Annotated in this window: 58 protein-coding genes and 3 pseudogenes (1 of these 61 running past the window's edge); 35 read left to right on the plus strand and 26 right to left on the minus strand. The window is 63.5% G+C overall.

The window, feature by feature from the left end:
* The first annotated feature begins 423 nt into the window (after positions 1-423).
* Both QSV46_RS35670 and QSV46_RS35675 read left to right on the plus strand, forming a co-directional pair.
* Positions 424-624: a hypothetical protein gene (locus QSV46_RS35670; protein WP_314962809.1), complete on the plus strand. Its 201-nt coding sequence runs from the start codon at positions 424-426 to the stop codon at positions 622-624.
* Complete coding sequence (locus tag QSV46_RS35675) at positions 621-815, plus strand: hypothetical protein (RefSeq protein ID WP_314962812.1); 195 nt, start codon at positions 621-623, stop codon at positions 813-815. Before QSV46_RS35670 ends, QSV46_RS35675 begins: the two co-directional genes overlap by 4 nt.
* A 27-nt stretch (positions 816-842) precedes the next feature.
* Here QSV46_RS35675 and QSV46_RS35680 read toward each other — a convergent pair whose 3' ends face one another.
* The 3 genes from QSV46_RS35680 to QSV46_RS35690 form a co-directional block, all read right to left on the minus strand.
* Complete coding sequence (locus tag QSV46_RS35680; RefSeq protein WP_314962815.1) at positions 843-1,100, minus strand: hypothetical protein; 258 nt, start codon at positions 1,098-1,100, stop codon at positions 843-845.
* Positions 1,101-1,223: 123 nt separating this feature from the next.
* Complete coding sequence (locus QSV46_RS35685; protein ID WP_314962818.1) at positions 1,224-1,472, minus strand: hypothetical protein; 249 nt, start codon at positions 1,470-1,472, stop codon at positions 1,224-1,226.
* Positions 1,473-1,518: 46 nt separating this feature from the next.
* Positions 1,519-1,782 (minus strand): hypothetical protein, encoded by a 264-nt coding sequence (locus QSV46_RS35690; RefSeq protein WP_314962821.1) that lies wholly within the window; start codon positions 1,780-1,782, stop codon positions 1,519-1,521.
* Between the two features lie 437 nt (positions 1,783-2,219).
* Between QSV46_RS35690 and QSV46_RS35695 the strand changes: the two genes are divergently transcribed.
* Positions 2,220-2,405 (plus strand): hypothetical protein, encoded by a 186-nt coding sequence (locus QSV46_RS35695; protein ID WP_314962824.1) that lies wholly within the window; start codon positions 2,220-2,222, stop codon positions 2,403-2,405.
* Here the strand turns inward: QSV46_RS35695 and QSV46_RS35700 are convergent.
* The gene (locus QSV46_RS35700; protein WP_314962826.1) at positions 2,398-2,631 is read right to left on the minus strand and encodes a DUF3606 domain-containing protein; all 234 of its coding nucleotides are present in this window, start codon (positions 2,629-2,631) and stop codon (positions 2,398-2,400) included. The genes QSV46_RS35695 and QSV46_RS35700 overlap by 8 nt on opposite strands.
* A gap of 534 nt (positions 2,632-3,165) precedes the next feature.
* On the opposite strand from QSV46_RS35700, the gene QSV46_RS35705 reads away from it, so the two are divergent.
* Positions 3,166-4,413 (plus strand): divalent metal cation transporter, encoded by a 1,248-nt coding sequence (locus QSV46_RS35705; protein ID WP_314962829.1) that lies wholly within the window; start codon positions 3,166-3,168, stop codon positions 4,411-4,413.
* Between the two features lie 34 nt (positions 4,414-4,447).
* On the opposite strand, the gene QSV46_RS35710 is transcribed toward QSV46_RS35705, so the two are convergent.
* From QSV46_RS35710 to rocF, 4 genes and pseudogenes are all read right to left on the minus strand, one after another.
* Positions 4,448-4,732: a hypothetical protein gene (locus QSV46_RS35710; RefSeq protein WP_314962832.1), complete on the minus strand. Its 285-nt coding sequence runs from the start codon at positions 4,730-4,732 to the stop codon at positions 4,448-4,450.
* Positions 4,733-4,846: 114 nt separating this feature from the next.
* Positions 4,847-5,221: pseudogene (locus QSV46_RS35715) on the minus strand (c-type cytochrome); the annotation flags it as partial.
* A 66-nt stretch (positions 5,222-5,287) separates the two neighbouring features.
* Positions 5,288-5,404 (minus strand): twin-arginine translocation signal domain-containing protein, encoded by a 117-nt coding sequence (locus tag QSV46_RS35720; RefSeq protein ID WP_314962834.1) that lies wholly within the window; start codon positions 5,402-5,404, stop codon positions 5,288-5,290.
* A gap of 160 nt (positions 5,405-5,564) precedes the next feature.
* Positions 5,565-6,542, minus strand: coding sequence for an arginase (gene rocF, locus QSV46_RS35725; protein WP_314962837.1), 978 nt, complete (start codon positions 6,540-6,542; stop codon positions 5,565-5,567).
* Positions 6,543-6,805: 263 nt separating this feature from the next.
* Here rocF and QSV46_RS35730 point away from each other — a divergent pair, with 263 nt between their 5' ends.
* On the plus strand, positions 6,806-7,066 hold the full coding sequence (locus QSV46_RS35730; protein WP_314962839.1) for a hypothetical protein: 261 nt from the start codon (positions 6,806-6,808) through the stop codon (positions 7,064-7,066).
* A 19-nt stretch (positions 7,067-7,085) separates the two neighbouring features.
* On the opposite strand, the gene QSV46_RS35735 is transcribed toward QSV46_RS35730, so the two are convergent.
* Positions 7,086-9,830 (minus strand): EAL domain-containing protein, encoded by a 2,745-nt coding sequence (locus QSV46_RS35735; RefSeq protein WP_314962841.1) that lies wholly within the window; start codon positions 9,828-9,830, stop codon positions 7,086-7,088.
* 62 nt (positions 9,831-9,892) lie between these two features.
* The gene (locus QSV46_RS35740) at positions 9,893-11,065 is read right to left on the minus strand and encodes a FecR family protein (RefSeq protein WP_314962843.1); all 1,173 of its coding nucleotides are present in this window, start codon (positions 11,063-11,065) and stop codon (positions 9,893-9,895) included.
* A gap of 130 nt (positions 11,066-11,195) precedes the next feature.
* On the opposite strand from QSV46_RS35740, the gene QSV46_RS35745 reads away from it, so the two are divergent.
* Together QSV46_RS35745 and QSV46_RS41510 are read left to right on the plus strand one after the other, a co-directional pair.
* Positions 11,196-12,992 (plus strand): ShlB/FhaC/HecB family hemolysin secretion/activation protein, encoded by a 1,797-nt coding sequence (locus tag QSV46_RS35745; protein WP_314962845.1) that lies wholly within the window; start codon positions 11,196-11,198, stop codon positions 12,990-12,992.
* 475 nt (positions 12,993-13,467) lie between these two features.
* Positions 13,468-13,710 (plus strand): annotated as a pseudogene (locus tag QSV46_RS41510) (alpha/beta fold hydrolase); the annotation flags it as partial.
* Between the two features lie 116 nt (positions 13,711-13,826).
* Here the strand turns inward: QSV46_RS41510 and QSV46_RS41515 are convergent.
* On the minus strand, positions 13,827-13,958 hold the full coding sequence (locus QSV46_RS41515) for a hypothetical protein (RefSeq protein ID WP_409997254.1): 132 nt from the start codon (positions 13,956-13,958) through the stop codon (positions 13,827-13,829).
* Positions 13,959-14,055: 97 nt separating this feature from the next.
* Here QSV46_RS41515 and QSV46_RS35755 point away from each other — a divergent pair, with 97 nt between their 5' ends.
* The gene (locus QSV46_RS35755; RefSeq protein ID WP_314962851.1) at positions 14,056-14,232 is read left to right on the plus strand and encodes a hypothetical protein; all 177 of its coding nucleotides are present in this window, start codon (positions 14,056-14,058) and stop codon (positions 14,230-14,232) included.
* 197 nt (positions 14,233-14,429) lie between these two features.
* On the opposite strand, the gene QSV46_RS35760 is transcribed toward QSV46_RS35755, so the two are convergent.
* Positions 14,430-14,771, minus strand: coding sequence for a phasin (locus tag QSV46_RS35760; protein ID WP_314962854.1), 342 nt, complete (start codon positions 14,769-14,771; stop codon positions 14,430-14,432).
* Between the two features lie 144 nt (positions 14,772-14,915).
* Positions 14,916-15,101, minus strand: a complete 186-nt coding sequence (locus tag QSV46_RS35765; RefSeq protein ID WP_314962857.1) for a hypothetical protein — start codon at positions 15,099-15,101, stop codon at positions 14,916-14,918.
* A 621-nt stretch (positions 15,102-15,722) separates the two neighbouring features.
* Here QSV46_RS35765 and QSV46_RS35770 point away from each other — a divergent pair.
* The gene (locus QSV46_RS35770; RefSeq protein WP_314962859.1) at positions 15,723-16,079 is read left to right on the plus strand and encodes a hypothetical protein; all 357 of its coding nucleotides are present in this window, start codon (positions 15,723-15,725) and stop codon (positions 16,077-16,079) included.
* Between the two features lie 46 nt (positions 16,080-16,125).
* Here the strand turns inward: QSV46_RS35770 and QSV46_RS35775 are convergent, their stop codons facing one another.
* Both QSV46_RS35775 and QSV46_RS35780 read right to left on the minus strand, forming a co-directional pair.
* Entirely contained in the window at positions 16,126-16,701 is a 576-nt protein-coding gene (locus tag QSV46_RS35775; protein ID WP_314962862.1) for a hypothetical protein, read from the minus strand.
* A gap of 45 nt (positions 16,702-16,746) precedes the next feature.
* Entirely contained in the window at positions 16,747-17,280 is a 534-nt protein-coding gene (locus QSV46_RS35780) for a GcrA family cell cycle regulator (RefSeq protein WP_314962865.1), read from the minus strand.
* 167 nt (positions 17,281-17,447) lie between these two features.
* On the opposite strand from QSV46_RS35780, the gene QSV46_RS35785 reads away from it, so the two are divergent.
* Both QSV46_RS35785 and QSV46_RS35790 read left to right on the plus strand, forming a co-directional pair.
* Positions 17,448-18,056 (plus strand): S24 family peptidase, encoded by a 609-nt coding sequence (locus QSV46_RS35785; RefSeq protein WP_314962867.1) that lies wholly within the window; start codon positions 17,448-17,450, stop codon positions 18,054-18,056.
* A 104-nt stretch (positions 18,057-18,160) separates the two neighbouring features.
* A complete protein-coding gene (locus QSV46_RS35790; RefSeq protein ID WP_314962869.1) occupies positions 18,161-18,436 on the plus strand; it encodes a hypothetical protein in 276 nt (91 codons plus the stop codon).
* Positions 18,437-18,475: 39 nt separating this feature from the next.
* On the opposite strand, the gene QSV46_RS35795 is transcribed toward QSV46_RS35790, so the two are convergent.
* Complete coding sequence (locus QSV46_RS35795; protein ID WP_314962871.1) at positions 18,476-19,450, minus strand: quinone oxidoreductase; 975 nt, start codon at positions 19,448-19,450, stop codon at positions 18,476-18,478.
* Positions 19,451-19,677: 227 nt separating this feature from the next.
* On the opposite strand from QSV46_RS35795, the gene QSV46_RS35800 reads away from it, so the two are divergent.
* The 3 genes from QSV46_RS35800 (at position 19,678) to QSV46_RS35810 (ending at position 22,358) form a co-directional block, all read left to right on the plus strand.
* Positions 19,678-19,878 carry a hypothetical protein gene (locus QSV46_RS35800; protein ID WP_314962873.1) on the plus strand — a complete coding sequence of 67 codons (201 nt, stop codon included), beginning with the start codon at positions 19,678-19,680 and terminating at the stop codon, positions 19,876-19,878.
* A 147-nt stretch (positions 19,879-20,025) separates the two neighbouring features.
* Positions 20,026-20,973: a MoxR family ATPase gene (locus tag QSV46_RS35805; protein WP_314962876.1), complete on the plus strand. Its 948-nt coding sequence runs from the start codon at positions 20,026-20,028 to the stop codon at positions 20,971-20,973.
* A 5-nt stretch (positions 20,974-20,978) separates the two neighbouring features.
* Positions 20,979-22,358 carry a vWA domain-containing protein gene (locus QSV46_RS35810; protein WP_314962879.1) on the plus strand — a complete coding sequence of 460 codons (1,380 nt, stop codon included), beginning with the start codon at positions 20,979-20,981 and terminating at the stop codon, positions 22,356-22,358.
* A 9-nt stretch (positions 22,359-22,367) separates the two neighbouring features.
* Here QSV46_RS35810 and QSV46_RS35815 read toward each other — a convergent pair whose 3' ends face one another.
* Positions 22,368-22,562, minus strand: coding sequence for a hypothetical protein (locus QSV46_RS35815; RefSeq protein ID WP_314962881.1), 195 nt, complete (start codon positions 22,560-22,562; stop codon positions 22,368-22,370).
* A 347-nt stretch (positions 22,563-22,909) separates the two neighbouring features.
* On the opposite strand from QSV46_RS35815, the gene QSV46_RS35820 reads away from it, so the two are divergent.
* From QSV46_RS35820 to QSV46_RS35830, 3 genes are all read left to right on the plus strand, one after another.
* Positions 22,910-23,131, plus strand: coding sequence for a hypothetical protein (locus tag QSV46_RS35820; protein WP_314962882.1), 222 nt, complete (start codon positions 22,910-22,912; stop codon positions 23,129-23,131).
* A gap of 129 nt (positions 23,132-23,260) precedes the next feature.
* On the plus strand, positions 23,261-24,274 hold the full coding sequence (locus QSV46_RS35825; protein ID WP_314962885.1) for a formamidase: 1,014 nt from the start codon (positions 23,261-23,263) through the stop codon (positions 24,272-24,274).
* Between the two features lie 85 nt (positions 24,275-24,359).
* On the plus strand, positions 24,360-25,679 hold the full coding sequence (locus QSV46_RS35830; protein ID WP_314962887.1) for a dicarboxylate/amino acid:cation symporter: 1,320 nt from the start codon (positions 24,360-24,362) through the stop codon (positions 25,677-25,679).
* Positions 25,680-25,689: 10 nt separating this feature from the next.
* Here the strand turns inward: QSV46_RS35830 and QSV46_RS35835 are convergent, their stop codons facing one another.
* Together QSV46_RS35835 and QSV46_RS35840 are read right to left on the minus strand one after the other, a co-directional pair.
* Positions 25,690-27,063: a hypothetical protein gene (locus QSV46_RS35835; protein ID WP_314962890.1), complete on the minus strand. Its 1,374-nt coding sequence runs from the start codon at positions 27,061-27,063 to the stop codon at positions 25,690-25,692.
* Positions 27,064-27,161: 98 nt separating this feature from the next.
* Positions 27,162-28,421 carry an allantoate amidohydrolase gene (locus QSV46_RS35840; protein ID WP_314962892.1) on the minus strand — a complete coding sequence of 420 codons (1,260 nt, stop codon included), beginning with the start codon at positions 28,419-28,421 and terminating at the stop codon, positions 27,162-27,164.
* Positions 28,422-28,825: 404 nt separating this feature from the next.
* On the opposite strand from QSV46_RS35840, the gene QSV46_RS35845 reads away from it, so the two are divergent.
* Genes QSV46_RS35845 through QSV46_RS35870 form a run of 6 tightly spaced genes read left to right on the plus strand, consistent with a single transcriptional unit; the run spans position 28,826 to position 34,707 of the window.
* On the plus strand, positions 28,826-29,938 hold the full coding sequence (locus QSV46_RS35845) for a BMP family ABC transporter substrate-binding protein (protein WP_314962894.1): 1,113 nt from the start codon (positions 28,826-28,828) through the stop codon (positions 29,936-29,938).
* On the plus strand, positions 29,935-31,047 hold the full coding sequence (locus tag QSV46_RS35850) for an ABC transporter permease (RefSeq protein ID WP_314962897.1): 1,113 nt from the start codon (positions 29,935-29,937) through the stop codon (positions 31,045-31,047). Before QSV46_RS35845 ends, QSV46_RS35850 begins: the two co-directional genes overlap by 4 nt.
* A 1-nt stretch (position 31,048) precedes the next feature.
* On the plus strand, positions 31,049-31,975 hold the full coding sequence (locus tag QSV46_RS35855; protein WP_314962899.1) for an ABC transporter permease: 927 nt from the start codon (positions 31,049-31,051) through the stop codon (positions 31,973-31,975).
* Positions 31,976-31,995: 20 nt separating this feature from the next.
* Entirely contained in the window at positions 31,996-32,679 is a 684-nt protein-coding gene (locus QSV46_RS35860) for an isochorismatase family cysteine hydrolase (protein WP_314962902.1), read from the plus strand.
* Positions 32,676-34,208 carry an ABC transporter ATP-binding protein gene (locus QSV46_RS35865; protein WP_314962905.1) on the plus strand — a complete coding sequence of 511 codons (1,533 nt, stop codon included), beginning with the start codon at positions 32,676-32,678 and terminating at the stop codon, positions 34,206-34,208. Before QSV46_RS35860 ends, QSV46_RS35865 begins: the two co-directional genes overlap by 4 nt.
* A 13-nt stretch (positions 34,209-34,221) precedes the next feature.
* A complete protein-coding gene (locus QSV46_RS35870) occupies positions 34,222-34,707 on the plus strand; it encodes a nucleoside deaminase (protein WP_314962908.1) in 486 nt (161 codons plus the stop codon).
* Positions 34,708-34,835: 128 nt separating this feature from the next.
* Here QSV46_RS35870 and QSV46_RS35875 read toward each other — a convergent pair whose 3' ends face one another.
* On the minus strand, positions 34,836-35,945 hold the full coding sequence (locus QSV46_RS35875) for a hypothetical protein (RefSeq protein ID WP_314962910.1): 1,110 nt from the start codon (positions 35,943-35,945) through the stop codon (positions 34,836-34,838).
* Positions 35,946-36,526: 581 nt separating this feature from the next.
* Between QSV46_RS35875 and QSV46_RS35880 the strand changes: the two genes are divergently transcribed.
* The 4 genes from QSV46_RS35880 (at position 36,527) to QSV46_RS35895 (ending at position 41,229) form a co-directional block, all read left to right on the plus strand.
* Positions 36,527-38,098: an ABC transporter ATP-binding protein gene (locus QSV46_RS35880; RefSeq protein WP_314962913.1), complete on the plus strand. Its 1,572-nt coding sequence runs from the start codon at positions 36,527-36,529 to the stop codon at positions 38,096-38,098.
* Positions 38,082-39,173 carry an ABC transporter permease gene (locus QSV46_RS35885; protein ID WP_314962916.1) on the plus strand — a complete coding sequence of 364 codons (1,092 nt, stop codon included), beginning with the start codon at positions 38,082-38,084 and terminating at the stop codon, positions 39,171-39,173. Before QSV46_RS35880 ends, QSV46_RS35885 begins: the two co-directional genes overlap by 17 nt.
* On the plus strand, positions 39,160-40,077 hold the full coding sequence (locus QSV46_RS35890; protein ID WP_314962919.1) for an ABC transporter permease: 918 nt from the start codon (positions 39,160-39,162) through the stop codon (positions 40,075-40,077). The genes QSV46_RS35885 and QSV46_RS35890 overlap by 14 nt, the downstream gene beginning before the upstream one ends.
* 75 nt (positions 40,078-40,152) lie before the next feature.
* Positions 40,153-41,229, plus strand: coding sequence for a BMP family ABC transporter substrate-binding protein (locus QSV46_RS35895; RefSeq protein ID WP_314962921.1), 1,077 nt, complete (start codon positions 40,153-40,155; stop codon positions 41,227-41,229).
* Between the two features lie 109 nt (positions 41,230-41,338).
* Here the strand turns inward: QSV46_RS35895 and QSV46_RS35900 are convergent, their stop codons facing one another.
* A complete protein-coding gene (locus QSV46_RS35900) occupies positions 41,339-42,688 on the minus strand; it encodes an 8-oxoguanine deaminase (RefSeq protein WP_314962922.1) in 1,350 nt (449 codons plus the stop codon).
* Between the two features lie 152 nt (positions 42,689-42,840).
* On the opposite strand from QSV46_RS35900, the gene QSV46_RS35905 reads away from it, so the two are divergent.
* Together QSV46_RS35905 and QSV46_RS35910 are read left to right on the plus strand one after the other, a co-directional pair.
* Positions 42,841-43,674 carry an FAD binding domain-containing protein gene (locus QSV46_RS35905; protein ID WP_314962924.1) on the plus strand — a complete coding sequence of 278 codons (834 nt, stop codon included), beginning with the start codon at positions 42,841-42,843 and terminating at the stop codon, positions 43,672-43,674.
* The gene (locus QSV46_RS35910; protein ID WP_314962926.1) at positions 43,664-46,390 is read left to right on the plus strand and encodes a molybdopterin-dependent oxidoreductase; all 2,727 of its coding nucleotides are present in this window, start codon (positions 43,664-43,666) and stop codon (positions 46,388-46,390) included. Before QSV46_RS35905 ends, QSV46_RS35910 begins: the two co-directional genes overlap by 11 nt.
* Here QSV46_RS35910 and uraD read toward each other — a convergent pair.
* The 4 genes from uraD to QSV46_RS35930 all read right to left on the minus strand — a co-directional run bounded on the left by uraD (position 46,387) and on the right by QSV46_RS35930 (position 48,998).
* A complete protein-coding gene (gene uraD / locus QSV46_RS35915) occupies positions 46,387-47,274 on the minus strand; it encodes a 2-oxo-4-hydroxy-4-carboxy-5-ureidoimidazoline decarboxylase (protein ID WP_314962929.1) in 888 nt (295 codons plus the stop codon). The two genes, QSV46_RS35910 and uraD, sit on opposite strands and share 4 nt — an antisense overlap.
* Before the next feature lie 5 nt (positions 47,275-47,279).
* Positions 47,280-48,215 (minus strand): allantoinase PuuE, encoded by a 936-nt coding sequence (gene puuE / locus QSV46_RS35920; protein WP_314962931.1) that lies wholly within the window; start codon positions 48,213-48,215, stop codon positions 47,280-47,282.
* Positions 48,216-48,629: a DUF3830 family protein gene (locus QSV46_RS35925; protein ID WP_314962934.1), complete on the minus strand. Its 414-nt coding sequence runs from the start codon at positions 48,627-48,629 to the stop codon at positions 48,216-48,218. It lies immediately after the preceding gene.
* Positions 48,630-48,719: 90 nt separating this feature from the next.
* Positions 48,720-48,998, minus strand: coding sequence for a hypothetical protein (locus QSV46_RS35930; RefSeq protein WP_314962936.1), 279 nt, complete (start codon positions 48,996-48,998; stop codon positions 48,720-48,722).
* 229 nt (positions 48,999-49,227) lie between these two features.
* Here QSV46_RS35930 and QSV46_RS35935 point away from each other — a divergent pair, with 229 nt between their 5' ends.
* The 3 genes and pseudogenes from QSV46_RS35935 (at position 49,228) to QSV46_RS35945 (ending at position 53,047) form a co-directional block, all read left to right on the plus strand.
* Positions 49,228-49,593, plus strand: a complete 366-nt coding sequence (locus tag QSV46_RS35935) for a hypothetical protein (RefSeq protein ID WP_314962937.1) — start codon at positions 49,228-49,230, stop codon at positions 49,591-49,593.
* Positions 49,593-50,749: pseudogene (locus QSV46_RS35940) on the plus strand (IS110 family transposase). The gene QSV46_RS35935 and the pseudogene QSV46_RS35940 overlap by 1 nt, the downstream one beginning before the upstream one ends.
* A 1,293-nt stretch (positions 50,750-52,042) precedes the next feature.
* The gene (locus tag QSV46_RS35945; RefSeq protein WP_314962939.1) at positions 52,043-53,047 is read left to right on the plus strand and encodes an integrase family protein; all 1,005 of its coding nucleotides are present in this window, start codon (positions 52,043-52,045) and stop codon (positions 53,045-53,047) included.
* A 118-nt stretch (positions 53,048-53,165) separates the two neighbouring features.
* Here the strand turns inward: QSV46_RS35945 and QSV46_RS35950 are convergent, their stop codons facing one another.
* Entirely contained in the window at positions 53,166-53,678 is a 513-nt protein-coding gene (locus QSV46_RS35950) for a tyrosine-type recombinase/integrase (protein WP_409997253.1), read from the minus strand.
* A 304-nt stretch (positions 53,679-53,982) separates the two neighbouring features.
* Between QSV46_RS35950 and QSV46_RS35955 the strand changes: the two genes are divergently transcribed.
* From QSV46_RS35955 to QSV46_RS35965, 3 genes are all read left to right on the plus strand, one after another.
* Complete coding sequence (locus QSV46_RS35955) at positions 53,983-54,312, plus strand: hypothetical protein (protein WP_314962942.1); 330 nt, start codon at positions 53,983-53,985, stop codon at positions 54,310-54,312.
* A gap of 7 nt (positions 54,313-54,319) precedes the next feature.
* Positions 54,320-54,505 (plus strand): hypothetical protein, encoded by a 186-nt coding sequence (locus tag QSV46_RS35960; protein WP_314962946.1) that lies wholly within the window; start codon positions 54,320-54,322, stop codon positions 54,503-54,505.
* 252 nt (positions 54,506-54,757) lie between these two features.
* Positions 54,758-54,932, plus strand: partial view of a hypothetical protein gene (locus tag QSV46_RS35965; RefSeq protein WP_314962949.1) — the 5' portion only. The gene runs 80 nt beyond the window's last position; 175 of the gene's 255 nt are visible here — the first part of the coding sequence; its start codon is at positions 54,758-54,760; its stop codon lies beyond the right edge, outside the window.

The raw sequence follows: 54,932 nt of genomic DNA on the forward strand, positions 1-54,932 counted from the left end.
CACTCAATCGCAAACGAAGAATCCACAAACAAACGTCCCGTTCCATGACCGCCAAATTCATGGAATCGATCGTCTAGCCAGCGGGCGGGCAACGCCAAGCGCCAGCAGCTCGACGCAGGGCGGCCAAAGCAAGGCCGGCGTTGCCGGCGGCAAGTAGCAGCAGCCAAACCCGCCGCGGCCTGCCACAAGGGTCGACCCGCACGCGCAGAGGCCGGCTCACTGGCAAGGTGAGTAAGCAGCTCAAACCGCGCCATCGTCTCATTGCAGATTGCGCGACAAATTTTTATCGCCACACAACAAAGGATACAGACGGCTCCGCTGGACGCGGCTTAGGATTGCTCCCATCGCCGCAAGGCCCCTGGCATCTACGGTGACGAGAACGCCGGTTGCGCTCCCGCCCCACACCAACGACGGAGCAGCATCATGAGGAAGCGAAATCGCTTCAAGCAGACCAGAACACTTCACGAGCGGCTCGCAGACGACCTCGCGCGCCTGCGCGAGGAAGCGCGCGCGCTGGCGCCGGGGCGCCGCCGCGACCTGCTGCTGCGGCGTGCACGGCAGGACGAGACCGCCATGCAGATCGACGCCTGGCTGCATTCGCCCGGCCTGAGGCCGCCGACATGACCCAGCAATATCGCGCCTATCTCGTCGGCGAGAACGGCGTGTTTCAATCCGCCGAAGCGTTCGAGGCTGCCTCGGATGAATCCGCCCTCGCGGTCGCCCGGCAGTTCACGCGCCGCGGCGATGTCGAGGTCTGGCAGCTCAGCCGCAAGGTCGGCCTGCTGAAGCGGAACGAGCGGTCCGGCACCGCCTGAGCGGAGAGCCGCAGCCGCGATCCGCGGCTACGCCGCCTGCGACAGTCGGGCCGCGCGGTCGAGCCGCCCCTCCAGCATGGCGATCGAGGTGCGCAGATTGTCCCGGCGCATCCGCAATGTCAGCGCCAGCATGGAATAGCTGGGGCTGCCGGGATCGGCATTGCCGGCATTGCGCTCCTCCTCGGCAATGTCGCGCTCGAGCATCTGAACCCGCCAATTCAGGTCGGAAATCAGGACGTGGAGCTGCAGGGACGCGGTCGCTTCGAAACGGGACTTTGACTGCATGGGATCGCCTCAATCTGGATCAGCCCGATCTGCCGGGCCGGGGTTGAGACCCTGTGCAGCAAGAGGGATGCCAATCGGCGCGTGATTGCCCGAGGAAGGCAACGCGACAGCGTGGAACCCGGCCTATTCCTCCGCCAGCTTCGCCGCGATGTAGGCATCCACCGTTTCGGCAAAGGACCGCTGCACGCCGACGGCGCTGCCGTGCTGGTCGAGCGCGTCGCGCTGGAGCACGCGCAGGCCGCGGCCGCGGAAGCTCGCCGGCGCCGTGTTGAGATATTGATCGATGGCGCCCTTGGCGAGCGGGATGGCCTTGGGATCTCCCCTTGCGATCAACAGACGCAAGAGGCTCTGGCATTCGGCCAAACCGGGCATGGGGGGACAGCTTTCAGCTTGGCTGCGATCTGGCTTCAACGGATGTTCAGCCGTTCGGCTGCCACCAGCCGATGAACGCGGCAGCGAGGCACAGGAGTGAGGAGATTGCCGTGCCGGATAACTGCATCCAGTACCGGATCGGCATGGTGTCTCTGTGAAAGACCTGGCTCGCCCATCTCGACCAGTCCAGCCAGTCATCGTCGACGAACCTTATCTTTCTCGCGATGAGGCCGTGCCAGGCCTGGCGGGCGCAACAGACTGACAGCGCGACCGCGACCAGACGATAGCCGACATCGAAAACCGGCGTCATGCGAACACCCGCCTAGCCGCGGGAGGATTTCGGCTTCGGCCGCTTGACCGGCTGGGTGTGAGTGCCGAACAGCGCCAGCAGAAACGCGACTTCTTCCTTCGAACCGATCTGGATCATGATGATCTCCCTTTCGCTCCCGTTGGTCGGGGCGAGCGGGCGCGGCGTTCAGGACAATCGGGTTTCAGGATTGTTTCAGGTCTGTTTCGTCGCGGTCCAACCTGCAGGCTCTGGCGCCCTGCACGGGCCGTGGCGACGCTCCTGTGCAGACTGCCATCATGCCAGTGTTTCGCCCGACGGCGCAAACTTTAATTAAATGCGGCGAGCCGGATTCGGCGGAACGAAATCTGTTCGCGCCATGCTGGGACACGTCCGTTGCGAAACACGCCATCAGGAAAGTCCTGTCGAGAAGTCCCGCCGAGAAGTCCTGGAGACCGTCGATGTACTACGTCGCAGCCGCATTGCTGGCACTGTCCGGAATATTCTACTCCGCGGGCCATCACGAGCTCGGCCAGTTCGGCGCGGACGTCTGCACCTATGGCCGCACCTTCTGCGACAGCCCGGTGGTCGTGTTCACCGGCGGGGCGCTGGCCGCCGCCTGGGGCATGTTCGTCAGCGTCAAGTAGCAGCCCCGCCCGGGAGCGGTGGGGCCTGCGCCAAATCCTTCCGTTGAACGCGCAAGGGCGCCAGCTCCTTGCGGACGGCGGCGGCCGAATTGCCGACCTTGTCGACGGCCTTTTGCAACTCCTCCTTCGAGACGCCGAGCGCGTGCGCCCAGTACTTGACCTCGACGGCCTCGCGCATGTTGATCTTGCTGCGGTCCGGCTGCACGCGCTTGGTCAGATTGTCCATGACGTCTCCTCCATCCGGACGGACAAACGCCGCCATGGATCGGCCGTTCCTAACGGCGCGGCGAAGCTCACATGTTGAGCCACAGCATGGACGCGAGCACCGCTGAAAACACAAACAGACCGGCAACTGCGATTCTGAAAATCAGATCGGCGGCCAAGTGAGCCCCCCTCTCTTCATGGCAGATTTCTGACCCCGCACGGCGCGTGGTCCAGGCCCCAGGCACCGGCAGGGACCGCGCCGACTCTGCCTGCGAGGACCGCGTTGGAACCGCCCTCCAAGCGGCACCGTAACGCGCGAGTCCGCGTTTGGTTCCAAGCCGGGGCGCCGCTGTTTGAAGGGCTTGCAGACGACGGGTGCCAACGGCGAGGGTGCCTGCACGCCCCGGCGGCACTGCTCACCGCCCAAGGGAACTTTGCGGCGAGGATCGCGCTTGAGATCCAATTCGCGATTCCGGAAGGTGGAGCCCTGTCGAGCCGATCCCAACAACGCCACGCCACGCACGACAGCACCGAGGCGCCGGCAAAGCCGGGGCCGATGCTGCTCAAGCGGCTCGGCCCCGGGCTCGTCACCGGAGCCGCCGACGACGATCCGTCGGGCATCGCGACCTATTCGCAGGCCGGTGCGCAGTTCGGCTACGGGCTGCTCTGGACGGTGTTTCTGACCCTGCCGTTCATGATCGCGATTCAGCTGGTCAGCGCGCGGATCGGCCGGGTCACGGGCAAGGGGCTGGCCGCCAACGTCCTGGAGTTCGCGCCGCGCTGGGTCGTGCTGGGGCTGGTCTCGCTGCTCGTCATCGCCAACACTTGCAACATCGCCGCCGATATCGCGGCGATGGCGGAGGCGCTCTCGCTGGTCATCGGCGGGCTCCATCACGAGCACGCGCTGATCTTCGCGGCGGGCTCGACGCTGCTCCAGGTGTTCGTGCCCTATCGCCGCTATTCGCCGGTGCTGAAATTCCTCACCCTGGCGCTGTTCGCCTATGTCGCGACCGCCTTCACCGTGCAGATCCCGTGGAGCACCGCGCTGCTTGCCGCGGTATGGCCGAAGGCGAATGTCAGCGCGGAGTATTTCCTGATGGTCGTCGCCGTGCTCGGCACCACCATCAGCCCCTATCTCTTCTTCTGGCAGGCCGCCCAGGAGGTCGAGGAGATGAACCAGGGCAAGCGCGACAGGCCGCTGCGCGACCTTCCGAGCGGCGGCGATCCCGAGATCGCGCGCATCAGGGCCGACACCGTCATCGGCATGCTGCTCTCCAATTGCGTCGCCTTCTTCATCATCCTGACCACGGCATCGGTGCTGCACGCCAACGGCATCACCAGGATCAACTCGGCGACGGAGGCGGCCGAGGCGCTGCGGCCGCTCGCCGGCGACTTCACCTTCGCGCTGTTCGCGCTCGGCATCATCGGCACTGGCCTGCTGGCGATCCCGGTGCTGGCGGGCTCGGCGGCATATGGCGTCGCGGAGATTTTCGGCTGGCGCGCCACGCTCGAGGCGAAGCCGGAGAAGGCCGTCGGCTTCTACACCATCATCGCGGCCGCAACCATCATCGGCTTCGGCCTCGGCTTCACCGGGATCGACTCCATCCACATGCTGGTGTGGAGCGCGGTGCTCAACGGCATCGTCGCCGTCCCGATCATGGCGATGATGATGCTGATCGTCTCGAGCCGCGCGATCATGGGCCGCTTCAAGGCCCGCTCATGGCTGGTCGCGCTGGGCTGGCTCGGCACGGCGATCATGGCGCTGGCCGTGCTCGCCCTGCTCGGCTCGTCATTGCTTGGCTGACTGGACCGGCGCCTAACGGAAACGCTATGCCGTATTACGGCGTCACGGGATTGACGGTCGGAGACGTTTTCGGCCCCGGCCGCTCCGGCTCGACCGGCGATTTCGGTTCGGTCGGAAGCACCCTGGCACCAACGGCGTGCGCAGCCTCGCCCGTGGTTGCGTACATCGCAACGTGGGCCGGCTGCGTCTTGGCGCGATTCCACGGTCCATGATCAACGATGAGCATCGCCGCAATCGTCACGCCAGCCACAATCAACGCGATCACGCCGGGATGGCGCAACGCCGAGGACATGGAGTACGCGAAGCGATCAATTGCCATTGAATGATCCATATAGTTTTCCTCTCGCAGGTTAATTCATTCGGGTCCCGCGAGTTCCAAGCTTTGCGCAGGCAAGTTCCGCGCCACCGCGCAGAACCGGACCGTCACAGGCAATCACTTTTTCACATCCGGCCGCGCATCGCCCACGAACCGTCGCGGTTCGCCATTTTGACGGCCGCAAGCGACGTCGCATCGAGCGTTGTGTCCGCCCCGACCAGGCCGATTGAGGTTCAAAATATAAGCGGACACCGCATACACGTCTTCGTCGCTCATCGACTGCGGCGCGTTCTGCGGCATGGCGCGGCGGATGTAGTCGAACAGCGTGGGCGCATAAGGCCAATAGCTGCCGACGGTGCGGATCGGCTTTGGCGTTCCGATCGTACCTTGACCTCCGACCAGTCGATCGCCCGGTCCGCCTTCGCCTTTGTCGCCGTGGCATGCAGCACATTGCTGCGCGAACACCTCGCGCCCCTGGCCGACTGAGCCACTTGGCCTCCGGTCGGCTCGCCGGGCGCCTTCATCCATTCGGGAACGTTGGGTGGAAGGTTGTCGGTCTCAGCGGCCGCCGCCCGAGCCCAAAACGGTGCCGCCCGCCACGACGGCACTGCCGCGTAGAAAATGGCGGCGCGTCGTTCCCGTGGATTTGTTGTCGGAGTCGATCGTGCTGCTCATGGCGGATCCTCGTCTGTAGCGCGACCCGCTTGAAACCTTTCGCGACGTGAATTTGCAATTCGCGCCTGTTTTAAAAACAGGCGATTTCGACCTGGACTGATCTAGATCCGGTGGCCGCGACAGTAGTCCCCTTCTTTCGCAGCGCACAACGACGCGGGCATCACTCGCCTGGCGCGATCGCGTTGCTCGGCGTCGGCCGGTCGGTGATCTGCTGGCCGAACAAACTGCCGATCAGCTCGACGGCCGTCCGCGCGGTACGACCGCGCTCGTCCAGAAACGGATTGAGCTCGACGATGTCGACCGATCCCACCACACCGGAATCGTGCAGCAGCTCCATGATCAGATGCGCCTCGCGATAGGTCGCTCCGCCCGGCACCGTGGTGCCGACACCCGGCGCCACACTCGGATCGAGGAAATCGACATCGAAGCTGACATGCAGCACGCCGTTCCTCGCCTTGACCCGCTCGATGACGCGCCGGATCAGCACGGCGACACCGAATTCATCGATCTGGCGCATGTCGACAACCCTGATCCGGCGCGTCCGCATCAACTCCTTTTCGAGCTTGTCGATCGAGCGCGCCCCGAACAGGTCGAGCCTGTCAGGATCGATCGGGGCGCGCGGGTGATCCCCGAGCAGGCCGTCGAGGCCGGGCTCGCCGCACAGGAACGCAGCCGACATGCCGTGCATGTTGGCGGTAATCGTCGTCTCCGGCGTATTGTAATCGGCATGGGCATCGAGCCAGAGCACGAACAGCTCGCGTCCGCGCTCCTGCCAGTGGCGGGCCATGGCGTTCACAGACCCCATCGACAACGTATGATCGCCGCCGAGGAAGATCGGCAGCGCACCGGTCTTGGCAATCTCATAGCCTCTGCGGCTCAGCACACACGTCCAGCGCTGGATCTCGCGGTAATGATTAGCCTTCTCCGGCGGCCGGTCGGAAAGATCCGTGACCTCGGAGACCGAGAGATCACCGTGGTCGACGACCTCGAAGTCGAGGCTCTCCAGAAGTGTTGCAAGACCGGCGGTGCGCAGCGCCGCAGGCCCCATCAAGGTGCCGCGCTGCGAAGCCCCCATGTCGATGGGCGCGCCGAGCAAGGCGATGCGCCGAGGTCGATCCGCCACAATCCGATCGGTCACGGCAATCTCCTGAGATCAGCAAGGCTGCAACAGCCTAACAGAGATTCGCACCCGTCGTTTCACGGGGATTTACTGCTCAAAAATACTTCCTGGAACAAATTCCAGCACCCCGCATTTTCTTTGCAAGGCCGACACCCGCCGTTCACAACGGCGCCTGTCGCGGATAGCCAAAGGTCTTCGGACCCGCTGTTCAAAACGAGCGCACGCGCGGATAGCCAAAGGTGCCGGCCTCAATCTCTTCGCCAACTCCGGAGGTCGCGAGCTTGAGCACGGAAGTACCGCAGCCCAATCCCCAGCCCGGCGTGGCCGAGCGTGCCATCGACGTAGCGACCGACGTCTCTCACACAATCGGCGAAGTCGCAGGCGGTTTGCGCGCTGCTGTCGATCGCCTGACCTCCGCGATCGATGAAGCACGAAAGCCGGGACGGCCGCTTTCGACGGTCGCGGCGATCACGCGCGAAGCCCCGCTTGCCAGCCTGTTTGTCGCTTTCCTGTTTGGTGTGGCGGTAGCGCGCCGACGCTAGCAGTCCGAATTGAGGCGGTTCAGGCAGCGCTGACGGCCTCGGGTTGCGCCGTCAGGAACTGCTTCTCAAACGCTCCGACAGGCATCGGACGACCAAAGAAATATCCCTGCCCTTCCGCGCATCCCATGCTCACCAGGAAGTCCGCGGTCGCGCGATTCTCAATGCCTTCCGCCACGACCGTCAGTCCGAGCTGCCTGCTAAGGCCAATCGTCGAGCCGACGATCGCGGCGTCGTCGGAATCGGCGAGCAGGTCGAGCACGAACGAGCGGTCGATCTTGAGCCCGTCCAGCGGAAACTTCTTCAGATAGCTCAGGCTCGCATAACCTGTGCCGAAGTCGTCAAACAGGACGCGGACGCCGAGCTGCTGGATCCGCTTGAACATGTCGAGCACGCGGCTTTCATCATGCAGCAGGATGTCCTCCGTGACCTCGAGTTCGAGCAGCGACGGCGTGAGCCCCGTGGTTTCCAGCAGCGCCGCAACCGAATGCGCGAGATCTCCGGAGTGGAGCTGCGACGGCGACAGGTTGATCGCGACGCGCACGCTGTTGCCGGACAATTCCCAGGCGCGCGCCTGACGGCAGGCGGTCTCCATGACCCAGCTCGCGATCCGCTCCGAAAGGGCAGAGGTGTTGACCACCGGCATGAACTCTCCGGGCGAGACATAGCCTCGCACGGGGTGCCGCCAGCGAATGAGCGCTTCGGCGCCGACCAGGCTGGCGTCGACCAGGCGAACCTGGGGCTGGTAAAATAGTTCGAACTCGCCGCGATCCGCGGCAATCGCCAGCTCGCTCTCGAGCGTCAGCCGGTTCTCCAGCTCCTGCCTGATCGCACTCTCGAAGATCACATGGCTGCCGCGCCGCGTCGCCTTCGCGCGGCTCAACGCGAGATGGCCGTTGCTCAGGAGATCATCGGCATTCTGTCCACCTTCGGGATAGACCGCGACGCCGATGCTGATCCTGACGCGGTGTTGGCGCGAACCCGTTGCAAGCGGCGCTTCGAACGCGCGCGCGATCCGGTCGGCGAACTTCACAATCGGCTCGCCAGCCTCTACGCCATCGAGCGCGATGGCGAATTCGTCGCCGCTGAGCCGGGCTACGATGGCGCTGCCATCGACTTCGGTCCGCAGACGCTCGGCGACGGCGCGCAGCACGAGATCGCCGGCCGAATGGCCGAACATGTCGTTGATCTGCTGGAAGCGGTCGAGGCCGAGCACCAGCAGCGCAACGTCGGACGATCGCCGCTCCGCGGCAGCGATCAGACCGGCAACGCCGACATGCAGCATGTTGCGGTTGGCAAGGCCCGTCAGCGCGTCATGTTCGGCGAGATAGCGTACGCGTTCGGCCTCGCGCTTGCGGACCGAGATGTCGCGCAGGATCGCGCCGTACTGGAAACCGTCGGTACCCTGCCAGCCCGAGAAGCTCGCTTCGACGGGGAAGGTCTCGCCATTGTTGCGCCGGCCTTCGAACTCGACGACAACGGCACCGCCGGGCACCAGCAGCGCCTGGCGCGCAGCATCGCGCATGGCAAACGTCTTTGCGGCCCCTTCGGCAGGCTCCGCACAGAGCGTTTCGAACGGACGCCCGATCATTTCAGTCGGCATATAGCCAAAGATCGCGCTGGCGCCGGGATTCCACACCGTAATCCGGTGATCTTCGTCGGTGCAGACCAGACCGTCGCCGAGCGACATCGCGATGCGATGAAAGCGGCTCTCGGCAATGCGACCCAACAGACTGCGGAAATCGATCTCGTCGAGCGCAATCGCCGCCAGATAGGCAACGATCGCGATATGAAGCAGCGACGTGTCGATGATGAGCGGCCACCTTGCCTGCACGAGGACAGCAGTCAGTTCGACGCCCACGCCAGCTGCGATCAGGATCGCAACACGAATACCCGGTCCAAAGCGGCGCCACGAATACATCATCAGCAAGCAGATCAGGCCGAGGCCAATGATCATGCCGACATCGGACGTCCAGCGCAGCATCCGGTTCTGGAGGATCGACTCCGCCGCCAGCGCCTGGAGAACGGGTCCCGAGACGATCTTGCCGTTTGGAACGCTGAGCCGATCACCGAGCTCGAGCGCCGTGGCGCCGACGATGACCTTCTTGTGCCGCAGCTTGTCCAGGGTCGCGGCGTCACCGCGCAGCACGTCAAAATAGGAGACGCTCGGGATGGAGGCAGCGCGAATGCTGAAATCGATCAGAAAGGGCGGTCGCCGATTAGCATTCTGCCCGGCCAGCACGACGGCCATGGACGGCATCTGGGAATCGCCGAGCTTCTCGCCGACCGGATAACGGCGAACGAGGCCGTCGGATTCGATTGCGACATTGACCAAGGCCGGCCACGACTGATTGCTGAACGGCTTCAGCGGACGATTGACGTGAGCCGTCCCGCCGTTCGGTGTCGGCTGCTTGAAGGACGGAAGGATCGTCGAGCCGCCGACCTCTCGGAGCGCCTTGACGAAGGCCTCGTCGGACGCGGGATCAGACGGCGTGCTGAAATCAACGTCGAATGCAACGTCCTGCGCTCCCGCAGCCTCGAGCCTGTGCAACAGCTCCGCGTGCAGCCGGCGCGGCCAGGGCCACACCCCGATCTGGTCGATTGAGGGCGCGTCGATAGCCACCACGACGACATTGCCGCTGGCCGCACGCGATTGCCAGGCGAACCGCAGATCGGTGAGTGCATTGCGTAGCGCGCCGTGCCATCCCGAGGACAGCACGACCGCCAGCGCGATCACGACAAGGATATGCGGCCGATAGCGTTTCACTTTATTCCCCGGCACTGGCGGCGCTCGCCACCCAATGCTCCCCTTAAGGCGACCCGACGGTCCTAGCGATGGCCGTTGTACCAACCGTAGTGGTGGCCGTGGTTGCCGTTGCCGCTATTTCCGTTCCCATTGTTGCCGGTGCCGCTGCTTCCGTTGCCGGTCGCGCCAGTCCCGCTGCTTCCACTCCCCGAGCTTCCGCCGGACACATTGCTGGTTGAACCAGCCGTGGTCGCGACAGCCGTCGTCACACTCGACGACGTCGATGCGGCACTGGCCGCGGATGCACTGCTGTTGGCGGCCGCGGTCGTCGTGCTCGCCTTCGTATCGCTCCAGACGGTCTCGGTGCCGGCGTTCGCGTTGCGCACCTGCCCGGGAGCAACGGCGCCGTGGGCGAGCCCGTTCGTAACCTTGTGGACGTTCAGCTTGACCTCGCCGAGCGAACTCGAGATGCGGACGAGGCCGGCCTTGGGTGCGTGACCTCCGGTCGCCTGATGTGATTGCTTCGGCGCGCCGGCCGCCTTGGTCCCCTTGTCGATCGTACCGAGCGCATGGACCCCATGACCGTTCGAAGCATTGCGCGGGGCGGACAGACCCGATTTCGGCACGGGCACGCGCTCGACCGTCGAAGCGCGCGGCTTACCGTGTTCGATCGGATTGAAGGTCCCGGCGCCGGTCAGAGTGAGGCCGGGCTTGCCATGTTCAAGGGCGGTCGCCGCTTGTCCCGGCATGACTCGGGCGATCTGCCCGGTCTTGAAGTCGGAGACCTCGACCTGGCCACGGAGCACGCCGACCTTGGTGCTGCCCGCAGCCACGGTCACGCTGAACTGGGTACCCTTGACCACGGCGGCGAGATAGGGCGTCTCGACCTCGAAATGCTTGACGTTGCGCTTCTCGACCTCGAGCAGGATCGAACCGGCCTGCTGGATGATGGTGGTCGAAAGCCCCTCCTTCTTCTCAACCGGCAAGCCGACTACCGAGTTCGGAGAGATCAGAATCGTTTCCTCGCCGCGGACGAGCAGCAAGCGCCCGTTGCGGCCGGTGCGAATGGTATCGCCCGGTTTCAGCGTCCCTTCCTGGCCCAACGAGACTTGCTGCACGCCATTCGCAGCGACCCAGACTTCGCCCGAGGACTTGCTGACCGACCAGACGCCATCGTCCGCGGCGGACGCGCCGGATGCCATTCCCAGGATCAGTGCGGCCACGAAGGCGCACCGCATTCCAACTCTGCCCAGCATGACGATCCTCAGTCCGCGTTAGAAGCCAGTCCGAGGCGTAGCCGAAATCACTCAACGTAGACTTAGCGGGAAGCAGAGAGCGGAGCGGTCGCATTAACGTTTCGTTGACCATAAAAAACTAAGAAAAATCATGCGGCTAACGAACCCTTACCGGCTGATGGGCGCTTCTCCGTCGAACTACGGAGATCGATTCGTTGCGCGCATTGAGAAGCGGCATCTCCTTACCGCGCTGATGCTAATGGCGCCGATTTTCACGGGAACTTCGCAGGCGCTCGCGCAACAGGCGAACCAGCCGGGCTTCGACCCTCGGCAGCCGGAGAAATACTTTGAAAACCAAGCCGGGCAGGAATCGCTGAGCCGTCCTCCGGTCAGGCTGCCGACGGTCGGCCAGCCAAACACCGGTGGCGATACCAAACCGCAATTCGTGCTGCGCGGCGTCCAGGTCAGCGGCGCCCGCGCCGTGGTCCACGATCGCATCGCCGCAGTCTATCGGCCCTATCTCGGCAAGAAGGTCTCGCAAGCTGACCTCGCCGCGATCGCCGGCGCGATCAGCGATCTCTACCGCGCAGACGGCTTCCATCTGAGCCGGGCCATCGTGCCGCCGCAGGACATTGCCGAGGGCCGCGTCCGGATCCAGGTGATCGAAGGCGCCATCGTGCAAGCCGAGTTGAAAGGCGACGGCGCCGGACAGTTCGGGGTGAGACCGATGCTCGGGCCGGTTCTGGCCGAGCAGCCATCGCGCCTGCCGACGCTCGAGCGCCAGCTCTTCCTCATCAACGGCAGGCCAGGCGTTCGGATCACCGATACCGCCCTGGAAGAGATCGGTGGTGCGACCGGCCGCTTCCGCCTCATCGTCTATCTGAAAACCTGGCACGTCTTCTCGTCGTTGGGCCTGGACAATCTGGGCTCGTCGTCGGTCGGCCCGTGGCAGACCTATGCGACCGGCGCTTTCAACTCCTATCTCACGCCCGGCGACACGCTGGCGGTCAACCTGTCGACCATTGCCAACGACCCGCGCGAGCTTGGCTTTGCGCGGCTGTCGTATGACACCCCTGTCGGCGTCGATGGCGTGCGTCTCGGCGCGTCCGTCCTGTACAGCGCGGTGCGGCCGGGCGACGCCCGACGTCTGGACGGCGACATCACCACGACCGAGGCATTCGAGTTGCGGGCAAGCACCGTGCCCTTCACGTCGCGATCCTCCGCGCTGACGCTCACCGTGGCCGGGACCTTCAGCAACGTGTCGGAGCACGATCTTTACGGCCCCTGGTACAACGACCATATCAGGACCGCGAGCGTGACGGCCGACTACCGGCTCCAGGATCGCTTCGGCGGCACCAATTTCGCGACACTGACCTACCGTCAGGGCCTCGACATCTTCGGTGCCTCCCATTTCGACGACGATCTGCTATCGCGCGACGGCGCCGCCTGGAACTTCTCTGTGCTGAACGTCTGGTTCACGCGCTACCAGACGCTTAACGACGCCTGGTCGTTCAAGCTCTCCGCGGCGAGCCAGACGGCGTCCCGGCCGCTTTTCACCTCGCAGCAATTCTATCTCGGCGTCGCAGCCTTCGGCCGGGGCTATGGCGCAGCCGAGATCAGCGGCGACAACGGTCTGGCCGGCTCGCTCGAAGTCCGTTTCGACCAGAAACTCAATTTCCGCTACTGGACGGGATATCAGCTCTACGCCTTTGGCGACGCCGGCGCAGTCTGGAACGACGGTTACCGCCTGAGCGACGGCCTGTCGCTGACGTCGGCCGGAGTTGGCGTGCGGCTCTTCCTGCCGGATGATCTCCAGGCCGATCTCGGCGTGGCCGTCCCCTTGAGCTACCGGGCACCGGACAACGAGCGCCGCAGCCCGCGCTTCCTGTTCACGCTGTCGAGCGCGTTCCGGCTCTGCCCCGAACGCGGTAGGGGCGGCCACCTCTAGTCGCATTAACCGTCGCCGCCGCGCGCCTTGATGCGGCCCTTTTGCGGCGCTTCTCACAGACTTGCCTAAATTTAATCCCGTAACCTGCTCACGATCGCTCGATCGGGGAGCTTCCAATAGCCATGTTCAGCCGAAAGTGATTTGAGACCGATCCATGAAAAGGGTGTTTGCAATCCTGGCGTTTCTCGGTGTCCTCGGCGTCGGCCAGTATTTCGTCGTCAGCCGGTTCGCGATCCGCCATGAGACGTGGACCCTGTTCGATGCCTCACGCCAGCGGCCGATCTCGGTCGACGTCGCGGTGCGGCGCGACTACGAGACCAAGGCCAATCTCGGCCTCTGGAAGCTGCCGCTCGCCGTCATCAGCAACGGCAACACCGTGAAAGCCACCGAGTATTCCTTCCTCGCCAACGTGCTCGCGGCACGCGGCTATCTCGTTGCCAGCATCCAGCAGGACCTGCCGAGCGATCCGCCGTTGATGACCCATGTCGGTCAGCAATATGTGGGCAGGCGCGAGGTCTATATCCGCTGCGAGGCCAATATCCTCTTCACGCTGGCTGAACTGAAGAGGCGGCAGGAAAACGCCGACTATGACCACATCACCCTTGTCGGCCACTCCAATGGCGGCGACGTCTCCATGTATGTCGCCCATCAGCACCCGGAGATGGTGTCGAAGGTGATCACGCTCGATAATCTGCGGGTGCCCTTCGTGCTCAGCGAAAACATGAAGATCCTGTCGTTCCGCTCGAAGGATCCGCACTTCCAGACCGACCCGGGCGTGCTGCCGACGCCGGAAGACGCCAAGGCGCGCGGCATCGACATCGTCCACACCGGTGCTCAGCACACCGAGATGAGCGATCGCGGCCCCGGTGCAGTCAAGGAGAAGATCCAGGAGACACTCGACCGCTTCCTGCGTGACAGTGCCAGCAGCGCGCTCGCGCCGGCCGATACGAGGAGCCCGATGATCATGAATCCCGGCGACTACTAGCCGGGAAGCGCTTTGCGGCAGATCAAGGCAGCGTTGAACGAGCTACGGTAGGAAGGGCCTCACCATCCGGAGAGGCATGTGTCCCGCTCCATCGAAAGCCTTGATACGAAAAGCCTCGATACGGCGAGCCTTGACCTGCCCGCGGCGAGGATGCCGGCATTCGCGCGGCATCTCTATCATTCGGCCCGCAGGCTGCTGCGGGCGATCATCGCCCGCATCGATCTCTCGCAATTTCCAGGATCGTGTTGCGGCTGAGCGCGGCGGCGAGGTGCCACAAGACAAATGCCATAAAATGCAAATCCCTGCCGGAGGACCGACAGGGATCAGCAGAAAGGATGATGGACGGCGAATGAAGTCCATTCGGTGGCCCATCATGGACCTGCGTCAGCATCGAAGTGCGGATCGCCGCGCCACGCAAGATCAATTTGTGGGCACGCAGTGCACACCACGAATCACGACTTCCCCTTACCGGGCTGCATCAAACTGCCGGTCATCTGGCGCATGTGGTCTCCGGCGCTGGTGAACTGGCTGCGCAGGAAATCGGACTGGATTCGCATGGCCTCCTGAAGGTCGGTAGCATGAACGAGCTTGCGGGCATGCTCGAACGCCGACTTCATGTTCTGCTCGGTGAAAGCGAGCGCCTGCTTCGATACCTCCGTCCCCGGGCCCGGAACGGTCGTCATCGATTTGGTGGCGGCTTCGAAAAACATGCCGAACGCCCTTTCCGCCTGATCAATAGTCTTCTCGGCCAGGTCGCGCAGTTCGGCCGGAACCTCGAGCTTCGGTTCGATCATGGTCGCACTCCTCCCTTTTCCTGACTGAATACCACACTTGCCGGATCGGCTTCCAGCGGCCATCCGCAAGGGGTTAATCCCCCCCCCGGCGGCCCGCTCCGGCAGGAAAACGAGGGACAAGGCGTAAGGCTGGCGCAGCCGGGCTCAGGACAGGGGGTGTTCGGGAACGGTTTCTTCGACGACGAGGTCTTCGACGAGCTTGATGACCTCGAAACGCTGTCGAGGCGCGAGCTTCAGGAACGCACGAAGCAGGCGCAAACTTTCGACGGTGCTGCCTGCGGGTGCGCCGAGCTTAAGGTGCAGTTCAGCCGCGAAGTTGAGGTTCTTCATCTCGCACCTATCACAAGCATCGGTCTTCGTGATCAGACGTCGATGTACCGCACGATAACCGGACGCCGGCGGGTTAACACACTGAACTAAACAGCCACGCGGACAGGCTCGGCCAAACAGGTTGCAATTATGCCAAGGAACAACTCCTCCGGCAAGCCCAACCATCGCGGTAGCGATGCTTGATCTGCATCGCACCACGGCAATTCCGGATAACACGAATATGGAGCGTCGTCACCCACCCGCGTCAACAAGCGGCATCGATCACACACACTGCCTCGATTGCCGTCAATCGAGGCGACGTTTCACCGCGTTTCCAATGTGAACGGAGATTGACGAGGTCCGGTTGAAGTCTCTTCGGGGTATACACGTAATTGTTGTGTCCGAATCGCTTGGTTGTATCGCTGGCGAAACGAACGCCGACCCTCGCAGCCGGTTTCCAACGTCCCGATCCGAGCGCCAATGATTTGACGCGGCTCTTGGTCTCAGTCCGGACATGTTTCCGCTCGTGAACCGTTGTTCGGGATCGAGCGACCAAGCGGTTGCGACACGGCCACGCGGACGACGGGCGCCATGGCTGACGGACTTTTCGATTCGGGCGCGCCTCAGCAAAAGGACAACGGCATGCTTTCTCGCTGCGATCTCATCAAGAGCGCCGCGGTCGCGCTTCTTACCCTCTCGATACAAGGCGCATGGGCGCAGGAGACTAGGATGAACCTGTTCAAGATCGTGACCGTCAAGGACGAAATCGTCGTCGGATTGTCGGCGGAGGAGCTTCAGGCGCTCGGCGGCAACGATGCAAGCGCGGTTGCGCACGCGTTGGCGCAGAAGGGCGATCTCACGGTCTGGCAGTACAATGTACACCGCGGCCCGAACGGCGAATTGCAGCAGACGCCGACGGCCAGGATCGGGCTGTTGGCCAGCGCGTCGCTCCGTGTCGAGCCCTATACGACGCCTTACCAGATCGTGCCGCATCCGTAGGGAGCGTACCGGCACCCCTGCGGCCGAACCCGCAGGGGCGACGCCATCATCGGCGCCGTTCTGCGCGCTGGGCCCCGCCTTCCGTGGCAAAACCGTAGATCAGCGCCAGCCGATCCAGACATTCCCGAAACCGCCGTGCGAAATAATCGTTCCAGCGCTGGGTACGAACGGCGCGGCGCTGGCCGATCTCATCCATGGTCAACCCCAGTACCAGGACGTCGTGCACCAGTGCAGCGCCGTCGGTACCCAGTTCGCGCTCGATCCGGTTCAGGCGCAGCACCGCCTGGCGCTGGCCCTCGGTGACGGGCTCGCGCGAGCGCGCACCGTCGACATATTCACGCGTTGGGTCCACCGCCTGGGGCCCGCGCTCCGCCCTTTCCCAATCGTTCTGGAAGGCACGACCACCGCGATATTGCGCCTCGTCGATCTGGTGATGCGCATGTAACCGGCCGAGCGGGTCGCCGCGGACCGACCGGACGGCCAGGATCTTCTCGCCGGCATCAAGCGCCAGCGGATTGTCGACGTCGACCTCTGCCACCTCGGCATTGAACGGCACCTCGCGTGACCTGCGGTCGTAGATTCCAGTCAATTTGTAGGACTTGCTGCGTCGGGCGCGTGCCACTCGGATGCTCCTTGCAAGGTTGACGATTGAGCGGATAGCGCCCCGTCAGGCGGCAGTGATCAGCCTCAATATGACGGGACCGGCGGCACGGGCGGACGCAGGTCCGGACCGCCGCGTCAGGCGTGCATGTGGCGAGCAGTAGCTCGAGCCCGGCTGGCGCGGATGGCCGCAGAAGGAGATCTCCTCCCCGTCCTTATCGCCGCCATAGGGATAGCGGCAGTCGTCGGGCGCGAGTTCGACCAGCGGGATCAGGCGCGGCTGGACGCCGACGCAGCGCAGCTTGACCCGCGCTGCGGGCTTCATCGCGGACTGCGGCGGCACGTTCAGGTACGGCAACGCCATCCGGCGCGGCGAAGGTTGGCAGCCCTCGCCAGGCAAAGTCGGCACGATCGATGGGCTCGTCATCCGCGCCGGCGCAATGAGCCCGAGCCGCTTGGCGCGGCCGACAACTGCGCTGCGCGTATAAGCCGTTCCAAACCTTGCGTTAATCTCCCCCCTTATCTCCGCGTACGACATGTTCCTGAAAAAAAAGTCGCGAAGCGCGTCGGAGTGCTCCGACGGCCAATGCCCCGGTTCCATGCTGCTGTCCTGTGAATACGCCTGCGCCGATCGCCCGATCGGACGGCGAACCGAACATTCCGGTATTCCGAAACAAAAGTCAAGCCACAATTCTGATATTCATAATTGCATCAATTCCGAATTTCGGATTACAAGAGGCAAGACGACGGGCAATCGAGGGAATCACCATGTTGGACGTTGCAATGATCGAACGGGGTCTGGAGAAGACGGGTAAGAGCAAGGGCGGTCTGGCAGCGGCCATGGGCGTGCGGCCCGGCGCGGTGTCCGAAATCCTCGGCGGCGAGCGCCTGGTGAAGGCGTCGGAAATTATTCCGATCATGGAATATCTCGAGCTCAATCTCGCACCCATCATGGGCCGCGTCGGCGCCGGCGCCGTGATCGAGCCGGATTATGAGCAGGTTCCCCCGGAAGGCCTCGGCGATATCGCGCTGCCCTTCCCGATCATGGAAGAGACGGTGGCCTTCGAGATCGTGGGCGATTCGATGCTCCCCAAATACGAGAGCGGCGATGTCATCGTAGTCTACAGGGAGCAGCGTCATCCACTGTCGAGCTTCTATGGCGAAGAGGCAGTGGTCCGGCTCAAGACCGGCGAGCGCTATTTGAAGACCATCGAGCGGGGCAAGTCGCCCTCCGTCGTCAATCTCACCAGCTTCAACGCCAAGCCGATCGTCGGCGTGAAGCTCGAATGGGTCGGTGAGATCTGCCTGTCCATGCCCAAGGGCCAGCTCGAGCGGCTGCGCGCCAAGTCGGCGCGTCCGCGCAAGAAGAGCAAGTAGCGACCTGCCTCGGATTTCCGATTTTCGGAAATATCGCTTGACCTAATTCCGCTTTTCGGAAATACTCCGCCGTGCTCTGTCCAGGAGCACGGCAGGATCGTTTCATGCAGTATTTCGTCGTGATGATCGACTATGGACGGCGTGGCCGCGAGGCGGTCGTCGATCCTGAAATCACGAGGCGCGAGGTCGTTTCCCGAGTCGCGTCAGGTGAATATCAGAACATCTCGTTCATCCACGAGATCGTGGAAGGCTCGGCCGAGGACGTGACCGAGGCCATCCTGACGGAAGCCGCCCTCCCACAGGTCCCACCTGAGGATGTCGACATCCAGGCAATCCGCCTCGATCACGCCCGCGACCTGCGCAAGCACGAGCAGACGTGACCCGGGCCATTGCTGACCTGCGCCACCTCGAGCTAGAGATTACACCGTGAGAACGGTCGATCCCGTGGTCTTGCGTGCGGCAAGATCGGCATGCGCCTTGGCGGCGTCCTTCAGCGGATACGTCTGGTGCACCTCGATCTTGACTGCGCCGGATTTCACGACGTCGAACAGCTCGTTCGCCATCGCGACCAGACTCTCGCGCTTGGCGGCGTAGGTGAACAACGTCGGCCGGGTGACGTAGAGCGAGCCCTTCTGCGCAAGCAGACCGAGATTGAGCGGCTCGACCGCACCTGAGGACGCGCCAAACAGCGCGGCGACGCCAAGCGGCGCGAGGCAGTCCAGCGACTTCAGGAAGGTGTCCTTGCCGACGGAATCATAGACCACCGGCACCTTCTTGCCGCCCGTGATCTCGTCTACGCGTTTCACGAAATCCTCGCGCGTGTAGATGATGACATGGTCGCAGCCATGCGCCTTGGCGAGCTTCGCTTTCTCGTCGCTGCTGACGGTACCGATCACGGTTGCGCCGAGATGCTTGGCCCACTGGCTGAGGATCAGGCCGACGCCGCCGGCCGCGGCATGGAGCAGGATGGTGTCGCCGGCCTTCACTCGGTAGGTCTGCCGGATCAGATATTGCGTGGTGAGCCCCTTCAGCATCATCGCGGCCGCGGTCTTGTCGTCGACACCATCGGGCAGCTTCAACAGGCGGTCGGCCGGAATCAGGCGCGCCTCGGAATAAGCGCCGAGCGGTGAAGCACCATAGGCGACGCGATCGCCCGGCTTCAGATCGGTGACACCGGGCCCGACCTCCTCGACGATTCCGGCACCCTCGCTGCCAAGGCCGCTGGGCAATTGCACCGGATACACGCCGGAGCGGTTGTAGATGTCGACGAAGTTGAGGCCAACGGCAGTATGGCGGATGCGTGCCTCGCCCGGTCCGGGCTTGCCGACACTGACCTCCTCCCAAACCAGGACTTCCGGACCGCCGGTGCTGTGAAAACGAATGGCATGCGTCATGGGGATTGTTCCCTTATCGTTGAAGGTAAGAGTCCGAACTCCGGATCGGCCTGTGAAATAGGCATTTGGTCGGCCCGTTTACAGTATAGAGGACGTAACAAGAATGTCACAGCGAACGACAAACGCCCGCCGTTCCGCCTCTGTTCGAAAGAGTTGATGATGGCCTTGCGATGACCGGCAGTAGCCTCTGCGCGGGGTTTGGTGGTCGCCTGCAATGGAGAGTCGAGATGCCAGCTTATGTACAGCATCATCGGGGCATCGAAATCGCGCCTGTGATTTGCCCCACCTGCATGGGGTTCCTGCCGATGTATGTCCGCGAGGTCGAGCCGCATTGGAGCCTTGCCAAGATCGACTTTGTCTATGAATGCGCCGATTGCGGCGCCGAGGTCCGGCAGACCATCCGCAAGCCGGAGCTGCTGCGGCACTGACCGCGCGGCCGGCGAACCGCTCAACTATTTGCGCTAAGCGGAAAAAGCCCGTTTCACGCGGGTCTGACGTCTCCCAAACGAGGCTTGTTCTTTGCCGGGAACGCAGGCAGAACAAGCCTCAAGTAAGACCTTTGGGAGCGCCCTTTCGTGGCTGAACAGAAGGCCTCGACCGCGATCGAGGCAGTGGAGAGCGGCCTTGCCGCGCAAGGCTATATCGCGAGCCGGCAGATCGCGACCGCCGTCTATTTGTCGCAACAGATCGAGAAGCCGATTCTGGTCGAGGGCCCCGCGGGCGTTGGCAAGACCGAGCTTGCAAAGGCCATTGCGGCCTGGCGCGGCATGAAGATGATCCGCCTGCAATGCTACGAAGGCCTCGATGAGGCCAAGGCACTCTACGAGTGGAAATACGCCAAGCAGCTTCTCTACACCCAGATCCTCAAGGACAAGCTCGGCGAAGTGCTCGGCGGCGCGCAGACGCTGCATGCCGCGCTCGACCAGCTCCATGATTTCGGGGACGTGTTCTTCTCCAAGGAGTTCGTCGATCCGCGACCGCTGCTTCAGGCGCTGGAGCAGCCGGGCGGCTGCGTGCTTCTGATCGACGAGATCGACAAGTCGGATGCGGAATTCGAGTCGCTACTGCTGGAAATCCTTTCCGACTTCCAGGTCACGATCCCCGAGCTCGGCACCGTCTCGGCAATCACACCGCCGACTGTCATCCTCACCTCCAATAGCGAGCGCGATCTCGGCGATGCCCTGAAGCGGCGCTGCCTGCATCTGCATATCGGCTTCCCCGAGCAGCGGCTGGAGGAGCGCATCGTCGAGAGCCGCGTGCCGAACATCTCGCAGACGCTGCGCCGGCAGATGGTCGGCTTCATTCATGAGATCCGTTCGCTCGACCTGAAGAAGCTGCCGTCGGTCAGCGAGACCATCGACTGGGCGCGCGTGCTGGTGCTGCTCCAGGCCTCGGAGCTCGATACCGAGATCGTCAAGGACACGCTCAACGTGCTGCTAAAATACGAAGCCGACATCGAGGCAGCATCGCCGCAGGTCACCACGTTCATTGCCAAGGCGGCACGGTCCAACGTCTTCGGTTGACGCGCATGCGCGAGAACCTCCATCGTTTCTTTCGGGCGGCGCGCGGGGCCGGCGTCCATGTCTCGCCCGCCGAAAGCATCGATGCGATGCGCGCGGTCAGGCAAGTCGGCTTCTCCGACCGCGCCGTCCTGCGCGATGCGCTGCTCCTGACGCTCGCCAAATCGCAGGACGAGAAGCTCGCGCTGAGCGACTGCTTTGATCTGTTCTTCAGTCAACCGGAACCGCGGCAGGACCCACCGGAAGCCGATAACGAGGACGAAGCTTCGCAGGAGTCGGAGCAATCCCCCTCGCCCGGCTCGGACAGCGAGGCGGGCGAAGGTCAGCCTCCTGAAGGGCTAGGCCCTCTCGCGCAGATGTTGATGTCGCAGGACCGCAATGCGATCGCAGCCGCGATCGCCAACGCCTCCGGTGCCGCTTCCCTGTCCGACATCCGCTACTCGACCCAGCGCGGCATCTTCTCCAGCCGCATTCTCGACGCCATGGGCCTCCATCGCCTGCGCCACGATCTCGACGAACTCACCGCGACAAATCCGTCGCAGGCAGAGCGTCTCCGTGCCGCGCTGGACGCGTTGCGCGAAGCCGTGCGCGACACGGTCGCGCAGGGCCTTGCGCTCTATGCCCGCGAGGAGGCTGAAAACCTCCGCAACGAGATCCTGCGCAATGCGCCGCTGGCCGGCATCGAGCGGCGCCAGGTCGCGGAGATGCGGGCCCTCATCCGCCAGATCGCGCGGCGCCTGCGCGAGCGTTATTCAAAGCCGCGCAAGCGCCAGCGCCGCGGCCATCTCGACGTTCGCCGCACGTTGCGCCGTAACGCCGCCTGGGGCGGCATCCCCTTTCTCACCGCATGGAAGCGCAAGCATCGTGACCGGCCAAAGATCGTCGCGCTTTGCGACGTCTCCGGCTCGGTTGCGCAGGTCTCGGATTTCTTCCTGCTCCTGATCCATTCGCTGCACGAAGTGGTCGACGACGTCCGTTCCTTCGCCTTCTCTTCGCATATGATCGAGGTCAGCGAGATCCTCGAGAGGAAGTCGCCGGAAGAGGCGATGGCCGAGATCATGTCCAAGGTCGGCTTCGGCTCGTCGGACTACGGCTCGTCGCTGGTCGATTTCGAGAAGGACTTCATGAGCACGCTGACGCCGCAGACCACGGTGATCGTGCTTGGCGATGCCCGCAGCAACAATCTTGACCCTCGCGCCGACATCCTGCGCCGCATCTCCGAGCGCTCGAAGCGGCTGGTCTGGCTCAATCCCGAAGGGCGGCTCGCCTGGGGCTTTGGCGACTCCGAGATGCCGCGCTACGCGACCTTTTGCAGCGTGGTGCGCCAATGCTCGACCGCACAGCAACTCGAGCGCGCGGTATCCGATATCGTGGCGACTTATCAGTAAGACCCAAACTCACGGCAAACGACGGCTTCGCGCAAGCTCCGCCTGAGCGATACTGCACTCCTGGAAGTGACGGGCAATTTCGTCGAGTGCGCGCTGCTCCCACTCCTGGGCTTGCGCGAGCCAGAAAAGGCGGCGCTCCGAATCGAGTGCGGCACGCTCCCTACACAGAGATTCCTGACCGCGAATTTCGACCAGCCTGTTCATGCACTCCACTCCCGCCCTGTGAAGCCATTCCCTGCGAATCAACGTAACAGAATCCGGACTCCCTCGCCTCGTGACTTCTGCGCATATCGCAACGCAGAATGGGACAGCAAGGCTTCCCGTGCACTGCGGTAGATCGAGGCGATCAAGAGCAAATCATCAATTAGTGATCAAAGATCGGGACGATGTTCGCCTCCGAACGAACTTAACCCTTGTGATGCAACGAAGTGCGGCAATTTGTGAAGAGACGTTCTAGACGGCTTACCGAATTCCCGACTCATTGTCGTCGCACGGTCTTCATGCAGCGCCGCTAACAGGGGCGCGCGAACGGGGCTATCGCTTGAGGCAACATGAGCAACGATTTCGATTTCGATCTTTCATCCGATCAGTGGGAAGTGCTGAAAGCACTCCGCAATCCGGTTTCGAACGGTCGCTTCTCCAAGGTTTATGTCATCGAGGGCCTCGTCAAGCTCGGTCTCGTCGTCGTCAATGACGGGGTGCCCGCGATGACGCCGACCGGACGCAAGGTGCTGGTGCGGGGATCGTGCCGGCTGCTCGACGTCGCGGCTTGACGGAGCTGCCCGCTGCCGCGTGCGCCATCGCCTGAAAAATAGTCTTTTGCTCACAACCGAAATCGGGTTTGCTTCTCACGACAACATCTGGCGCGCAACGACGCCGCGCGGATGGCAAGGGAGCTGATCATGAACGGGCTTGGCGGGCTGAACAAATCGCCCGAGGGCGTTGTCATCGGGCTGGTGCAGCTGCAACTGCCGAACGTCGTGACCCGCGCCGATCTCGCGAAGCAGACCGAGCGCATCGTCTGGATGGTCGGCAAGGCGCGCCGCAATCTCTCCACCATGGATCTGGTGGTGTTCCCCGAATACGCGCTGCACGGTCTCTCGATGGATACCAATCCCGAGATCATGTGCCGCCTCGACGGTCCTGAGGTCGCGGCCTTCAAGAAGGCCTGCATCGACAACAGGATCTGGGGCTGCTTCTCCATCATGGAGTTCAACCCGCACGGCAATCCCTACAATTCCGGGCTGATCATCGACGACCATGGCGAGATCAAGCTCTACTACCGAAAACTTCATCCCTGGATCCCGGTCGAGCCGTGGGAGCCCGGCGATATCGGCATTCCCGTGATCGAAGGCCCGAACGGCGCGAAGATCGCTCTGATCATCTGCCATGACGGCATGTTTCCAGAGATGGCGCGGGAATGCGCCTACAAGGGCGCGGAGATCATGATCCGCACCGCCGGCTATACCGCACCGATCCGCGACGCGTGGCGCTTCACCAACCAGGCCAACTCGTTTCAGAACCTGATGGTCTCCGCGAACGTCTGCATGTGCGGCACCGATGGCTCGTTCGATTCCATGGGCGAAGGCATGATCGTTAATTTCGACGGCACGGTGCTGGCGCACGGCACCACCGGGCGCGCCGACGAGATCATCACCGCCGAGGTGCGGCCTGATCTCGTGCGCGAGGCCCGGATCAATTGGGGCGTCGAGAACAACATCTACCAGCTCTGGCACCGCGGCTACGTGGCGGTGAAGGGCGGCGCGATGGACTGCCCCTACACTTTCATGCAGGACATGGTCGCGGGCAGCTATCGCCTGCCCTGGGAGGAACAGGTCAAGGTCACCGACGGCACATCTTGTGGCTTCCCGACGCCGACGCGGATGTTCGGCAAGACGGCGAAAGCGGCGGAATAGATTGCTCCCAGGTGGGAGCCGCGACAATCTGGCACGGTTGTTGCTCCTTGTGACGTCGAAGACGCGTCAAACCGGGGAGCCCACCATGTCGACCATTGCCGCGGCGCCAGCCGCCGAGCCGAAGCCGCTGTATACTTCGCTGTTCGTCCAGGTCCTCGCCGCGCTGGTCCTCGGCATTATCCTCGGCATGACCGTCCCCGACTTTGCTGTCGGCCTCAAGATTCTCAGCGACGCGTTCCTCAAGCTGATCTCGATGATCGTGGCGCCAATCGTGTTCTGCGTCGTCGTGCACGGCATTGCCGGCGCCGGCGACCTCAAGAAGGTCGGCCGGGTCGGTATCAAGGCGCTGGTCTATTTCGAGGTGATGACCACCGTCGCACTCGTGGTCGGTCTCATCCTGGCCTACGTCTTCGGCCCCGGCCATGGCATGAATATCGATCCCTCGACGCTCGACGCCAAGGCGCTCAACACCTACGCCGACAATGCTCACAAGCTGTCCGGTGGCGGTATCGGCGCCTTCCTGATGAACGTGATCCCGACCACCTCGTTCGATGCGCTGTCGCGCAACGACGTGCTCCAGGTGCTGTTCTTCGCGGTCCTGTTCGGCGTCGGCCTCGCGCTGGTCGGTGGCGAGAAGGGCAAACTCGTCACGTCGATGATTGATGCCGCCTCGACCGTACTGTTTCGCGTCATGGGACTCATCGTGCGCGTCGCTCCGCTTGGCGTGCTCGGTGCGGTCGCCTACACCGTCGGCAAATACGGCGTCGGATCGCTGAAACAGCTCGTCTCGCTGGTGTTGCTGTTCTACGTCTCGGTCGGCATCTTCGTGCTCGGCGTGCTCGGCGGCGTGATGGCACTCGCCGGAATCAACATCCTCAAATTCCTTGCCTACCTTCGCGAGGAGCTGACCATCGTGCTCGCGACCGCCTCTTCCGACGCCGTGCTGCCGCAGATCATGAAGAAGCTGGAGCGGATGGGTGTGAAGGATTCCGTGGTCGGTCTCGTCATACCGACCGGCTATTCCTTCAACCTCGACGCCTTCTCGATCTACCTGACGCTTGCCGTCGTGTTCATCGCACAGGCGACCAACACGCCGCTGTCATTCGGCGATCTCCTGCTGGTGCTCGGCGTCTCCCTGATCACCTCGAAGGGTGCGCACGGCGTGCCGGGCTCCGCGATCGTGATCCTCGCCGCGACGCTCAATGCGGTGCCGAGCATTCCTGCGATCGGCCTCGTGCTGGTGCTGTCGGTCGACTGGTTCATCGGCATGGCCCGCGCGCTTGGCAACCTGGTAGGCAACTGCGTGGCGACCGTCGTGGTGGCGGCCTGGGAAGGCGATCTCGACCGAGCCAAGGCGACCCAGGTGCTGGAGGGCGGCGAGCTCGTCGACGTGACCGCGGGCTAGAGTCCGTGGATCAGTCATTCCACTGGAGGAGCGGCGTTCCATACGCCCTCCTCCAGACCGACAGGAAGCGCGGAAACCAGGAATGAGCCACGGCGCCCTTATAAGCCCAGGTACGATATTTCAGGCCGTGCTCTGAGATCAGTTCCTGATATCCGCCGTGAACCTCGGTCGCGGTGCGAATGTCCTTTAATATCCCTTGCGCGCAGGCCCGATAAGTATTGCTGCCGGCGAATTCATCATAGTCCAGCATGCGATCCGCGAACTCGACGTTGAACGTCGGCCATGAGGAGCGTCCCTGGTAGGCAGGCGCCGCGATCTTGTGGATCATCTTGTTCCGCGGATTATCCGCGGAGACCAGAAAGTGGAACGTGCTGGGAATGCGAAACCGGGGCTCGGCGATGATCAGGTCGGTCGTGGCCGCGAACAGCGCGCGTTCGCTGGCGTCGTTCAGGTCCCAAAATCCGCGATGTACGCTGACGAAATCCAGCGCCACCGAAGATACCGGCGAACCTGCCGGGCCATCGAGGGAATGCCTGATATAGCCGTCCTTACCGAACAGACGAAGCAAGTCTCTCTTGTACCGGGCGAGATCGCGCCCGAGCTGTCGCTTCAGCTCGATCTCGTCGACGACTCCGAGCTGCACGCCCCACACGAACGTCGTGTAGATGCAGGCATTGGTCACGAAACGCCGGCGCTCGGCACGCGTATCCGTTGCCGCAGAGCGAGGCCCGCGGGCGTCGCACAGCAAATATCCGGTGCCCTCAACGTCGAACGACTCGAGCTCGCTTGCGAGCTTCAGGATCGCGCGTTTCAGATCGGCGCCGTATTCGGCCAGCAACAGGCGGCCGGCATGGGCGCATTGTGACATCGCCAGATAGGACGAGGCCCTCTCCTCAGCAGAGATCATCTGCTGCAGACCGGCAAGGATACCGAGCAGGGTATCAGAGGGCCGCGAGAAATAATTCACGCCGAGATACCGGCCGCGTCCAGCCGGGACGATGGTCGTGGTGACGACGTCGGCACGAACCGCCTCCAGCAGCAGGCGGACGCTCTTCTCGAGCAGGCGAGCCCGCCGCACCGCATCCTGCGCATCCATGATGGTTTCGGGGTCGAGGACGTCGGGATAGAACCAGGCGAAGTCGCGCGGGTAGTAGGCCGAGGCGTGCGGCGCTCCGGTAACGAGGAAAGCCTCGGTCACCGAGAAAGCGCTGTCCATCGAGTGCCGGTAAAGGTCCTCGATCGCCGACAACGAATGAGGCGATTGCCTCAGAAAGCGATCACCGAGAAAATTGACCGCCTGAAGGGCGTTGGCAACGAAGGTCGCGACCGCTCCCTGGTAGAACCGGTTCTCACGACGTGATGGAAAAGAGATGTCGCTGTTCATATGAGCAATGGGCCGATGTCTGGTGATCCCCGGGGATGGCGGTCACCATTCTAATGGTGCCCGATTCGTATCTCTATCCGGTGACTTGCGGGCTCGACCTATCCTTCTCGCGGCCGAAAATTCTCGATCACCCGCAGCAGCACCCGCGCGCCTGCGTCGGCATCAGCGAGCTCGACGTGCTCGTCCGGATGATGGCTGATGCCGCCGCGACAGCGCACGAAGATCATGCCGACATCGGCGATGTCGATCATGGCCATGCCGTCGTGCCCTGCCCCGCTCGGCAACTCGAATACGGGGAAACTTTCCGTTTCAATCGCCTGTGCGATCTGATTCTTGAGCCAATGCGCGCAGGGCGCGGTACGATTCTCGTGGGTGACGTCGAGCTGAAGCGCCAATTGGCGGCGCTTCGCAATCGCCTCGATCTGCCTGACAATGTCGGCCACCGCGCGCTTGCGGTGCATGTCGGTTGGGGCACGCATGTCGATGGTGAACGACACCTCGCCGGGAATGACATTGGTTGCGCCGGGCCTTGCCTGGATGTAGCCGACGGTGCCGACCAGCCCGCTCTCGTCGGTGCGGCAGAACTGCTCGATCGCGCCGATGCATTCGGCAGCGCCTGTGAGTGCATCACGGCGCAGCGCCATCGGCACGGTGCCGGCGTGGCCAGCCATGCCGGTCAACCGCGCGGCAAGCCGTGTCGCGCCAGCAATCGCGGTGACAATGCCGACGGGCAGGTTCTGCGCTTCCAGCACCGGACCCTGCTCGATGTGCAATTCGAGATAGGCCAGCAGTTCGCGCCCCGCCCGGGCGGCGGCGCCGATGTGATCGGGATCGAGGCCGAACGTAACGAGCGCATCGCGCATCGACACACCGTCGCGATCGCGCGTGTTCAGGACGCTCTCGTCGAAAGTTCCGGCCACCGCACGGCTGCCGAGCAGGGTCGATGCGAAGCGCACCCCCTCTTCATCGGCAAAGCCGATCACCTCGATCGCGAACGGCAGGCGCTTGCCGCGGCGGTGGAGGTCGGCGACGCAGGCAATCGCCGTGATCACGCCCAGCGGACCGTCCCATTTGCCGGCATCGCGCACCGTGTCGTAGTGCGAGCCCAGCATCAGACAGGGCGACCCCGGCCGCTCGCCTTCGTAGCGGCCGCAGACATTGCCGATCGCATCGAGATGCGCGCTCATGCCGGCGTCGCGCATCCAGGTCAGGATGAGGTCCGCAGCCTCGCGCAGCTCCTTGGTGAGATAGATGCGGGTGAGCTTGTCGCCTTCTTCCGAGATCGCGGCGAGTTCGTTGATCCTTCGCACGATCTCCTCGCCGAGCGATATCGTTTGAACGACGTTACCAGCAGCCATCTCGGCAGGCTTCCCATCTCATAAGACCGCGGCGGTGGCGGTCGTGGCGACGATCGATACAAGTTCGGTGCCAGCGAAATTCGCACAGTCAGCGCCGTCCCGATCAGCGCGTGGTTAGCATGAATGCGGCAGCCGGCGGACTGCCCGACGCGCGTCGTGCACACGCGTGAATCGGTCAAGGCTGCTCAACTCCATTGCATACAACAAACGTATCTTGCTTAAAAATTAGCCTGCCGATTTCCTGATCAAGTCCAGAGCTTCGGATATAAATCATGAATTTCAATGACTTAATCTAAGATGATTATGTCCTGACCTCTGGCACGAAGCTTGCGACATCTTATCCGGCTCCGCCAAACCGGTGCAGCCACGAGACAGGGCGGCGCGACCGCCGAGGGGAGCAAGCAATGAATTTTGGCAGGATCTCACGACGTCATTTGTTGCAGGGCGGCGCAGCCCTTACCCTCGGCGCGGCAGCGGGCATTCGCCCGGCCTTCGCGGCCGAAACGACCATCGGCTTCATCTATGTCGGTTCGCGCGACGACTATGGCTACAACCAGGCCCACGCGCAGGGCGCAGCAGCCCTGAAGAAGATTCCCGGGCTGAAGGTCGTGGAAGAAGAGAAAGTGCCGGAGACCGATGCAGTCGAGAAGACGATCGAGTCGATGATCAATCTCGACGGCGCCACCCTGCTCTTCCCGACCTCGTTCGGCTACTACAACCCGCACATGATCAAGATGGCCAACAAGTTCCCGAAGCTGCGCTTCGAGCACTGCGGCGGCCTGTGGAGCGACAAGGACCCGAAGAACGCCGGCAGCTATTTCGGTTACATCGATGAAGCCCAGTACATCTCCGGCATCGTCGCCGGCTACACCTCCAAGAGCGGCAATCTCGGCTTCGTCGCGGCCAAGCCGATCCCGCAGGTGCTGCGCAACATCAACGCCTTCGCGCTCGGCGCCAAGCTTGCCAACCCGAAAGCCACGACACAGGTGATCTTCACCGGAGACTGGTCGATGCCGGTCAAGGAAGCGGAGGCCACCAACAGCCTGATCGACCAGGGCGTGGACGTACTCACCTGCCACGTCGACGGTCCCAAGACCATGGTCGAGAACGCGGCACGCCGCGGCGCTATGGTCTGCGGCTATCACGTCAACCAGTCACCGCTCGCACCAAAGGCATATCTCACCGGCGCCGAGTGGAACTGGGAGGCGCTCTATCCGAAATTCGTCAAGATGATCGCCGCCGGCGAAAGCATCCCGAACTTCTATCGCGGCGGTCTCAAGGAAGAGATCGTCAAGACCTCGCCGTATGGCGAGGCCGTCTCCGCCGAGGCGCGCAAGCATGCCGACGAAGTCAAGGCGAAATTCCTGTCCGCCGACGGCTACGCCATCTTCAAGGGCGGGCTGGTCGACAACAAGGGCAAGACGGTGATCGCGGCCGGCACCGATCGCGGCCAGAAGGATCCCGAGCTCGAGAAGATGGACTATCTCGTGGAGGGCGTGATCGGAGCGACTTCGTGACAACGGAAGCGGCGGATTCCACTGGGGCGCCCGGGACAATTGCCCCGGCCGCCGATCCGGGATTCCTCCAGCGCCATGGCGCGACGGTTGAGTACATCCTGATCCCGGTCGCGGCGCTCGCTGGCGCGCTAGTAGTCTTCGGCATCTTCGTGGCGATGTTCGGGAAGAACCCGCTCGATCTCTACTTTTATATGTACTACGGCGCCTTCGGCACCTGGTTCTCCTGGCAGAACACGCTCACGCGCGCGGCACCCTTGATCCTCACCGCGCTCTGCACGGCGCTGCCGGCGCAGCTCGGCATGGTCATCATCGGCGGCGAAGGCGCACTGCTGATCGGCGCGCTGTCGGCGACGAGCGCCGCACTGGTGCTTCAGGGCATGCCGTCGTTCATCGTGCAAATCGCCATGGTCCTCGCCGGCGTGATCGGCGGCGGCTTGTGGATCATGCTGGCGGGCGGCCTACGACAGTATCGCGGCGTCAACGAGACCATATCGAGTCTGCTACTCGTCTACATCGCGCTTGCGATCCTCAATCACCTCGTTGAAGGCGTGATGCGGGATCCCGCCAGCCTCAACAAGCCCTCGACCCGCGAGATCGGCGCCGCCAACATGATCGGCTCGATCCCGGGCACCGACGTGCACTGGGGCCTCGTCTTCGGCCTGATCGCCGCGATCGCCGCCTACATCCTGATCTATCACACCGTGTTCGGCTTCGCCGCACGCGTCGCAGGCGGCAACATTCGCGCCGCGAAGATCGTCGGCCTCGGTGTCAGCAAGCTGATCCTCACCGTCTGCTTCCTCGCCGGCGGCGCGGCGGGCCTTGCCGGCATGGTCGAAGTCGCCGCCGTGCAGGGGCGCACCAACGCCAATCTCGCGGCGGGCTACGGCTTCACCGGAATTCTCGTCGCTTTCCTCGCGCGGCAAAATCCGCTCGCGATCATTCCCGTCGCGGTCCTGCTCGGCGGCATCAGCGCCAGCGGCGGTCTGCTGCAACGCCGCCTGGGGCTGCCCGACGCGTCCGTGCTGGTGCTGCAGGGTATCATCTTCGTCTTCGTGCTGGCCAGCGATGCGCTCTACGGCCGCATCGGCTTCTTGAGGGGGAAATCCTGAGATGGCCGACGGATCGATCGGACTCTGGACCGTCCCGCTCGCCGTGCTCGGTGGCGCCATTCGCGTCTCGACGCCGTTCCTGTTCGTGAGTCTGGGCGAATGCATCACCGAACGCTCGGGCCGCATCAATCTCGGTCTCGAAGGCACGCTGGTGATGGGCGCGATGAGCGCCTACGGCATCTCCTATCTCACGGGATCACCGTGGCTGGGCGTGCTTGCTGCCGGCATCACCGGTGCGCTTCTCGGCGCGCTGCACGCCGGCATCTGCTCGCTGCCCCGCGTCAACGACATTGCCGTCGGCATCGCTTTGATGCTGTTCGGCACCGGGCTCGCCTTCTATCTCGGCAAGCCGCTGATCGAACCGACCGCGCCGCGGCTGCCCGCGATCGATTTCGGCTGGTGGAGCGACATCCCGCAGCTTCGCGCGGCGCTCCGCATCAACGTCATGTTCCTGATCGGCGTTGCCCTCGCGCCGATCCTTTACTGGGCCTTCCGCACCACGCGCTGGGGCCTTCTCATCCGTACCGCCGGTGAGAGCTCTGACGCAGCGCGCGCCATGGGGCACTCCGTGCTGCTGATCCGCCTGCGCGCGACCATGGTCGGCGGCTTCCTCGCCGGCATCGGCGGCTCGTTCCTTTCGCTGTTCTATCCAGGAAGCTGGAACGAGGGCCTGTCTTCGGGCCAGGGCATCACGGCGGTGGCGCTCGTGATCTTCGCGCGCTGGGATCCCCTGCTCTGCCTGTGGGCCTCGCTTGCCTTCGGCGGCGCCGCCGCGCTCGGACCGGCGCTGCAATCGGTCGGCGTCACCTCCGGCTACCACCTCTTCAACGCCGCGCCCTACATCCTGACGCTGGCGATCATGATCATCACCTGCTCGCCGAAGCGGACGCTGACCGGCGCTCCCGCTGAACTCTCGATCACACGGTAACGCGCACAACGAGGTTGTCCATGCCCGAGCGTTATATCAAGTCCGAGCCCTATGCCTGGCCCTACAACGGCGATCTTCGTCCCCAAAACACCGCACTCGTCATCATCGACATGCAGACCGACTTCTGCGGTGTCGGCGGTTATGTCGACAAGATGGGCTACGACCTCTCGCTGACGCGGGCGCCGATCGAGCCGATCAAGAAGCTGCTCAACGTCATGCGTGCCCAAGGCTTCCACATCATCCATACCCGCGAGGGCCATCGCCCCGATCTCTCCGATCTTCCCGCGAACAAGCGCTGGCGTTCGCGCCAGATCGGGGCCGGCATCGGCGATCCCGGCCCCTGCGGGCGCATCCTGGTGCGCGGCGAGCCGGGCTGGGACATCATTCCGGAATTGGCGCCCCTCCCCGGCGAGACCATCATCGACAAGCCCGGCAAAGGCTCGTTCTGCGCCACCGATCTCGAACTGATCCTGCGCGTGCGCGGCATCGAGAATATCGTCCTCACTGGCATCACGACCGACGTCTGCGTCCACACCACGATGCGCGAGGCCAACGACCGTGGCTTCGAGTGCGTGCTGCTGCACGATTGCTGCGGCGCGACCGACAAGAGCAATCACGAGCACGCACTGAAGATGATCAAGATGCAGGGCGGCGTGTTCGGCGCGGTCTCGACCTCCGACGCCTTCATCGGAGCGATTTCGTGATCGTCGGCGAGACGCCTCCGCCTTCCGGCGCCTTCGGTGTCGACGCCATCGCCATGACCATGCGTTTCGGCGATTTCCTGGCACTGGATAATGTCGAGCTGAAGGTACGACCGGGCTCCTTCCACGCGCTGCTCGGCGAGAACGGGGCCGGCAAGTCGACCCTCGTCAAATGCATCATGGGCTACTACCACGCGACCGAGGGCGACATCCTGGTCGGCGGCCGCGAGCAGACCATCGGCAATCCGAAGGAGGCCCACGCGCTGGGCCTCGGCATGGTCTATCAGCATTTCACACTGGTGCCGGCGATGACGGTCGCGGAAAACCTCGTGCTGGCGCGCGACCATGTGCCGGCCGTGGTGAACTGGCCGAAGGAGATGAAGGAGCTCGAGGCGTTCCTGGCGCTCATGCCTTTCAAGGTGCCGCTCGCCGCCAAGGTCTCCGACATTTCCGCCGGCGAACGGCAGAAGTGCGAGATCCTCAAACAGCTCTATCTGAAGCGGCGCTTCCTGATCCTGGACGAACCGACCTCGGTGCTGACACCCGTCGAAGCGGACGAGGTGCTCGGCATGCTCCGCGGCATGGTCGTCAAGGGCGAGCTGACCATCCTGATGATCACGCACAAGTTCCGCGAGGTCATGGCCTTCGCCGACGACGTCACGATCCTGCGCCGCGGCAAGCTCGCCGGAGCCGGCAAGGTTTCCGAACTCACGCCGGATGCCATGGCGCGTACCATGATCGGCGCCGAAGAGCTGACCGTACAGCCGCCGCGCACCGGCGAAGCCGGTCAGGCCAGGCTGGAGCTGACAAAGGTCCGCGCGCTCGACGATGCCGGTGCCATCGCCGTCCATGGCGTCTCGCTCACTGTCCGTGCCGGTGAGATCGTCGGCATCGCCGGCGTCTCCGGCAACGGCCAGCGTCAGCTCGTCGAGGTGCTGGCCGGCCAGCGCGAAGCCGAGGGCGGCGAGATCCGTGTTGCCGGCGATCCCTACCACGCCAGCCGCGAGGAGATGCGGCGCCACAGGATGTCACTGCTGCCCGAGGAGCCGCTGAAGAACGCCTGCGTCGGCGGAATGAGCGTCGCCGACAACATCGCCTTCCGCGAATTCGACCGCGCGCCCTTCGCCAGCGGCGGGTGGTGGCTCAACCGGAGCGCCTTCCGCGACAATGCGAAGAAGAAGATCGGCCAGTACAAGATCAAGACCCGAACCCCGGATACGCCGATCGCGGCACTGTCTGGCGGCAACGTCCAGCGCGCCGTGCTCGCCCGCGAGCTTGCCGGCGATGTCGAGGTGCTGATCGCGGCCAATCCCTGCTTCGGTCTCGATTTCGCGGCCGTGGCGCAGATCCACGCTGAGATCACGGCTGCCCGCAACCGCGGCGCCGCCGTGCTGCTGGTCAGCGAAGACCTCGACGAACTGCTCGAACTCTCCGACCGACTTGTGGTGATGTTCCACGGCCAATTCGTGTATGAAGCACTGACCAGCGAAGCCGACCTCACCGTGGTCGGCCGGCATATGGCGGGCCACTGACCCCGGAGCATTGATGGACGGCGTATCAGAACGCGACGAGCACTTCCTGCGCTTGTCCTTCGCGGTCGCCCGCCGTTCCCTCACCCACGGCAATCATCCGTTCGGCTGCATCGTGGTCGATGCCAACGGCAAGGTGCTGATCGAGACCGAGAACGGCTACATGCCGGACCACGACGGCACCGCGCATGCCGAACGCCTTGCGGCTACCCAGGCCTGCCGCACGCTCGGCCGCGAGGTGCTTGCAAGCGCGACGCTCTATTCCTCCGCCGAGCCCTGCGCGATGTGTTCAGGCGCGATCTACTGGGCCGGCATCGGCCGCGTCGTCTACGGCCTCAGCGAGCACCGCCTGCGCGACGTCACCGGCAACCACCCGGAGAACCCGACCCTCGAGCTGCCCTGCCGTGACGTCTTTGCCAGTGGGCAGCGACCGACGGAGGTCGTCGGGCCGCTGCTCGAAGACGAAGCCGAAGCCCTGCACGACGGCGTATGGACGAAATAGGCGCTGCGAGCGAGTCTCGCCCGCGCTCGAAGGGCCGGGTCACGGCACCCGCCCATCGCACAAACGAAGATGACGCCGCGGAGGTTTGACGCGGCGTCATCGTCTTTCACCCGAAGAGAGTCGGATGGTTAGAACTTTACAGTGATACCGGAGTAGAGCGAGGACTCCGTGCAGGATCCGGTGCTGACCTTCGCCCCACCAACCAGGGTGGTGCAGGCAACCGCGTTCTTGTGATCGAGGCCGAACTTGTTCTGCCAGTAGCGATAGGCAACCCAGACGTCCACGAAATGCGAGTACTTCTCGCCCCAGATCGCCTTCGAAGCATCGAACGTCAGACGGATCGGCTCCGAGTTGAACTCGACCTTGGTGGGATAGACGCCGTTGGCGACGCTGGCCGGAAGCGGCTCGGTGTCCGTTCCCTTCTTGCCGTACCAGCCGGCACGTCCACTGATCGAGAAGTATTGCATGTTCGGCGGCAGGAAGCCGAGGTCCATATAATAGTTGGTCTCGACCGCCCAGGTCGGCTTGAACGACGTGTTGCCGTCGGCGATGCACGGGGCGGACCAGCCGGCACCGCACTGCGAGAAGGAGTTGTGGTTGGCGAACTCCCAATATACGAGCGGGGCTACGTTGAAGTAGCCCTTGTAGGGAAGATCGAAGGCGAACTGCAGACCGGCGACGACATCGCGCTTGGCGGCGCCGAAATACCGGTTCTCTGTGTTGGCATCCATGCCAATCTCGAACGAGATGTTATGCAAGGGGCCTTGCGTGAAAGCCTTGGTGTTAAAAATCTCATTCCAGCCGAAGGTCGAGCGGAACAGGCCGTAGATTTCGGTTGCGCCGGCGCAACTCGCGGGCGTCGCTGCGAAGCCTGCAGCCGGCGACACGATCACGCCGGTTGCCGTGCAGGGACCCGCCGGGTCGTTGTGGTCCGACTTGAACATGGAGATGGTGAAGAAGTTGGTGCCGTACGTCCAAGCATCGAAGTGCGTGAAGGAGTAGACCTGCTTCGTCGTCTTGGCGTTGATCACACCGTTGGTATTGGTGAACGCACCGGGCTGCGAGGCATTGAAGATGTAGGAGAAGGTGACGCGGTCGTCGATCACCAGGAAGAACGGGAGGTCAGGCGCCTTCTTGGCGGCCTTGACCGGCAAGTCTGCTGCCTGAGCGAGGCCACCTGTGGCGAGCGTAGCAAGTGACAGCGCCCCTGCTGCAATTGCCTTGAAACGAAACGACATCCTGAATACCCCCAAGTTGGACACGTAAAAACGAACGTCCCTCGGGTGCGACACTTGCGCCGATCTCCCGGAGTGAGAAGCCTCAACTTCTTTCAAGGCATGGCGCTTGTTTCGGCAGGCGGCGGCGTTTCACCGCAGGATTTAGCGGATTTTCTGCTTCGCCGTTACATCGAGGCGTGAACGCGATGCCTGTCTTTGCCGGACATTCCCGTTTGATTTCGTTTATCTTTTGTGTCGGTCGGAACACGCAGATACGATCGGCGACGGCGACCGCCGTCTCGATGTGGAATTGCATACGCGCGCTGGCGCGGTTTTGCTCAACATCACGTCAAGCGTGCCCAGCGGGTTCCGATTTCGTTTGAACCGTCACAAATTTGCAACAACCATCATCCGCGGCGTGCGGCAGCAGCGGCCTTCCGATGATCCACTGGCCAGAATCTTCAACCGACGCGAGCGGCGACTCGCGACACCGACCGCCTGCCGAAGCGTTGAGCAAGGGATGACGCATTTTCACACCTTACGCGGCGGTTCAAACTAGCCCAGTATTGAGGCACTTCATCCCCATGCAAGCGCATCAGCGAATGTTAGATCCGACGCCTAGTGGCCTGCATTCCGGCGAGTCCCCGCTGCTTCAAACGCTCGGGCTCACCAAACGCTATGGAGATTTCCTCGCCAACGATTCCATCGACATCGAGATCTGGCCGAACGAGATCCACGCCCTGCTCGGCGAGAACGGCGCCGGCAAGTCGACGCTGGTGAAGGCGATCTACGGCCTGATCCAGCCCAGCGCCGGCGAGATTCGCTGGCAGGGTCACCCCATCGTGCTCTCGGGCCCCTCGGAAGCGCGAAGCCGCGGCATCGGCATGGTGTTCCAACATTTCTCGCTGTTCGACAACCTCACCGTCGCCGAGAACGTCGCGCTCGGTCTCGACGGGAAAGAGTCCTTCAAGGACATGTCGGCGCGGCTGGAGCAGGTGTCAAAGACCTACGGCCTGCCGCTCGATCCCAAACGCGAGGTCTGGCAATTATCGGTCGGCGAACGCCAGCGCATCGAGATCGTCCGAGCCTTGATGCAGGATCCGAAATTCCTGATCCTGGATGAGCCCACCGCGGTGCTGACACCGCAGGAAGCCGATCAGCTCTTCGTCGTACTGCAGCGGCTCAAGTCCGAAGGCCGCGCCATTCTTTACATCAGCCATAAACTCGACGAGGTGAAGCGGATCTGCGACACTGCCACGATCCTGCGCGGCGGCAGGAAGGTCGAGACCTGCAATCCCCGACTCGAGACCGCTGCCTCGCTCGCCCGCATGATGGTGGGGGGCGAGATCAAGGAAGTGAAGGCCGCGGCCGGCCGGCAGACCACGGTGCCACGGCTCGTCGTCAACGACCTCTCACTTGCCCCGGGCGAGGCGCATGGCGTGCGGCTCGAGCACATCTCGTTCGAGCTGAAGGGCGGCGAGATCCTCGGCATCGCCGGTGTCGCCGGCAACGGCCAGGACGAGCTGTTCGCCGCGCTCTCCGGCGAACGCTTGTCGAAAGATCCGGGCACGGTGGTGATCGAAGGCATCGCTGCCGGCCATCTCTCGATCACCCAGCGGCGCAAGCTCGGCGCCGCCTTCGTGCCCGAAGAGCGGCTCGGTCACGGCACCGCGCCGCGCATGAAGCTGTCGGAGAACGCGCTGCTCACCGGGCATGCCGCCAGCGGCATGGTCCATCACGGCTTCATCGACACCGCAGCAACACTGAAGACCGTCGATCGCGCGACCGAAACCTTCGACGTCCGCAAGGCCAAGCGCGATCCGGAAGCAGCATCCCTTTCCGGCGGCAATTTGCAAAAGTTCATCGTGGGCCGCGAGATCCTGCGCAACCCCGCGGTGCTGGTGGTGAGCCAGCCGACCTGGGGCGTCGACGCTGGTGCCGCCGCCGTGATCCGCCAAGCGCTGCTCGATCTCGCAACCGCAGGTGCCGCCGTGCTCGTCACCAGCCAGGACCTCGACGAACTCGCGGAAATCGCCGACCGCATCGCCGTGATGTTTCATGGCCATCTGTCCGCACCGCTCGCCACAAGCGAAGCAAGCCGTGAAAAGCTCGGCCTTCTCATGGGCGGCAGCAGCCTCGAACCGAAGGAGGCCGCGCATGCAGTTGGTGCTTGAGAAGCGCGCCGAGCGCTCCAACACGATCGCGCTGGTCTCTCCGCTGATCGCAATCGGCCTGACGATCGTGACCATGGTCATCCTGTTCGCCATCCTCGGCAAGAATCCGCTGCTCGCGCTGCATGCCTATTTCATCGCCCCTCTGACCGACGGCTATTCGCTCCAGGAGATTGCGGTGAAGGCGACGCCGCTGGTGATGATCGCGATCGGGCTGTCGCTCTGCTATCTCGCCAACGCCTGGAATATTGGCGCCGAGGGGCAATTCCTGATCGGCGCGGTCGCCGGAAGCTGGATCGCGGTGAAGACGCAAGGCACCGACGCCGGCGCCTGGGTGCTGCCGGTCATGCTCGTGATCGCAGCCGCGGCAGGCGCGCTCTATGCGCTGATCCCGGCGATCTGCAAGGTGAAGTTCGGCGCCAGCGAGATCCTGACCAGCCTGATGCTGGTCTATGTCGCCGACCTTTTTCTCGACTATCTCGTGCGCGGCCCCTGGCGTGACCCGCACGGCTTCAACTTCCCGACCACGGCCGAGTTCGATCCGGTCGCAACGGTGCCGCTGCTGATCGAAGGCGGGCGGTTGCATCTCGGCTCGATCATCGCCCTGCTCGTCGTTGCAGCCGCAGCAATCCTGCTCGGGCGAACCATCAAGGGTTTTGAGATTCGCGTGGTCGGCGCCGCGCCGCGCGCGGCACGGTTCGGTGGCTTCAATGCCAACCAGTTGGTCATCCTGACCTTCGCGGTCTCGGGCGCGCTCGCGGGTCTCGCCGGCATCATCGAGGTTGCAGGTCCCGTCGGACATCTTCAGCCCGGCATCTCGCCCGGCTACGGCTTCACCGCGATTATCGTCGCCTTCCTTGGCCGGCTGAACCCGCTTGGAATATTAATTGCAGGCCTTTTTCTCGCACTGACCTTTATCGGCGGCGAGCAGGCGCAGATCGCGATGAAGATCCCATTGGATGTCACCAAGGTTTTCCAGGGCATTCTGCTGTTCTACGTGCTCGCCTGCGACTCCCTCATCCTCTACCGCTTCAAACTGGTGTTCCCGAACCGACAGGTGGCCCGTGGAACTGGTTGAAGCCATCGTTCTTGCGGTGCTTGCCGCCTCGACGCCGCTGCTGATCGCTGCGACCGGCGAGCTCGTGACCGAGCGCTCCGGCGTGCTCAATCTCGGCGTCGAGGGCATGATGATCGTCGGCGCGGCCTGCGGCTTCGGCGGTGCGTGGCTGACCGGCTCGATCTTTATCGGCGCCCTGTTCGGCATCGTCGCGGGCACGCTGATGTCGCTCATCTTCGCGCTGATGGCGCTCGGGCTCGCCGTCAACCAGGTGGCAACGGGTCTTGCGCTGACCATCCTCGGCGTCGGCCTTTCCGGCCTGATCGGCGCCGGCTTCGTCGGCGAGCGCATCACGCCGGCGGTACATCTCTATGTTCCCGGCCTCACCGATCTTCCGCTGGTCGGCCGCGTGTTGTTCGGCGAGGACGGCTTCGTCTATTTTTCCATCGCACTCATCATCGGCGTCTGGTGGTTCCTGTACCGCTCGCGGGCCGGATTGATCCTGCGCGCCTGCGGCGACAATCACGTCTCTGCGCATGCGCTCGGTTATCCCGTGCTGCGCATCCGCACTTTTGCCGTGATGTTCGGCGGCGGCTGCGCCGGTCTTGCCGGCGCCTATCTGCCACTCGCCTATACGCCGTTCTTCATTCCCGGCATGACCGCAGGCCGCGGCTGGATCGCGCTGGCGCTGGTCGTGTTCTCGTCCTGGCGACCCGGCCGGCTCGTGGTCGGTGCCTATCTGTTCGGCGCGGTGACGATCCTGCAACTGCACGCGCAGGGCTGGGGCGTCGGCATTCCCTCGCAATTCATGTCGGCGCTGCCTTACCTCGCGACCGTCATCGTCCTGGTCCTGCTCTCCCGCGCGCGCACCGGCGGTTCGACCGCACCGGCCGCGCTCGGCACCGTGTTCGTGCCTGACCGCTGATCTATTTCCGCGACGGGCGCGATGGGGCGCGCACGTTGCGGATCGTGGCTTTCCCCTGATGTTTGGAGATTGACGATGAGGAAATCACTTCTTGCACTCGCTGCCGGGCTTCTGCTTGCCGGAAGCGTCAGTGCAGCCTCCGCTGCCGACAAGTTGAAAGTCGGCTTCATTTACCTCGGTCCGATCGGAGACCTGGGCTGGACCTACCAGCACGATCTCGGGCGCCAGGCGCTGGTGAAGGAATTGGGCGACAAGATCGAGACCACTTATCTCGAGAACGTGCCCGAAGGTCCCGACGCCGAGCGCTCGATCGAGCAGCTCGTCCGCGCCGGCAACAAGCTGATCTTCACGACGTCGTTCGGCTATATGGACCCGACGCTCAAGGTCGCCAAGAAATATCCGAACGTGCATTTCGAGCACGCTACCGGCTACAAGCGCAACCCGAACATGTCGACCTACTCGGCCAAATGGTATCAGGGCCGCTACATCCAGGGTCTGATCGCGGCCAAGATGTCGAAGTCCGGCGTGCTCGGCTATATCGGCTCGTTTCCGATTCCGGAGGTCGTCTCCGGCATCAACGCGACGATTTTGGCGGCGCAGACCATCAACCCGAACATCAAGGTCAAGATCATCTGGGCCAACACCTGGTTCGACCCGGGCAAGGAAGCCGACGCCGCCAAGGCGTTGATCGACCAGGGCGCCGACATCATCATGCAGCACACGGATTCGCCGGCCGCGATGCAGATCGCCAGCGAACGCGGCAAGCTTGCCTTCGGCCAGGATTCCGAGATGATCAAGTTCGGTCCGAAGACCCAGTTGACCTCGATCCTGGATACCTGGGGCCCCTACTACATCGAGCGCGTCAAGGCCGAGCTGGCCGGAACCTGGAAGTCCGAGGACAGCTGGGGCGGTCTCGACAGCCACATGTTCGCGATGGCGCCCTACACCAACATGCCTGACGACGTGAAGAAGATGGCCGAGGATGCCCAGGCCGCGATCACGGCGGGCAAGCTGCATCCCTTCAAGTGCCCGATCGTTGGGCAGGACGGCAAGCCGGTCGAATGCAAGGGCGGCGATCACCTCGACGACGGCCAGATCCTCGGCATGAATTTCTACGTGAAGGGCATCGACGACAAGCTGCCGGGCAAGTAGCACGCTTCTTGCATCGTCTAAATCACCTGCTCCTCCCGGAACAGGTTCGGAGGGGGTGGCCAGAAGCACCCGGCACTTGTGGTCGCCCCCTCTTTCTATCCTGCCGTGATTATCCCGCCTGCATGGCCCGCGCCGCGGAACTTTGGCGGCGGATGAGATCAGCGACGTCCAGACCTGGGATCGCGCCGTCGACCACGGCCCATTTTCCCGCCACCATCACCCGGTCGGCCCGATGCGCCCCGCAGAGCACCAGCGCGGCCAGCGGATCGCCGTGGCCCGAGAAGCGCAGCTCATCGAGCTTGAACAGCGCAAGATCGGCCGCCTTGCCGACTGTGATCTCGCCGAGTTCCGGCCGGCCGACACAGGCCGCCGAGCCTCTCGTGGCCCAGCGCAGCGCGTCCTTGTGGCTGACCTTGGTTACCCCGTAACGCGCCCGTTGCAGCAGGAATGCGGCGCGCACCTCCTGCATCAAATTCGATCCGTCGTTCGACGCCGAGCCGTCGACGCCGATCCCGATGCCGACACCGGCCTCCTCCATCTCGCACACAGGGCAGCAGCCGGACGCCAGAATCTGGTTGCTGCACGCGCAATGACTGATGGTCGTCTTCGCCTTGCCGAGCCGCTTCATCTCGTCCGCATTGAAGAAGATTCCGTGAGCCAGCCAGGTGCGCGCATTGAGCCAGCCGCATCGTTCGAGATAGTCAAGCGGGCGGCAGCCATACATCTGCTGGCAGAATTTGTTCTCGTCCTCGGTCTCTGCGAGATGGGTATGCAGGCGCACGTCGAGCTTGTCGGCGAGATCGGCGGTGGCGCGCATCAGGGAGGTCGTCACCGAGAAGGGCGAGCATGGCGCCAGCGCGATCTGCACCATCGCATCCGCGCCGCGCTGGTGATGCTTTGCAACCACCCGCGCACTGTCGGCCAGGATGGTGTCCTCGTCCTGCACGACGCTGTCAGGCGGCAGGCCGCCATCGCGCTGCGACAGGTTCATAGAGCCGCGCGTCAGCAGCACGCGCACACCGAGACGCTTCGCGACCGCAACCTCGATATCGATGGCATCTTCGAGTCCTGCCGGGAAGACGTAGTGATGGTCCGTCGTCGTGGTGCAGCCGGAGAGCAGCAGCTCCGACATGGCCACGGTGACGCCGAGCTCGAGCGCGCCAGGCGTCAGCTTCGCCCACACCGGATAGAGCGCCTGGAGCCAGGGAAACAGCTCGCGGTCCATCGCTGCCGGCAGCGCCCGCGTCAGCGTCTGGTAGAAGTGGTGGTGGGTGTTGATCAGACCCGGCAGCACGACATGCTCGCCGGCGTCAAACGCCGCAGCATCCGCTGTCGCAGGCGTGCCGCCGGCCGGCACCAGCTCGACGATCCGGCCCTCCTTCACCACGATCCCGCGCTCGGCCCCGTCGGCGAGGATAGCAAGGGGATCCCTGATCCAAATCGGCTTTGCGTCGCTCATGATCCTGCCTCTCCTCACATCCGCTAACGACACGCCTGCAAGGCGAACGCCAGCCCGAGCACCGTCCTGCTACGACTTTGTTTGTTGCCACTTGGCTCCGGTCTTGCAAGACTCATCTTTACGATTCACCAGGCGGAAGCTTTGGCGCAGCCATGGATTTGAATACCATCACGGCCGTGGCCCATCCGCAAACACGCGCGGAGCTGCCCGCTTGGACGTCAGGCGATGCTTGGCTCGCGGGAGGCACGTGGCTGTTCTCGGAGCCGCAGGTCCACCTGAGGCGGCTGATCGATCTCACCGATCTGAAATGGCCGGCGCTGACGATCACGGACAGCCAACTCTCCGTCGCCGCCACCTGCACCGTCGCGCAGCTCGATGGTTTCGTTTGCCGTCCCGACTGGCTTGCAGCTCCCCTGATCGGCCAGTGCTGCCGCGCCTTTCTTGCCTCATTCAAGATTTGGAAGACGGCGACGGTCGGCGGCAATCTCTGCATGTCGCTGCCCGCCGGTCCGATGATCTCGCTCACATCAGCACTCGATGGCGTCTGCACCATCTGGAAGAGCGGCGGCGGCGAGCAGAAGATTCCGGTCGTCGACTTCGTCACCGGTAACCAGCGCAACCGCCTGACGCCGGGTGACCTGATCCGGCAGATCGATATCCCGATTGCCGCTCTGAAGCGCCGTACGGCCTTTCGCCAGATCTCGCTCGCACCAGTCGGCCGCTCGGCGGTGCTCCTGATCGGCTGCCTCGATGCCGACGGCACGCTGACGTTGACGGTAACAGCATCGACGGTGCGGCCGGTCCAGCTAACCTTCCGCAAGCCCCCCGACGCGAGCACGGTTCTCGACGCAATCACACAGCAGATCCCGGATGATCTGTACCACACCGACATCCACGGCAAGCCGCTCTGGCGCAAGCACATGACGCTGCGGCTCGCTGAGGAGATTCGCGGCGAGCTCCTGGGGGCACCCCGTCATGAGTTTTGAGATCAACGGCACGCCATTTTTGCAAGAGCCCCGCGCGGGCCAGTGCCTGCGCACGTTCCTGCGCGAGCTCGGCCATTTCGGCGTAAAGAAGGGCTGCGATGCCGGCGATTGCGGCGCCTGCACCGTGCTGCTGGACGGCGAGCCCGTGCATAGCTGCCTGATCCCGGCCTTCCGCGCCGAGGGGCGTACCGTCACTACGATTGAAGGGCTTGGCGGCGACGGCGGCACGCATCCGATGCAGCAGGCCTTCCTCGATGCACAAGGATTTCAATGCGGCTTCTGCACCGCCGGCATGATCCTGACCTGCGCTTCGCTGAACCAGGCGCAGCGCACCGATCTCGGCTCCGCACTGAAAGGCAACATCTGCCGCTGCACCGGCTATCGCGCGATCGAGGACGCGCTGCTCGGCAAGACCAATGTCGAGGACAGCGTCGAGGCCGGTGCCGCCTTCGGCCGCAGCCTGCCGGCGCCGGCGGGCCCCGATGTCGTGCGCGGCAAGGCGCACTACACCTTCGACACGCAGATCGATGGCCTGCTACATATCAAGCTGCTGCGTTCACCGCACGCCCACGCGAAGATCGTCGCGATCGACAAGTCGGAAGCCCTTTGCGTTCCCGGCGTGCACGCGGTGCTGACGCATGAGGATGCGCCAACGGTCCTGATCTCGACCGCGCGGCATGAGAAGGACTGGATGGATCCCGAGGACACCCGCGTCCTCGATGACGTCGTCCGCTTCATCGGTCAGAAGGTCGCCGCCGTCGTCGCCGACAGCGAAGCCGCTGCCGAGGAGGCGTGCCGACGGCTGAAGGTGGATTACGAGATCCTGCCCGCGCTGATCGATCCTGAGCAGGCGATGACGCCGGGCACGCCCCTCATTCATCCCGATCGCACCACCGAAAATCGCGTCGCGGACGCCCAGCGCAACCTCGTTGCGGAGACGCACGGCGAGTACGGCGACGTCGCCTCGGCGCTCGCGACGTCCGTCGTCACCTTTGAGGGCACTTTCCACAGTCACCGCGTGCAGCATGCCGCGCTGGAGACCCATGGCGGCCTCGCCTGGCTCGATGAGGCCGGTGTGCTCAATGTCCGCACCTCGACGCAGGTGCCGTTCCTGACCCGGCGCGCGCTGTCGGATATCTTCAAGCTTCCCATGGACAAGGTCCGCGTGTTCTGCGAGCGCGTCGGCGGCGGCTTCGGCGGCAAGCAGGAGATGTTCGTCGAGGACATTCTGGCGCTCGCCGCGCTCAGGACCGGGCGTCCGGTGAAGCTGGAGCTGACCCGCGAGGAGCAGTTCATCGCAACCTCGACGCGGCACCCGATGCGGGTCCACATCAAGGCCGGCGCCGATGCCGACGGCAAGCTCACCGCGCTCCAGCTCGAGGTGCTCTCCAACACCGGCGCCTACGGCAATCATGCCGGCCCCGTGATGTTCCACTCGCTGTCCGAATCCATCGCCGTCTACAATTGCCCGAACAAGCGGGTTGACGGCTACGCCGTCTACACCAACACGGTGCCGGCAGGCGCGTTTCGCGGTTATGGTTTGCCGCAAACGCTGATCGCAGTCGAGGCCGCGGTCGACGAGCTGGCACGGCAGCTCGGCATCAGCCCCTACGACATGCGCCGACTCAACGTCGTCAAGCCCGGCGATGCCATGCTGTCGCCGCCGCCGTCCGAATTCCACGACGTGCTCTATGGCTCCTACGGGCTCGACCAGTGCCTCGACCTCGTCGAGCGCGCGATGCAGGCCGATGGCCCGCAGCCGAGCCTGTCGCCGGAATGGCTGATCGGCGACGGCATCGCGCTGACCATGATCGACACGGTGCCGCCCGCAGGCCATCTTGCGGACGCGATGATCGAACTTAGCGACGACGGCCGCTTCGACCTGACCGTCGGCACCGCCGAGTTCGGCAACGGCACCAGCACCGTGCACCGACAGATCGCGGCGACGACGCTGGCAACCACCGTCGACCGCATCCGCCTGCGCCAATCGGACACCGCCCATGGCGGTCACGACACCGGGGCCTATGGCAGCGCGGGCACCTTCGTCGCCGGCAAGGCGACGCATGCCGCGGCGATGCAGCTTGCGACCGAGTTGAAGGCGGCGGCCGCCGGCGCGTGGCTGTGCGACGCCGGGAGCTGCACGCTCGACGACGAGGCCGTCGTCAGCGGCGTGCGGCGCATGTCCTTTATCGAGCTGGCGAATCTCGCGCGCGAACGCGGCCAACCGTGCGCGGCACGCGGCAATTCCGACGGTACGCCGCGTTCGATCGGCTTCAACGTCCAGGGTTTTCGCGTCGCCCTGAACAAGGGCACCGGCGAGCTCAGGATTCTCAGGAGCGTGCATGCGGCGGACGCGGGCGTCGTCGCCAATCCCATGCAGTGCCGCGGCCAGGTCGAGGGCGGCGTCGCGCAAGCGCTCGGTGCGGCGCTGTACGAGGAGATGGTGATCGACGCTGAGGGGCGCGTCACCAACCCGAATTTCCGCGACTACCATCTGCCGTCCTTCGGCGATGTTCCGCGCACGGAGGTTTTCTTCGCCGAGACCTCCGACATGATCGGGCCGCTGGGCGCCAAGTCGATGAGCGAGAGCCCGTACAATCCCGTCGCCGCCGCGCTCGGCAATGCGATTGCGGATGCCACCGGCATCCGCTTCACCGCACCGCCGTTCAAGCCGGACCGGCTGTTTCCTGCCTTGCTCGAAAAGTTCGGCGGTTAGCTGCCGCGATAGGTCGAGTAGCTCCACGGCGTGACCAAGAGCGGGACGTGGTAGTGGTTTTCCGGTTCGCTGATCGCAAAGCGCAGCGGGATCTCGTCGAGGAAAGGCGGATCTGACAGCGGCACGTTGCGCTCGACGTAGTATCTTGCAACGCTGAATTTGAGCTCGTAGCGGCCGATCGGCAGGGGGCGGCCGCTGATCAGCGGCTGGTCGGTGCGGCCGTCCGCATTGGTGACGGCGCGCGCGATCACCCGGCTCTCGCCCAGATTCGCGAGCTCGACGAGCTCGACCGGAATGCCCGGCGCGGGCTTGCCGGCGTGATTGTCCAGCACATGCGTGGAAAGCCGGCCGTGCACCTTCAGCTTGTCATCGGCCGCGACGAGCTGATCGAGCCGTAGCGCAGAGATGCGGCCGATCTCCTCGATCGCGCGCCGCGTCTCGGTCTTGGCGATATTGCGCAGCCGGGTCTCGAAGTCGCGCAGGACGGAGTCCTTGGTGTGACGGCGCACGCAGACGATATAGGGGAAGCCGAACTTTTCACGGTACGCATTGTTGACGCGCTCGAACGCGGCGTATTCGGCGTCCGACAACCGGTCGAGCCCGGCGCTGTTCTGTTCGTCGGTCGAGTCCGCGGTGAGGCCCGCGGCGCGCTGGGTTTTGTTGGCGAGATCCGGATGCGCCCGGATCATCGCGAGTTGCACGTCGGGCTCGGCAGCCTGGATCACCGCCATCAGAGCTGAGTGGAACTGGTTGAGACCAGTGAACGGCCGCTTCCCCGCAAGCTGCTCGGCGATCCACGGCGAATATTCGACGACATTGGCGAGCGCGGCAACGAAGTCGGCCTTGCTGGCGGCGTTGAGATCGGCGAGCGAAATCTGCGGCATCGTCCTCACCCGATCTCGAACGCATCGGCCGCAAGATGCGCATGCTTGTCGTGCCAGTGCTGCGCGATCTGGAGCCGGGTCGGCACCCAGACGCGCTCGTGCTTGCCGATATAATCGAGGAAGCGGATCAGCCCCGCGGCGCGACCGGGACGGCCGGCAAGGCGGCAATGAAGCCCCACCGACATCATCTTCGGCGCGGTCTCGCCCTCGGCATAGAGCACGTCGAAGGCGTCCTTCAGGTACGTGAAGAACTGCTCGCCTTCGGCAAACCCCTGCGGGTTGATGAAGCGCATGTCGTTGGCGTCTAACGTATAGGGAATGATGAGCTGCTTGCCGCTGGGGCCCTTGACCCAATAGGGCAGATCGTCGGCATAGGAGTCGCAGAGATAGAGGAAGCCACCCTCTTCCATCAGCAGCCGGTTGGTGTTGATCGAGGAGCGCCCGGTGTACCAGCCGAGCGGCCGTGATCCGGTCGCCTCGCTATGAACACGAATGGACTCGGCGATCTCGGCGCGCTCCTGCGCCTCGGTCATGTCCTTGTGCTCGATCCATTTCAGGCTATGGCTGGCGATGTCCCAGCCCGCCTCCTTCATCGCTGCGACGATTTCCGGATTTCGCTTGAGCGCGGTGGCGACACCGAACACGGTGGCCGGCCAGTTGCGTTCGCTGAACATCCGCCACAGCCGCCAGAAGCCGGCGCGCGAGCCATATTCGAACATCGATTCGATATTGGCGTGGCGTTGCCCCGGCCACGGCTGCGCGCCGAGCACGTCGGACAGGAACGCCTCCGATGCGCGGTCGCCATGCAGGATGTTGTTCTCGCCGCCTTCCTCGAAATTGACCACGAACTGCACCGCAACCCGCGCGTTATCAGGCCAATGCGGATGCGGCGGGTTGCGGCCATAGCCGCGGAGATCGCGCGGGTAGCGGGGTTCGCTCACTCAGACTTCCTCGAAGCGGATCGGCAACGCGCCCTTCCAGAGCACGCTCTTACCGAGGGTCGCGAGATCCTCCAGGCCCGAGGTCACGGTGATGAAGTGGTTGCCGGCGAGCTGGCCCATCTTGCTCGCGAAGCTCACGCCGCCATAGGCCATCAGGATCTCGGTCTCACTGATGCCGCCGGGATAAAGGATGATCTGCCCGGGCGCGGGATAGCTGGTGTGGTTCTCGTACCCGACACCGAAGTCGAGGTCGCCGAGCGGTATCCACACCGCCTCGCCGCTCCAGCGCACATGGATGATGTGACTTTCGAACGGCATCGCCTTGCGGAAGGCGGCCACGGTCTTGGGCGCCGCCTGCTCCTCGAAGCGGGCATCGAAGGTGTAGTCGCCGGCGCGGATAACAAGTTTGCTCATCTGATCTCTCTGGATCGAGGGGCGGTGGCCCCACGGGAATTTTCAAGCAAAGAGCATTCCAGACAGGTTCGCGCAAGTGGCGAGGCCGCATCACCGACGGTCATAGGACCAGCCGAAAATGCCGCTCCGCCGCGTTTCGGGCTCGGGCTCGGCGGCCGGCTGCGGCGTCTCCTTCAGTTCCGCCTGCGGCGGTGGCGGAGGCGGCGCCGGCAGGTTCTCGCATTTCATGGAGTAGACCAGCTTGCCGTCCGCGGTACGCCCGATTGGGGCACAGGGGTCCGGATGCGCTGCCGAGTTTTTGGGAGTCGGCTTCACCTGCGCCACGGCCGGCGAAGCGATCAGGAGAAGGACCAGCAGATATTTCGACATCGTTGTCGCTCGATAACCCAATTTACCGCATTGAACCGGATTGCGGGGGGCAAGTCCATCAGCGCTGCGGGCGCGATTGCCGAATATTTAGCCGGGACCAAAAAATTTGCTCGCCCCATCGTGATGGCAACCGTGCTGATATTCGGCAGGCCCATTGCCATCTCAGCCGTGACGACGAACACACGAGATAGTCCTCTCCAGCCGGAGCGTCGTCACGGGAGAAACAACCATGCGTAAGGTCTTTGTCATTCTCGGCGCCACGCTGATGGCCGCCGCCACCGTCCAGACTGCCGCGGCGAGCGACCGCCGTCATGTCCGCAAGGCGCGGCCCGCCCCCATCACCCAGTCGGTGCGCGAAATCCAACGCCGCGTTCTGGCCGTCGCAACCGACCGCGCCCGACTGGTCGCGCTACGCCAACGGCGCGATGTCGGCACCGGCGGGACGGTGATGCTGGAAACCCAGCGCGATAGAGCGCAACTGCCTCCCCGTCATCATTGCGAGGAGCCCTTGCGACGAAGATTCCATGGGGAGTGGATAGCAGCCAAGTCTGAGGCCAGACTGAGGTTGCTGAAGCACTCAACCTGGAGACAATGATGTTGCTCGATCATCCTTCCGACGGACCGGCCGCTATCCACACTCAGTTTGGCGCAATTTTCGTGTCATTGGAACTGAGCCGATCGACATGGCTGGTCACCTCGCTGTCGCCCGGCACGGGCGAGAAGATGTCCAAGCGCAGCGTAGCGGCCGGCGATCTTGCGGAACTCTTGAAGCTCTTTGCGGAACTGAAGCGTAAGGCGCAGGCCCGGACGGGGGAGAGCTATCCGATCATCACGATCCAGGAGGCGGGGCTGGACGGGTTCTGGCTGCACCGCGCTTTGCAGCAGGAGGGCATCGAGAGCCACGTGGTCGATCCGGCTTCGATCGCGACGCCGCGCCGTCGCAGGCGGGCCAAGACCGACAGGCTCGATGGTGCGCTGTTGCGGGCGCTTCTAGCCTTCAAGCGCGGCGAGCCGCGGGTCTGCGCGATGGTGGTTGCGCCCTCTCCGGAAGAGGAGGACCGCCGCAGGCTTTGCCGCGAGCGACGGACATTGATCGCGGAGCGGATCGAGCATGTGAACCGGATCAAGGGCCTTCTGTTTGCGCAAGGCATATCCGATTACGTGCCGCTGCGGCGAGATCGCCGGGCGCGCCTTGAACAGTTGCGTACCGGCGATGGGCGTATGCTGCCGGCGCATCTGAAGGCGCAGATCAGCCGCGAGCTGACACGGTTCGAACTGCTGCTTGATCAGATCACGGCGGTGGAGGGCGAACAGAAGGCTTTGTTGGCGCAGGCGACAAGCCGGCCGGCGATGCACCGGATCCGGTCACGCTGCTGCTTGCCCTCAAGAGCATGGGCGCCAACTTCGCCGCGGTGCTCTGGACGGAGGCCTTCTACCGGCAGTTCGCCAACCGCCGCCAGGTTGCGTCCTATGCCGGTCTTGCCGCCACGCCATGGCGCAGTGGCGGGATCGAGCGCGAGCAGGGCGTATCGAAGGCCGGCAATCCGCGGCTGAGAACCACGATGATCCAGCTCGCCTGGTTGTGGGTGCGCCACCAGCCTCAATCGGCTCTGACCCAGTGGTTCAAGGCGCACAGCCAGCGCGGCCGCAAGCGCACGATCGTGGCACTGGCGCGCAAGCTGCTCGTGGCGCTCTGGAAGTACGTGACCGCCGGCGTCGTGATCGAGGGGGCCGTGATGAAGATCGCCTGAGATCAAGCTGTTTGTTTAGCTGACAACCCATCAGGGCCCGATCAGCCCTGGTCGATCCGGGTGGACGAACCGATGGATTGCATGGCTTCAAACGCCGTAACGAAGACTGGTCTCGTCCTCTCGAGCCTGCCCCGCCGCAAGCGGAATGTTGGTGCTGTCGCTTCGCGCGACGACCGAATGTGAGTTTGATCTGGCACGCAAACCAGATTGCCGAACCGGCTCGAACCTTGGATCGCAAATGCGAGGATTGCAGATGCCCTGACAGAACCGCCAACGCGAGGAGATCCTATCGTGCCCGACAGACCAAGCCTGATGGCGTGCTCGATCAACTCAAGGCCAAGCCGCTGCGCGGCGGCCCTAAAGGGCCGGCCTTGACTTGACCTGCGCGCCGCCATCTTCAACACCCCGCGGTCGGGACGAAGAGGTGGCCGCAGTCGAACAAAAAGGTGACTGCCGATCCTTGACACAAACATTCCCCATGGGAGCAATCCAGACCGTCACCGCTTCGCTGCGCTCGCAATGACGGCGTATGAGGCAACAGCATCGTTCTTCCAAACACCACTGTCATTCCCCGCGAATGCGGGGAATCCAGTGCACCGCGGCTTGTCGGTTCAATCACAGCCTTCTCGGCGTACTGGATCGCCCGGTCCCGGCTCCGCCAGGCTACGCCGGGCCCACAGGGGGTGCTCGGCCGCCAAAGCCTCGGCGAAGGCGGCAAGCCGGGCGATGACACAGATTGTGTGGTTGCAGACACGCATGTTCATCCTCGCGGCGCGAATCGCCCGAGCTTTGCCTGGTCACTCCACCCTCAAATGCCAAGAGGGCGCAGGGAAGGCCGGGTGCTGACCTCGCACCCGCGGTCCGCTGCGCGAAAGGATGCGCAAAGGAGACCGCACAGCAGCATACAGGTGGTGCCAATCACTCGGCCTTCCCTGCGCGATGGTCGGACGGCTTATGCCGTGCTCTCCCGGGAGCCGAACTTTCCTTCTGGCCTCCCTCACCTCGCGAATTGACGATGCTGTCCGCCCGGTTGGGCTCGCACACACCTCCGCGAAAGCTTGACCGTAGCAACGACGGCCAGGACCACACGTCTATATTTTGGCATTCGGTGAAACACGCCGAAACTAAGAAATCTCTTTAAAACAAGCGCTTTTAGACTAGCTTGATGCAAGCTGTTTCAACGGGCTTCACCAAAATAAGGGCCCGGCCCTAAGCCTTTCAGCGTCCGCACGACAAACTGAAAGTCCTAAAAGCCGAGCCCTTTTGGTCTCAAGCCTTAGGAGCCGAAACCACATGAATAGTAAGATTGTCCCCTCCCCCGCCGGCAAGCGGGGCCGTAATAGCAGCGTCATCCTCACTGATCGCATGTGCGAGAAGCGGGTCATCCAAAGGACCAAGTTCTACGACCGCAAGTGCCCTGGCCTTTACGTCAGCATCACCGCGGCGGGCGTCGCGACCTTTTCTTTCAAGTTCACCGACCGGCAGACCGGAAAGCAGCGCACCGGATGGCTCGGCGTCTACAATCCAGAGATCTTCACTGTCGAGGACGCCCGCAGTAAGGTCTCCGGCCTAAAGGCGACGGGCGGCGCCGCCCTCGCCCAGACCTTCCACGACCAGAAGACCGCAAAAGCGAAGCGCGGCAAGAACGTCGCCGAGATCATCGACGAGCGCATCAAGTGGATGAAGGAGTTAGTCAAGAAGCCGGATGGCGAGCTGCGGCCTCGGCTGGAAAGCTGGGAGAACACCGCAAGCCATCTCAACCGCTTCGTCCGCCTCCGCCTTGGCAAGAAGCTCGCAATGGACGTCACCAAGCACGACATCGCAACATTGTCGAACGACATCGTCGCGGGCAAGTTCGGCAAGCCGTCCGTCAGCAACGCGCGCCACATGCGCAAGGCGGCCTCCGGCCTGTTCAACTGGGCGGCGGAGGCAGGACGCGACTATGTAACGGCCAGCCCATGCGTCAACCTCCCGAAGCTCGACCCGGAACACCCCCGTACCCGCGTCCTGTCGGAGGATGAAATCCGGATTTTCTGGCGCGGCCTCGACCGGAAGGACTTGCCGTGGGACCGCCGCACCCGCCTCGCACTTAAGTTCGAGTTGGTCACCATGCTGCGCTCACGTGAACTGCTGGGTGCGCGTCGGGATGAGCTGTTTGACCTCGACGGTGAGCATCCGTTTGATCGTACCGCGACCGTTGCGCCCGCCGCCAGACTCCCCCGTCATCCACAGAGGCTTCATAGGAATTCACATAATTTACCCGCAGCCGGTCCGCACCGGATCGGGACACAAAGGTAGATACCACGGCGTCAGTACATTGATTTAACTAGGTTTTTTACGCCAACACATTCCCTGCGCAGGGGAGAGCTGGCCCACGTGAGCTGTGGGCGGGCTCGCAGTTGGTCGGATGACGCAATCAGGCGGCGACCCGTGGCTCCTCCTGCTCCAGGGCCTGAGCGAGAGGCGCGCCGACGATTCGCCTCAGCTCGGCGGCGACGCCGTCCAGCACCGCGCGTTTCTCCTTCATCCGCTTGGAGTGGTTGTAGACCTTGCCGGTGACGGTTGGCACGATCTGTTCGGATTTCTTGCTCGCGGCGTGATCGAGGCACTTCGCGATCCAGGCATCGTCGAAGCCGAGATCGCCGGCCAGAGTCGCTGCCGTCCGGCGGAGGTCGTGCGGCGTGAACGGCTCGAGGCCGAGCAGCTCGCAAAGGCCGGCGGTTTTTGTCTTGTCTTTGTTCGTTTCGTGCTTGGTGCCACGCTGCGCGTCGGCCATTGCTTTGCGATGAATCGGCTGGCCCTTGTACATCGGGCTCTCAAAAACAAGCTGCTGATCATCCGAGGCGAGCGCCTCCTTGATGATCTCGATCGCCAGACCAGACAATGGCTGCTGGATCACCCGCCGCTTTTTGACCCGCTTGAGCGGCACGTCGAAACGCGGATGACGAACAGGCGCGACTAAGGTTTTTAGGCTATTTGCGCTTTAGCTTGAGGCCTTGCGCAGCTTTAACGACGAGGCATTTTGTGAGCTGATGCGAGCCAGCGAGATGCCTTGATAGGCCTTCTGGCGTCCATCCTCCGGGTAGGACGCGGCCCGTGGCAGTTTTGAAACTAGGGCCGCCATCACCACACAATGGACATGGCACTCTAGCGGTATCGTCTCCGTCGATTTTGTCGATCACACCTTCGGCGTGCCACTGTGCAGGTCTCGATTCGCAGGAGGATTGAAGCCTATGGCGGAAATTCGATTCGATGCTGAAAAGGCGGAGCGGATGATCGCGCAGGTGCTTCGCGACGAAGGCGGTCTGCTACCGGCAAAGGCGAACGCGCTCGCAGCGAGCATCTGCAGGCGGCTTTCCGCAGCCATGCCGCCTCCGCCTGCGCATCACTACCGGATCATTTCGAACAGTCCACCATATGCCAGCGACTTTGCTGTCGCGATCGCGAACGTCTTGGCAGATGCGGAAGGAAGTACTTTGGCCCCGGAGGACCTCTGGCGGCTGGTTTACGAGCGCGGCCGCGATCTTTCTGCGACGGCTGACCTCTCTACTGTCAGTGGATGATCCGCAAATGCTTGATGAGCTTCGCTATCGTTGGGCGCTAAGGAAATTCTTCAAAGAACATAACTTGGTTCGCCGCACCTACGATCAAGTACCTGATGAGCCCGAAGCTGACGGCACGAACTTCCCCAAATTCCAAGCAGGCAAGGCTCTAAACCTGCAAGCTCGCATGCTCGATAAATTCCGATCCGATTAACTTCTGGATCAGGCTCGTAGATATCACGTCCCAGTTACAGAGCGAGAAGAGGACTGGACTTCGTTCCCACCGGATTACAGTCACGAGCATCGCTACCTCACGGCGGCGGCTGCTCAAAAACTGCGGGCCGACATCAAGGCAGAGCAGAAGGCGGATTGGGAGTATTGGGCAAACAGGGTCACGCTGGCGCTCGCCCTCATCGGCAGTATTTTTGGTGTTCTGGCTTTCTTCAAAAAATAAGCAGCGTGGTGAATGGCGGACAAGAAGCACTGGCACGACTGGCTGGCATTGGGAATTTCGCTTCTCTCGCTCGCGCTCTCCGGCATCACAGCCTATCGCAATGTCTTCTTTCAGCGGGACGATGTCCGATTCGTTGCGGGTGATGCACTTAGGATCGCGCGAAATGAAAACGACGAGTTCCGAATAG

The sequence above is a fragment of the Bradyrhizobium cosmicum genome (assembly GCF_032290525.1).
In the GTDB taxonomy this organism is placed as follows: domain Bacteria; phylum Pseudomonadota; class Alphaproteobacteria; order Rhizobiales; family Xanthobacteraceae; genus Bradyrhizobium; species Bradyrhizobium cosmicum_A.

Excerpts from the sequence above, each read along its gene's own strand:
- QSV46_RS35685 (WP_314962818.1), bottom strand. The coding sequence starts at position 1,472 with ATGCCCGGTTTGGCCGAATGCCAGAGCCTCTTGCGTCTGTTGATCGCA.
- QSV46_RS35790 (WP_314962869.1), top strand. The coding sequence starts at position 18,161 with ATGCAGTATTTCGTCGTGATGATCGACTATGGACGGCGTGGCCGCGAG.
- QSV46_RS35840 (WP_314962892.1), bottom strand. The coding sequence starts at position 28,421 with ATGGCTGCTGGTAACGTCGTTCAAACGATATCGCTCGGCGAGGAGATC.
- uraD (WP_314962929.1), bottom strand. The coding sequence starts at position 47,274 with ATGCCGCAGATTTCGCTCGCCGATCTCAACGCCGCCAGCAAGGCCGAC.
- QSV46_RS35700 (WP_314962826.1), bottom strand. The coding sequence starts at position 2,631 with ATGGACAATCTGACCAAGCGCGTGCAGCCGGACCGCAGCAAGATCAAC.
- QSV46_RS35815 (WP_314962881.1), bottom strand. The coding sequence starts at position 22,562 with ATGAACAGGCTGGTCGAAATTCGCGGTCAGGAATCTCTGTGTAGGGAG.
- QSV46_RS35770 (WP_314962859.1), top strand. The coding sequence starts at position 15,723 with ATGCTTTCTCGCTGCGATCTCATCAAGAGCGCCGCGGTCGCGCTTCTT.
- QSV46_RS35855 (WP_314962899.1), top strand. The coding sequence starts at position 31,049 with ATGGCCGACGGATCGATCGGACTCTGGACCGTCCCGCTCGCCGTGCTC.
- QSV46_RS35720 (WP_314962834.1), bottom strand. The coding sequence starts at position 5,404 with ATGAGCAGCACGATCGACTCCGACAACAAATCCACGGGAACGACGCGC.
- QSV46_RS35695 (WP_314962824.1), top strand. The coding sequence starts at position 2,220 with ATGTACTACGTCGCAGCCGCATTGCTGGCACTGTCCGGAATATTCTAC.
- QSV46_RS35860 (WP_314962902.1), top strand. The coding sequence starts at position 31,996 with ATGCCCGAGCGTTATATCAAGTCCGAGCCCTATGCCTGGCCCTACAAC.
- QSV46_RS35960 (WP_314962946.1), top strand. The coding sequence starts at position 54,320 with ATGCTTGATGAGCTTCGCTATCGTTGGGCGCTAAGGAAATTCTTCAAA.
- QSV46_RS35675 (WP_314962812.1), top strand. The coding sequence starts at position 621 with ATGACCCAGCAATATCGCGCCTATCTCGTCGGCGAGAACGGCGTGTTT.
- QSV46_RS35810 (WP_314962879.1), top strand. The coding sequence starts at position 20,979 with ATGCGCGAGAACCTCCATCGTTTCTTTCGGGCGGCGCGCGGGGCCGGC.
- QSV46_RS35765 (WP_314962857.1), bottom strand. The coding sequence starts at position 15,101 with ATGAAGAACCTCAACTTCGCGGCTGAACTGCACCTTAAGCTCGGCGCA.
- QSV46_RS35870 (WP_314962908.1), top strand. The coding sequence starts at position 34,222 with ATGGACGGCGTATCAGAACGCGACGAGCACTTCCTGCGCTTGTCCTTC.
- QSV46_RS35945 (WP_314962939.1), top strand. The coding sequence starts at position 52,043 with ATGAATAGTAAGATTGTCCCCTCCCCCGCCGGCAAGCGGGGCCGTAAT.
- QSV46_RS35760 (WP_314962854.1), bottom strand. The coding sequence starts at position 14,771 with ATGATCGAACCGAAGCTCGAGGTTCCGGCCGAACTGCGCGACCTGGCC.
- QSV46_RS35905 (WP_314962924.1), top strand. The coding sequence starts at position 42,841 with ATGGATTTGAATACCATCACGGCCGTGGCCCATCCGCAAACACGCGCG.
- QSV46_RS35910 (WP_314962926.1), top strand. The coding sequence starts at position 43,664 with ATGAGTTTTGAGATCAACGGCACGCCATTTTTGCAAGAGCCCCGCGCG.
- QSV46_RS35740 (WP_314962843.1), bottom strand. The coding sequence starts at position 11,065 with ATGCTGGGCAGAGTTGGAATGCGGTGCGCCTTCGTGGCCGCACTGATC.
- QSV46_RS35705 (WP_314962829.1), top strand. The coding sequence starts at position 3,166 with ATGCTGCTCAAGCGGCTCGGCCCCGGGCTCGTCACCGGAGCCGCCGAC.
- QSV46_RS35930 (WP_314962936.1), bottom strand. The coding sequence starts at position 48,998 with ATGTCGAAATATCTGCTGGTCCTTCTCCTGATCGCTTCGCCGGCCGTG.
- QSV46_RS35895 (WP_314962921.1), top strand. The coding sequence starts at position 40,153 with ATGAGGAAATCACTTCTTGCACTCGCTGCCGGGCTTCTGCTTGCCGGA.
- QSV46_RS35820 (WP_314962882.1), top strand. The coding sequence starts at position 22,910 with ATGAGCAACGATTTCGATTTCGATCTTTCATCCGATCAGTGGGAAGTG.
- QSV46_RS35835 (WP_314962890.1), bottom strand. The coding sequence starts at position 27,063 with ATGAACAGCGACATCTCTTTTCCATCACGTCGTGAGAACCGGTTCTAC.
- QSV46_RS35795 (WP_314962871.1), bottom strand. The coding sequence starts at position 19,450 with ATGACGCATGCCATTCGTTTTCACAGCACCGGCGGTCCGGAAGTCCTG.
- QSV46_RS35825 (WP_314962885.1), top strand. The coding sequence starts at position 23,261 with ATGAACGGGCTTGGCGGGCTGAACAAATCGCCCGAGGGCGTTGTCATC.
- QSV46_RS35925 (WP_314962934.1), bottom strand. The coding sequence starts at position 48,629 with ATGAGCAAACTTGTTATCCGCGCCGGCGACTACACCTTCGATGCCCGC.
- QSV46_RS35780 (WP_314962865.1), bottom strand. The coding sequence starts at position 17,280 with ATGGAACCGGGGCATTGGCCGTCGGAGCACTCCGACGCGCTTCGCGAC.
- QSV46_RS35955 (WP_314962942.1), top strand. The coding sequence starts at position 53,983 with ATGGCGGAAATTCGATTCGATGCTGAAAAGGCGGAGCGGATGATCGCG.
- QSV46_RS35880 (WP_314962913.1), top strand. The coding sequence starts at position 36,527 with ATGTTAGATCCGACGCCTAGTGGCCTGCATTCCGGCGAGTCCCCGCTG.
- QSV46_RS35680 (WP_314962815.1), bottom strand. The coding sequence starts at position 1,100 with ATGCAGTCAAAGTCCCGTTTCGAAGCGACCGCGTCCCTGCAGCTCCAC.
- QSV46_RS35935 (WP_314962937.1), top strand. The coding sequence starts at position 49,228 with ATGCGTAAGGTCTTTGTCATTCTCGGCGCCACGCTGATGGCCGCCGCC.
- QSV46_RS35845 (WP_314962894.1), top strand. The coding sequence starts at position 28,826 with ATGAATTTTGGCAGGATCTCACGACGTCATTTGTTGCAGGGCGGCGCA.
- QSV46_RS35800 (WP_314962873.1), top strand. The coding sequence starts at position 19,678 with ATGCCAGCTTATGTACAGCATCATCGGGGCATCGAAATCGCGCCTGTG.
- QSV46_RS41515 (WP_409997254.1), bottom strand. The coding sequence starts at position 13,958 with ATGATCATCGGGCTCCTCGTATCGGCCGGCGCGAGCGCGCTGCTGGCA.
- QSV46_RS35690 (WP_314962821.1), bottom strand. The coding sequence starts at position 1,782 with ATGACGCCGGTTTTCGATGTCGGCTATCGTCTGGTCGCGGTCGCGCTG.
- QSV46_RS35875 (WP_314962910.1), bottom strand. The coding sequence starts at position 35,945 with ATGTCGTTTCGTTTCAAGGCAATTGCAGCAGGGGCGCTGTCACTTGCT.
- QSV46_RS35710 (WP_314962832.1), bottom strand. The coding sequence starts at position 4,732 with ATGGCAATTGATCGCTTCGCGTACTCCATGTCCTCGGCGTTGCGCCAT.
- QSV46_RS35885 (WP_314962916.1), top strand. The coding sequence starts at position 38,082 with ATGCAGTTGGTGCTTGAGAAGCGCGCCGAGCGCTCCAACACGATCGCG.
- QSV46_RS35830 (WP_314962887.1), top strand. The coding sequence starts at position 24,360 with ATGTCGACCATTGCCGCGGCGCCAGCCGCCGAGCCGAAGCCGCTGTAT.
- QSV46_RS35670 (WP_314962809.1), top strand. The coding sequence starts at position 424 with ATGAGGAAGCGAAATCGCTTCAAGCAGACCAGAACACTTCACGAGCGG.
- QSV46_RS35900 (WP_314962922.1), bottom strand. The coding sequence starts at position 42,688 with ATGAGCGACGCAAAGCCGATTTGGATCAGGGATCCCCTTGCTATCCTC.
- QSV46_RS35785 (WP_314962867.1), top strand. The coding sequence starts at position 17,448 with ATGTTGGACGTTGCAATGATCGAACGGGGTCTGGAGAAGACGGGTAAG.
- QSV46_RS35745 (WP_314962845.1), top strand. The coding sequence starts at position 11,196 with ATGCGGCTAACGAACCCTTACCGGCTGATGGGCGCTTCTCCGTCGAAC.